The organism is Pedobacter sp. UBA5917 (assembly GCF_002432345.1).
Classification (GTDB): Bacteria; Bacteroidota; Bacteroidia; order Sphingobacteriales; family Sphingobacteriaceae; genus Pedobacter.
On the sequence record NZ_DJDT01000121.1, the window covers coordinates 1 to 49,872 of the forward strand.

47 protein-coding genes, 5 tRNA genes and 1 pseudogene are annotated in these 49,872 nt (G+C 38.3%); 38 read left to right on the forward strand and 15 right to left on the reverse strand.

Annotated elements, in window-relative coordinates; all coding sequences use genetic code 11:
- Positions 1-155: 155 nt before the first annotated feature.
- Positions 156-950, reverse strand: coding sequence for an SDR family oxidoreductase (locus B2V92_RS07085; RefSeq protein WP_293306205.1), 795 nt, complete (start codon positions 948-950; stop codon positions 156-158).
- A gap of 239 nt (positions 951-1,189) precedes the next feature.
- Entirely contained in the window at positions 1,190-1,771 is a 582-nt protein-coding gene (locus B2V92_RS07090; RefSeq protein WP_039478251.1) for a thymidine kinase, read from the reverse strand.
- Positions 1,772-1,894: 123 nt separating this feature from the next.
- Between B2V92_RS07090 and B2V92_RS07095 the strand changes: the two genes are divergently transcribed.
- Entirely contained in the window at positions 1,895-3,100 is a 1,206-nt protein-coding gene (locus B2V92_RS07095; RefSeq protein WP_293306210.1) for a hypothetical protein, read from the forward strand.
- Between the two features lie 514 nt (positions 3,101-3,614).
- Here B2V92_RS07095 and rodA read toward each other — a convergent pair.
- The 7 genes from rodA to B2V92_RS07130 all read right to left on the reverse strand — a co-directional run bounded on the left by rodA (position 3,615) and on the right by B2V92_RS07130 (position 11,724).
- Positions 3,615-4,877 (reverse strand): rod shape-determining protein RodA, encoded by a 1,263-nt coding sequence (rodA, locus tag B2V92_RS07100; RefSeq protein WP_293306212.1) that lies wholly within the window; start codon positions 4,875-4,877, stop codon positions 3,615-3,617.
- Between the two features lie 2 nt (positions 4,878-4,879).
- Positions 4,880-6,889, reverse strand: a complete 2,010-nt coding sequence (gene mrdA / locus B2V92_RS07105) for a penicillin-binding protein 2 (protein ID WP_293306214.1) — start codon at positions 6,887-6,889, stop codon at positions 4,880-4,882.
- On the reverse strand, positions 6,889-7,404 hold the full coding sequence (locus B2V92_RS07110) for a rod shape-determining protein MreD (protein ID WP_293306216.1): 516 nt from the start codon (positions 7,402-7,404) through the stop codon (positions 6,889-6,891). Before B2V92_RS07110 ends, mrdA begins: the two co-directional genes overlap by 1 nt.
- Positions 7,397-8,236, reverse strand: a complete 840-nt coding sequence (gene mreC, locus B2V92_RS07115) for a rod shape-determining protein MreC (RefSeq protein WP_293306218.1) — start codon at positions 8,234-8,236, stop codon at positions 7,397-7,399. The genes B2V92_RS07110 and mreC overlap by 8 nt, the downstream gene beginning before the upstream one ends.
- Before the next feature lie 79 nt (positions 8,237-8,315).
- Positions 8,316-9,338: a rod shape-determining protein gene (locus B2V92_RS07120; protein WP_010601761.1), complete on the reverse strand. Its 1,023-nt coding sequence runs from the start codon at positions 9,336-9,338 to the stop codon at positions 8,316-8,318.
- A 298-nt stretch (positions 9,339-9,636) separates the two neighbouring features.
- Positions 9,637-11,163, reverse strand: coding sequence for a bifunctional phosphoribosylaminoimidazolecarboxamide formyltransferase/IMP cyclohydrolase (gene purH / locus B2V92_RS07125; RefSeq protein ID WP_293306241.1), 1,527 nt, complete (start codon positions 11,161-11,163; stop codon positions 9,637-9,639).
- 192 nt (positions 11,164-11,355) lie between these two features.
- Entirely contained in the window at positions 11,356-11,724 is a 369-nt protein-coding gene (locus tag B2V92_RS07130; RefSeq protein ID WP_293306243.1) for a winged helix-turn-helix transcriptional regulator, read from the reverse strand.
- 76 nt (positions 11,725-11,800) lie between these two features.
- Here B2V92_RS07130 and B2V92_RS07135 point away from each other — a divergent pair, with 76 nt between their 5' ends.
- Together B2V92_RS07135 and B2V92_RS07140 are read left to right on the forward strand one after the other, a co-directional pair.
- Positions 11,801-13,198 carry an MFS transporter gene (locus B2V92_RS07135; RefSeq protein WP_293306245.1) on the forward strand — a complete coding sequence of 466 codons (1,398 nt, stop codon included), beginning with the start codon at positions 11,801-11,803 and terminating at the stop codon, positions 13,196-13,198.
- Positions 13,199-13,564: 366 nt separating this feature from the next.
- A complete protein-coding gene (locus B2V92_RS07140; protein ID WP_293306247.1) occupies positions 13,565-13,792 on the forward strand; it encodes a hypothetical protein in 228 nt (75 codons plus the stop codon).
- A gap of 16 nt (positions 13,793-13,808) precedes the next feature.
- Here the strand turns inward: B2V92_RS07140 and B2V92_RS07145 are convergent, their stop codons facing one another.
- A complete protein-coding gene (locus B2V92_RS07145; RefSeq protein ID WP_293306249.1) occupies positions 13,809-14,387 on the reverse strand; it encodes a phosphoribosylglycinamide formyltransferase in 579 nt (192 codons plus the stop codon).
- A 243-nt stretch (positions 14,388-14,630) separates the two neighbouring features.
- Here B2V92_RS07145 and rpsT point away from each other — a divergent pair, with 243 nt between their 5' ends.
- The 17 genes from rpsT to B2V92_RS07230 all read left to right on the forward strand — a co-directional run bounded on the left by rpsT (position 14,631) and on the right by B2V92_RS07230 (position 32,826).
- Complete coding sequence (rpsT, locus tag B2V92_RS07150; protein WP_056871313.1) at positions 14,631-14,885, forward strand: 30S ribosomal protein S20; 255 nt, start codon at positions 14,631-14,633, stop codon at positions 14,883-14,885.
- 70 nt (positions 14,886-14,955) lie between these two features.
- On the forward strand, positions 14,956-15,654 hold the full coding sequence (gene radC / locus B2V92_RS07155; protein WP_293306253.1) for a RadC family protein: 699 nt from the start codon (positions 14,956-14,958) through the stop codon (positions 15,652-15,654).
- 103 nt (positions 15,655-15,757) lie between these two features.
- Positions 15,758-16,594 carry an endonuclease/exonuclease/phosphatase family protein gene (locus B2V92_RS07160; protein ID WP_293306255.1) on the forward strand — a complete coding sequence of 279 codons (837 nt, stop codon included), beginning with the start codon at positions 15,758-15,760 and terminating at the stop codon, positions 16,592-16,594.
- Between the two features lie 3 nt (positions 16,595-16,597).
- Positions 16,598-17,362, forward strand: a complete 765-nt coding sequence (locus tag B2V92_RS07165; RefSeq protein WP_293306257.1) for a prolipoprotein diacylglyceryl transferase — start codon at positions 16,598-16,600, stop codon at positions 17,360-17,362.
- A gap of 4 nt (positions 17,363-17,366) precedes the next feature.
- Entirely contained in the window at positions 17,367-18,761 is a 1,395-nt protein-coding gene (locus B2V92_RS07170; RefSeq protein ID WP_293306259.1) for a radical SAM protein, read from the forward strand.
- 1 nt (position 18,762) lies between these two features.
- A complete protein-coding gene (locus tag B2V92_RS07175) occupies positions 18,763-18,957 on the forward strand; it encodes a hypothetical protein (RefSeq protein ID WP_293306261.1) in 195 nt (64 codons plus the stop codon).
- Between the two features lie 10 nt (positions 18,958-18,967).
- The gene (locus B2V92_RS07180) at positions 18,968-19,162 is read left to right on the forward strand and encodes a hypothetical protein (RefSeq protein ID WP_293306263.1); all 195 of its coding nucleotides are present in this window, start codon (positions 18,968-18,970) and stop codon (positions 19,160-19,162) included.
- 223 nt (positions 19,163-19,385) lie between these two features.
- A complete protein-coding gene (pheT, locus tag B2V92_RS07185) occupies positions 19,386-21,785 on the forward strand; it encodes a phenylalanine--tRNA ligase subunit beta (RefSeq protein WP_293306265.1) in 2,400 nt (799 codons plus the stop codon).
- Positions 21,786-21,816: 31 nt separating this feature from the next.
- Entirely contained in the window at positions 21,817-22,107 is a 291-nt protein-coding gene (locus tag B2V92_RS07190; RefSeq protein WP_293306267.1) for a hypothetical protein, read from the forward strand.
- A gap of 33 nt (positions 22,108-22,140) precedes the next feature.
- Positions 22,141-22,431, forward strand: a complete 291-nt coding sequence (locus tag B2V92_RS07195; RefSeq protein ID WP_025143281.1) for a cell division protein ZapA — start codon at positions 22,141-22,143, stop codon at positions 22,429-22,431.
- Positions 22,432-22,774: 343 nt separating this feature from the next.
- On the forward strand, positions 22,775-24,346 hold the full coding sequence (rny, locus tag B2V92_RS07200) for a ribonuclease Y (protein ID WP_293306270.1): 1,572 nt from the start codon (positions 22,775-22,777) through the stop codon (positions 24,344-24,346).
- 110 nt (positions 24,347-24,456) lie between these two features.
- Complete coding sequence (locus B2V92_RS07205) at positions 24,457-24,972, forward strand: DUF962 domain-containing protein (protein ID WP_293306272.1); 516 nt, start codon at positions 24,457-24,459, stop codon at positions 24,970-24,972.
- Between the two features lie 111 nt (positions 24,973-25,083).
- Positions 25,084-27,867 (forward strand): TonB-dependent receptor, encoded by a 2,784-nt coding sequence (locus B2V92_RS07210; RefSeq protein ID WP_293306274.1) that lies wholly within the window; start codon positions 25,084-25,086, stop codon positions 27,865-27,867.
- Positions 27,868-27,983: 116 nt separating this feature from the next.
- Positions 27,984-29,366: a hypothetical protein gene (locus B2V92_RS07215; protein ID WP_293306276.1), complete on the forward strand. Its 1,383-nt coding sequence runs from the start codon at positions 27,984-27,986 to the stop codon at positions 29,364-29,366.
- A gap of 313 nt (positions 29,367-29,679) precedes the next feature.
- Positions 29,680-29,988, forward strand: a complete 309-nt coding sequence (locus B2V92_RS07220) for a hypothetical protein (protein WP_293306278.1) — start codon at positions 29,680-29,682, stop codon at positions 29,986-29,988.
- A 1-nt stretch (position 29,989) separates the two neighbouring features.
- Positions 29,990-31,378 carry a hypothetical protein gene (locus tag B2V92_RS07225; RefSeq protein ID WP_293306280.1) on the forward strand — a complete coding sequence of 463 codons (1,389 nt, stop codon included), beginning with the start codon at positions 29,990-29,992 and terminating at the stop codon, positions 31,376-31,378.
- A gap of 260 nt (positions 31,379-31,638) precedes the next feature.
- Complete coding sequence (locus B2V92_RS07230; protein ID WP_293306282.1) at positions 31,639-32,826, forward strand: M57 family metalloprotease; 1,188 nt, start codon at positions 31,639-31,641, stop codon at positions 32,824-32,826.
- 137 nt (positions 32,827-32,963) lie between these two features.
- Here B2V92_RS07230 and B2V92_RS07235 read toward each other — a convergent pair whose 3' ends face one another.
- The 4 genes from B2V92_RS07235 to B2V92_RS07250 all read right to left on the reverse strand — a co-directional run bounded on the left by B2V92_RS07235 (position 32,964) and on the right by B2V92_RS07250 (position 37,070).
- Complete coding sequence (locus tag B2V92_RS07235; RefSeq protein ID WP_293306284.1) at positions 32,964-33,257, reverse strand: hypothetical protein; 294 nt, start codon at positions 33,255-33,257, stop codon at positions 32,964-32,966.
- A 127-nt stretch (positions 33,258-33,384) separates the two neighbouring features.
- On the reverse strand, positions 33,385-33,660 hold the full coding sequence (locus B2V92_RS07240) for a hypothetical protein (RefSeq protein WP_293306286.1): 276 nt from the start codon (positions 33,658-33,660) through the stop codon (positions 33,385-33,387).
- A gap of 139 nt (positions 33,661-33,799) precedes the next feature.
- Positions 33,800-34,990 carry a hypothetical protein gene (locus tag B2V92_RS07245; protein ID WP_349681421.1) on the reverse strand — a complete coding sequence of 397 codons (1,191 nt, stop codon included), beginning with the start codon at positions 34,988-34,990 and terminating at the stop codon, positions 33,800-33,802.
- Between the two features lie 328 nt (positions 34,991-35,318).
- Positions 35,319-37,070, reverse strand: a complete 1,752-nt coding sequence (locus B2V92_RS07250) for a lysophospholipid acyltransferase family protein (protein WP_293306288.1) — start codon at positions 37,068-37,070, stop codon at positions 35,319-35,321.
- A 95-nt stretch (positions 37,071-37,165) separates the two neighbouring features.
- Between B2V92_RS07250 and B2V92_RS07255 the strand changes: the two genes are divergently transcribed.
- A complete protein-coding gene (locus B2V92_RS07255; RefSeq protein WP_293306290.1) occupies positions 37,166-38,065 on the forward strand; it encodes a ComEA family DNA-binding protein in 900 nt (299 codons plus the stop codon).
- A gap of 375 nt (positions 38,066-38,440) precedes the next feature.
- Positions 38,441-39,595, forward strand: coding sequence for an acyl-CoA dehydrogenase family protein (locus B2V92_RS07260; protein WP_113948506.1), 1,155 nt, complete (start codon positions 38,441-38,443; stop codon positions 39,593-39,595).
- Positions 39,596-39,779: 184 nt separating this feature from the next.
- Here B2V92_RS07260 and B2V92_RS07265 read toward each other — a convergent pair whose 3' ends face one another.
- Positions 39,780-40,166 carry a hypothetical protein gene (locus tag B2V92_RS07265; RefSeq protein ID WP_293306293.1) on the reverse strand — a complete coding sequence of 129 codons (387 nt, stop codon included), beginning with the start codon at positions 40,164-40,166 and terminating at the stop codon, positions 39,780-39,782.
- 168 nt (positions 40,167-40,334) lie between these two features.
- On the opposite strand from B2V92_RS07265, the gene rpsU reads away from it, so the two are divergent.
- From rpsU to rpoB, 16 genes and pseudogenes are all read left to right on the forward strand, one after another.
- Positions 40,335-40,529: a 30S ribosomal protein S21 gene (gene rpsU, locus B2V92_RS07270; RefSeq protein WP_025143268.1), complete on the forward strand. Its 195-nt coding sequence runs from the start codon at positions 40,335-40,337 to the stop codon at positions 40,527-40,529.
- A 235-nt stretch (positions 40,530-40,764) separates the two neighbouring features.
- Complete coding sequence (locus B2V92_RS07275) at positions 40,765-41,649, forward strand: tyrosine-type recombinase/integrase (protein WP_293306297.1); 885 nt, start codon at positions 40,765-40,767, stop codon at positions 41,647-41,649.
- A 14-nt stretch (positions 41,650-41,663) separates the two neighbouring features.
- Positions 41,664-42,011, forward strand: coding sequence for a ribosome hibernation-promoting factor, HPF/YfiA family (gene hpf, locus B2V92_RS07280; RefSeq protein WP_025143266.1), 348 nt, complete (start codon positions 41,664-41,666; stop codon positions 42,009-42,011).
- Positions 42,012-42,757: 746 nt separating this feature from the next.
- Positions 42,758-42,830: transfer RNA gene (locus B2V92_RS07285), tRNA-Thr, on the forward strand.
- 39 nt (positions 42,831-42,869) lie between these two features.
- Positions 42,870-42,952, forward strand: a tRNA-Tyr gene (locus B2V92_RS07290).
- A gap of 80 nt (positions 42,953-43,032) precedes the next feature.
- Positions 43,033-43,108: transfer RNA gene (locus B2V92_RS07295), tRNA-Gly, on the forward strand.
- Positions 43,109-43,186: 78 nt separating this feature from the next.
- Positions 43,187-43,258: transfer RNA gene (locus B2V92_RS07300), tRNA-Thr, on the forward strand.
- Between the two features lie 127 nt (positions 43,259-43,385).
- A complete protein-coding gene (gene tuf / locus B2V92_RS07305) occupies positions 43,386-44,573 on the forward strand; it encodes an elongation factor Tu (protein WP_010601091.1) in 1,188 nt (395 codons plus the stop codon).
- A gap of 56 nt (positions 44,574-44,629) precedes the next feature.
- Positions 44,630-44,700: transfer RNA gene (locus B2V92_RS07310), tRNA-Trp, on the forward strand.
- A 105-nt stretch (positions 44,701-44,805) separates the two neighbouring features.
- Positions 44,806-45,003 carry a preprotein translocase subunit SecE gene (gene secE / locus B2V92_RS07315; RefSeq protein ID WP_025143264.1) on the forward strand — a complete coding sequence of 66 codons (198 nt, stop codon included), beginning with the start codon at positions 44,806-44,808 and terminating at the stop codon, positions 45,001-45,003.
- A 9-nt stretch (positions 45,004-45,012) separates the two neighbouring features.
- Positions 45,013-45,552, forward strand: coding sequence for a transcription termination/antitermination protein NusG (gene nusG, locus B2V92_RS07320; protein ID WP_010601093.1), 540 nt, complete (start codon positions 45,013-45,015; stop codon positions 45,550-45,552).
- A 308-nt stretch (positions 45,553-45,860) separates the two neighbouring features.
- On the forward strand, positions 45,861-46,304 hold the full coding sequence (rplK, locus tag B2V92_RS07325; RefSeq protein ID WP_010601094.1) for a 50S ribosomal protein L11: 444 nt from the start codon (positions 45,861-45,863) through the stop codon (positions 46,302-46,304).
- 20 nt (positions 46,305-46,324) lie between these two features.
- Positions 46,325-47,023: a 50S ribosomal protein L1 gene (gene rplA, locus B2V92_RS07330; RefSeq protein WP_025143259.1), complete on the forward strand. Its 699-nt coding sequence runs from the start codon at positions 46,325-46,327 to the stop codon at positions 47,021-47,023.
- A 2-nt stretch (positions 47,024-47,025) separates the two neighbouring features.
- On the forward strand, positions 47,026-47,547 hold the full coding sequence (rplJ, locus tag B2V92_RS07335) for a 50S ribosomal protein L10 (protein ID WP_293306315.1): 522 nt from the start codon (positions 47,026-47,028) through the stop codon (positions 47,545-47,547).
- A 64-nt stretch (positions 47,548-47,611) separates the two neighbouring features.
- Positions 47,612-47,989, forward strand: a complete 378-nt coding sequence (rplL, locus tag B2V92_RS07340) for a 50S ribosomal protein L7/L12 (protein WP_010601097.1) — start codon at positions 47,612-47,614, stop codon at positions 47,987-47,989.
- Positions 47,990-48,146: 157 nt separating this feature from the next.
- A pseudogene (gene rpoB, locus B2V92_RS07345) lies at positions 48,147-49,872 on the forward strand (DNA-directed RNA polymerase subunit beta); the annotation flags it as partial.

Sequence of the window (49,872 nt, forward strand, 5' to 3'; positions counted from 1 at the left end):
CTGCGTTGCACTCCGCTCGAGATGACGAGCGTTTTGTTAAACTGTCACTCCACAGCCCTGGTTCGTGTCTTCACGAACCAAAAACTTTGCTAATCATTTTAAACCAAGGCCTAGGTTCGTGTCTCCACGAACCAAAACCTTAAAATGTAGTTACTTTAAATCTCCACTTCAAACTCATAACCCAAAAACTGGGGTACATTCAAACTCTCTACAATTTTCCAATCCTTTTTTTCTGCAATAAATTGAGGCAATTCGAGTCCTGTAGCTTTAGCTGCGTTGGTATAAAAATCCATTTTTGCCGGATGTTTTGGCAAGCAGGCATTGTAAATTCTACCGAAAGCCTGTTGTTCTAAAATCTTAACCGCAATGCCTACCGCATCGGTTTGATGAATCAGATTTACGGGTGCCAGGCCATTGGGTACATTACTTTTTCCGGCGAAAAATCTTCCTGGGTTACGATCAGGACCAATCAAACCAGCAAAGCGGATGATTGTATAATTGTTTGGAGATATCCCTTTAAAAAGCAATTCTGCAGCTAAAACAACCTTTCCCGAATCGGTATCAGGATTAGTTTCGCTGTTTTCGTTAACCGTTTTATTTTCATCGCTATACACACTGGTCGAACTGATTAATACCACATGTTTCGATTTATTTTTGGCCGCTTCTAAAATCGATTTTATCTTTTGTGGATAATCATGAAATTCAGTCGAATTACGTTTCGGAGGAATACAGATAAATAAAGTATCAGCATCGAAAAATGTTCCATCAGCTATAATTTCCTCGGCAGTAAAATTGACCAGATAAGGTTGTATGCTTTCAGCCTGAAGCGTGGGTAATTTTTCTTCGCTTGTAGTAGAACCTTTAACGGTATAATTTAAGCTAATCAGCCTTTTGGCCAAAGCCAACCCGAACCAACCGCAACCTAATATGGAGATGTTTTGCTTTTTCATGATATGTGTTTAGCGGTGAGCGTTTGGTGCAAAGCGTTGAATAACCAATGTTCAATTTCTAATCTTCAATAAAGATATGCAATAAACCAACCGAAGTTTGGCGCTGGTAAACAATTAACCGATTTGAACAGTTAACCAGTTTTCAGTTGGCAATTTACAGCCGGCAGTTTGCTGTTACCAATGAACGAGTGACAAATGAACTAATGAACTAATGAATGACAAATGAACGAATGAACCAATCAACCTTTCCCCAAATTATAACAAGCCCTACACCTCGGCTCGTAGCTTTCCTTTTCGCCCAATAAAACCGTTGCTTCATCGGCGGCCGTGCGGTAGCTATATAAAGCCGGATTGCCACAACAAACGCAAACCGCATTTACCTTGGTTACGTGTTCGGCAATGGCCATTAAAGCAGGCATCGGACCAAAAGGCCTACCGGTAAAATCCATGTCTAAACCTGCTACAATTACCCTTATGCCCCTTAAAGCAAGTTTATTGCAAACATCGGGCAGTTCATCATCAAAAAACTGCGCTTCATCAATCCCAACCACCTGTGTATTGGTGCCCAGTAATAAAATAGCCGAAGCACTATCTACAGGGGTGGAGTTAATCGAATTTAGATCGTGCGAAACCACTGCGGTTTCGTGGTAACGGGTATCGGTACGGGGTTTAAAAATCTCGACATTCAATTTAGCAATCTGGGCCCTCTTCAACCTGCGGATCAGTTCTTCTGTTTTACCCGAAAACATAGAGCCGCATACCACTTCTATACTTCCCGAAAATTCGCCCCTTCTCCTAAAATTTTGTTCACTAAATAACATGCCTGTTTTTTTATTCCCGTATGTTCGTTCTATAATTTTTAAACCGAACAAATATGAGAATTATGTGTTATTTTTGGACACATAGTTACCAACATAAATCGGCTAAAAATTCGTTTTAACTTTATGATGAACCAACAGGATATTTTCAGGAAGATCGGCAATATTTTAACAGAATTAAACGAGCAGTATCAATTTCTTGCTCAAAACCCCAACCAATTGAATGATTTGGAGCTGGAACTTTTTCTGGCCAACGCCCATTTCCTTTCCGACCACGTTAATATCGTTAAAAAGTTAAATACCATAGCTGATAAGGTTCCTGAACCTGGCAATCATACCTTGCTGGCAGAGCAGAATACCATTATTCTCCCTGAGGCTGAAAAAAATTATGCAGAAGAAGAGGAAAGCTTTGAACCGCAGGAATTGGAAGAGGTAGCAATTGCCGAAGAGGAGGAAGAACGTGTTGATGTAAAACCGTTACAGGAAGTGCTGGATGATGAAATGATTGAAGAAGAAAAAGCAGAAGCGCTTTTGAATCAGGATTTCTTTAAGCCCGATCAGGATGACCATACTTTCGAATTTGTTTTAGGTACACATGATGAGAATGCCCAGTTCGACTATGAGGCTAAATCTGTAGAAGAAATTTTCGATCGTCCTTTGAGTAAGGAGGAAGCGGAAATTTTAGCACAGAAAAAGAAAATACACGAAAAAGAAGCGCTGGCCAAACAAAATGATATTGTACCAGCTGAAGATGACGAAATTGGTCCGGAACCATTTTTAATTCCACAGGAAGAAGAAAAAGTACATGAATTTGTAAAAGAAGAACCTTTAGTAGCTGTACGGGAAGAGCCGGTTGCTGAAATTAAAAAAGAGGAGCCAATTGCTGTTCCAGGTCAACCAATAGAAGCACTTAAGGATGTAAAAATGGATGAACCGGTTATTTCACCGCCTGTAGAGCGCGAGCGCCCGTTATTTACGCCCGAAGCTGTTCCGGTAAAACCAGCACCACAACCTGTGGCAAGTAAACCTTCACCAAGTTTAAATGATTTGTTGGCCCGTACCAATGGTAAAGGTGAAGAACCTGTAAAAGCTCCGATAGCAGATTTAAAACAAGCCATCAGTTTAAATGAAAAGCTGCTTTTCATCAAAGATCTTTTTAACGGCTATAATCTGGCATATTCGGAAGTAATTGATATTGTTAATCGAATGAACAGTTTCGAAGCGGCTGATAGCTATTTACAGAATAACTATGCCGTAAAAAATAACTGGGCCGGTAAGCAGGCTACAGTTGATCAGTTTTACGAACTGTTAAACAGAAGATTCAGTAAGTAAGCGGGGAGCGTTTGGCGACGAGCGTTACACCTCGTTTCGTCATACTGAACTTGTTTCAGTATCTATCATGCATCGTCCTCGTTTGTAACGAGGATGTATGAGATGGGCATTTGTAATGCCATTAACAAAAGTTCAAGGCAATTTTTAGATCCTGAAATAAATTCAGGATGCCCCCCTAGCGCAAGTCTTAGAGGTAGGTATTGTGAGGCTGGGTGACTTGTGCTTTCTGAGCTTTACTTAATAAAATCACAAGTCAGGCCTTTGCTTTTGGCCAGCAACGCTAAGACTTGCGCTAGAGTAGGTTACACCTCGTTTCGTCATACTGAACTTGTTTCAGTATCTATCATCATGCATCGTCCTCGTTTGTAACGAGGATGCATGAGATGGGCATTTGTAATGCCATTAACAAAAGTTTAAGGCAATTTTTAGATCTTGAAATAAATTCAGGATGACGTATTTCATGGATTTTACGCGCAATATCGACTACAGACTAAAGACTCCCGACTCAGGACTACTAAATAAACCCCATCCGGTTAGAATCCAGCTTTAAAAAGATAAACAGCAATATCGTAAAACTCCAAAGCGACGATCCTCCATAACTAATGAATGGCAGGGGAATCCCGATTACCGGAATAATCCCAATCGTCATCCCGATGTTGATGAATACGTGGAAAAAGAGGATACAGGCAACACTATAGCCATAAACCCTCGAAAAGGTAGACCGTTGTCTTTCTGCCAGATTGATCAATCTCAGTAATAAAAATATATACAGTCCAATTACAACTGAACAGCCCACAAAACCCCATTCTTCACCGATGGTAGAAAATATAAAATCGGTACTTTGCGCCGGTACATAACCATATTTGGTTTGGGTACCCTGTAAAAAGCCTCTGCCGGTTGCCTGCCCCGAACCAATTGCAATCTGCGATTGGATTACGTTATAACCAGCACCTTTATTATCAGCTTTAAGGCCTAACATCAGTTCGATACGGCTACGCTGATGTGGTGCCAAAACCTTTTCGTAAGCAATTTTAACCACAAATAAATATGCAATCGCAATAACGGTTACCAATACTGTAGAGAAAATGATCTTTTGTTTCCTTCTGTTGTTGTAGATAAAAAGTCCGCCAATGGAAGTAAGGATCAAAATCAGTACATAAGTTGGAACGAGGAAATCGGCAACAAAGAGTACGATCATGCCCAGGAAAATCAATAGGAAATAACCTGATAAACCCTCGCGGTACAATGGGAACATAAAGGCAAGGAAAACAAGTGCAGAACCTGTATCAGGTTGTAGCATGATCAATAAAAGTGGCGCCAATACGATCAGTCCGGCGATTACAATTGATTTAATATCCCTGAATTTTGGATTGAAGGTACTTACATACCTTGCCAAAAGTAACGCTGTGCCAAATTTAGCAAATTCCGAAGGTTGTAGCCTAAATGACCCAATGGGTATCCAAGCCTGGTTTCCGCCTACATTTCTACCAACAAAAAGTACCACAACAAGCAGAAAAAGGGTAGCTCCGTAAATAAATGGTGCGAATACATTAAATAACCTTCCATCAAATAACAGGATCGATAAACCTAATATTAATCCGGTAATTACATAAATAAGTTGTTTGCCATAGCTGCTTGCAAAATCGAAACCCGTAGCCTTATCGGGATTGTAGATAGAAGCATATACATTGATAAAACCAACTGCGCATAAAGCAATGTAGATTAAAACGGTTATCCAATCTACATTAAAAAAGAAACGGTTTCCCTGTTGTTGCATCGTTATTTATTGGTTACAGGTTTTTGGTTTACAATTGGTTGGCTTACTTTGGGCTTTGTGGCAACGGTTTGCTTTAATATGGCCGGCTTAATTTTTAAACTGTCTTTAATCCTTTTAAGCGAATCAGCTTTTTTAAGATTTAAACTATCCACTTTGGTTAATTTAAGTTTTTTTGTTTTATCGATCAATGCCGGTAAAAGATTGGTTTCGGAGAAAGCTTTAACCGTATAACCGTTCGAACGTGGTTTAATGGTATCGGTTAAATATTTTTCTACCATAAAACTCGATATCGGAGCAGCATAGGAACCACCGAAACCACCATTTTCTACAATTACTGCAATGGCAATTTTTGGGTTGTCCATTGGGGCGAAACCGATAAATACCGAGTGGTTTTTACCATGCGGATTTTGTACTGTACCGGTTTTACCGCACATTACAATATTCGGTATCTGCGATTCTTTGGCTGTTCCCCATGGGCTGTTAACAGCATCGCGCATTCCATCAATTACAATGGGGAAGTATTTTTCGTCAACACCTACATAGTTTTTAACCACATATTCTTTCTTTACCACGTTTTTATCGCCGATACCTTTAATCAAGTGTGGTTTTAAATAATAGCCGCGGTTGGCAATTGCAGCCATTACATTGGCCATTTGCAATGGGGTAGAGGTAATCTCGCCCTGCCCAATGGCCTGCGAAATTACAGTGGTGTAACCCCAGCGTTTGCCATAAATTTTATCATAGTGCTCGGCCTGATAAAATATCCCCTTTTTTTCGAAAGGCATATCAATACCCAGTTTTTCGCCAAAGCCCCATTTAGCAATCTGTGCATGCCAGTTTGCGTAGGTTTGGCGCTGGTTTTTCATGCCGTTTTTGGTGATAATGCTCTGAAAAACATGACAGAAATAGGTATTGCATGAACGGGCAATGCCGCGCTGCATATTAATGGTACCATCTACGTGCTCGCATTTTACTTTATGGTTTCCGGCCATGTAATAACCCGGACAGAAAAAAGTGGTATTTGGATCAATTGCACCATCCTGAAGGGCCACCAAAGCATCAACGGGTTTAAACGATGATCCGGGTGAATATTGGCCGGCAATTGGCCTTACAATCTGCGGACGGTAAGGATTTGCAATCAAACTCATGTAGTTTTTACCCCAATCTTTACCTACCAATTGGTTAGGGTCGTATCCCGGACTGCTTACAAATGCTAGTATTTCTCCTGTTGATGGCTCAATAGCAACAATTGCACCTACTTTGTTTTTCATTAATTCTTCGCCTAATCGCTGAATCCTGATATCGAGAGAAGAAATCAAACGGTCTCCTGCTACTGCATTAACATCATATTTTCCGTTGGCGTAACTCCCCTGTGCAATGTTTTTGGCATCGTACAATATCCTCGTTTCGCCCTTTTCTCCGCGTAAAAAATCTTCATATGAACGCTCCAGGCCACTTTTACCGATAAAATCTCCAGGTTTATAGTAACCTTCGGAATTTTCTATATCATTTGGACTTACTTCTTTAACATAACCGAAAAGCTGACCGGCAATGCTATCCGGATAATGCCTGATGGTTCTGTCCTGCGTTCTGAAACCCGGAAAACGGTACATAATTTCCTGTAAACGGGCATAACTCTGTACCGAAATCTGACGTTCGAAAAAAGTTGCCTGATAATTGGATTGTGCCCTTGCCTTTTTCAGTTTTTTGCGTACATCATCAAATGTAATCTCTAAAGCATTAGCCAGTGCCAGGGTATCGAAAGGTTTAACTTCGTTAGGGGTAACCATTAAATCGTAAACGGGTTCGTTCTGTACGATAACCTTCATATTCCGGTCTAGAATAGCTCCACGCGCCGGATATTTATAAATTTTACGGAGTACATTACTTTCGGCAGAGCTGAAGGCTTTGTCGCTAATAATCTGGATGTAGAATAATTTTCCCAGTAAAATGAGGGCGATTACAATAAATAATCCCTGAACGATATATTTCCGGTTAAATAACTGATCCATTAACGTGGTGTTCTTCTATAGAATATAAACTCTACCAATAAAATAATAAGCAGTGTAAAGATACAACTTAGGCCGCATCTCATTAAGGTATAACCCACTTCGGTTAACCTGAATGTTTCTAAAAAGAACAGCACCAGATGGTGTGAAATAACGCAGAGAAAAGCATAAAGTGAAAACCATTGGAAACCCATATAACTTAAGGATGGTTCGGGGTCGTCAATTGCGTCGCGGTTTAAACTGATTGATATAAATGATATCCTTACAAAAGCCAGCACAACACAGGCTGTAGCGTGTACGCCCATGGTATCGTAAAAGGCATCAAGGGTTAAGCCTGTTGCAAAGGCCAACAGGTATAATACAATGTTGGGAATGCCGAATGGAAGCAGTAATAAAAACAAGACGTAGATAAAGGGCGTAGAAAGATCGTAAAAGCCCATGTTTTTGAGCAGAAATATCTGCACAAAAAGTAGCAAAAACCACCTGATCACATTTACAATTATGATTCTACTATTCATTCGGTTTAACTGCGCTTTCTAAAGCTTTTTGCTCTTCAGCCTTTTTATATTTAACCACATATACATATTGCAATGTGCTAAAATCGGTAAATAAATTAACTTCTCCTGATAAGAAATTATCGTTGGTGGCCACATTTGGCCTGCTGATCCTGCCTACTAAAATGCCCGATGGAAATGAGCCATAACCTGAGGTAACAATGGTATCGCCCACATACATTTTAATGTGGTTGGGTACCTCTTTGATAAATGCTTTTTTAATGTCGAAATTACCGTCGCCCCAAACCAGGGATCCTAAAGCGTTATTCTTTTTTAGGGTTACGCTGATCTTCGTATCCTTATGCAGTAAAGATTGGATCGTTGCCAGATGTTCTGAAACATCGCGGATAAAACCAACAACACCTTTTTGCGGTGCAATAACGGCCATTCCGCTTTTAATCCCGTCAATACTGCCTTTATTGATCGTCATGATGTTATTGCGCAGGGTAATCGAATTTTTTACCACTTTTGCAGCAAGATAGGTGTAATCCTGATTGGTGACCGTATCAACAACCTTAACATCTTTAGCGGTATCAACAGTGGTTAAACCGAGCAGCCGGCTTTTAAGTTTGGCATTTTCTGCAGCAAGGCTATCGTTAACCATCCCAAGGTTTAAATAACGCTTAAAAACATTTAACCTTTCGTAAGCGGTACCTACAACTTCATTGGTAGAGTTTAAGGTTACGCTGCGCTGATAGGAGTTGTTCTTCACCGTTAGGTAGATCCCAACCGTAAAAAAGATGATAAATAGGAAAAATGCGTTGTATCTGCTGATGAAAATCCAAAGGTTACGCATATTTTTAGGGAAAATGGAAGATGGGAAATGTATAATGGAATATTACATCATCCATTATACATCATCCATTTTCCGTGTTTTATTGCATTAAGAATTTATATCCGCCAATGTTTTTAAGGGCGATGCCGGTTCCGCGTACTACCGCACGAAGAGGATCTTCGGCCACGTGAACAGGCAATTTAGTTTTGGCTGCCACACGTTTATCCAAACCTCTTAACAAAGCACCACCACCGGTTAAATAGATACCTGTTTGGTAAATATCGGCCGAAAGTTCTGGAGGTGTAATCTCTAAAGCTTTTAAAATCGCTTCTTCAATTTTAGAGATAGATTTATCCAGACAGTGTGCAATTTCGGTATAAGAAACGGTGATCTGTTTTGGCACACCTGTCATTAAATCACGGCCCTGAACAGCAAAATCGGCAGGGGCATCCTGTAACTCAGGTAAAGCTGCACCAACTTCGATCTTGATTTTCTCTGCAGTACGGTCGCCGATCATAATATTGTGCTGACGGCGGATGTAGTTTACAATATCCGAGTCGAAATTATCTCCGGCCACACGGATCGATTGATCGCAAACAATACCAGATAACGCGATAACAGCAATTTCGGTAGTACCACCACCTATATCGATGATCATGTTACCCATTGGTTCTTCTACATCAATACCGATACCTACAGCAGCTGCCATTGGCTCGTGGATAAGGTAAACTTCTTTTGCTCCGGCGATCTCTGCAGAGTCGCGTACGGCACGTTTTTCTACCTCCGTAATACCAGAAGGGATACAGATTACCATACGCAACGATGGGAACATCCATCCTTTACCGCCGTTAAGCATACGGATCATCCCTTTAATCATGGCTTCGGCAGCGTTGAAATCGGCAATTACCCCATCTTTCAACGGGCGTACAGTTTTAATGTTATCGTGGGTTTTACCCTCCATCTGCATCGCCTGACGGCCGATTGCAATTACTTTGTTTGTTGTACGATCGAAAGCAACGATTGATGGTTCATCCACCACTACTTTGTCGTTATGTATAATCAGGGTATTCGCTGTGCCTAAATCAATGGCAACTTCTTGCGTAAACCAGTTAAATAATCCCATGTATAAGGTATGTTTTCTTTATTTTGTCAAATCTATACTATTCCTAATGTAAAAATAGCTTTTTTATTGTTTTAAGTTTTATTTTCTTCAGTTATTGAATTGTTTTTAAGGCAATTAATTTTCTCCGAAAATAAAAAGCTTAAAGACCAAAGATGAAAGACCAAAGTTTACAGGCTTAAGCTTTACAATGGACTTCGCTTTAAGCTTTGGTCTTTAGTCTTTAAGCTATATAAAAGCTTTGGTCTTTTTGCTTTAAGCTTTAGTTTTTGGACTTTAAGCTAGTCTTTAGTTTTGCAAACTAGTGTTTAAAATGTCTTACCCCTGTAGTTACCATGGCAATGCCTTTTTCGTTAGCTTTTGCAACAGAATCGGCATCTTTGATCGATCCCCCAGGTTGTAATACTGCAGTAATTCCGGCATCGGCAGCAATCTCCACGCAATCAGGGAATGGGAAGAAAGCATCAGAAGCCATCGCAGCACCTTTAACGCTGAAACCGAATGAGGCAGCTTTTTCAATGGCCTGTCTCAATGCATCAACACGCGAGGTTTGTCCAACACCACTTGCAATCAGCACATCATCCTTAACCAGTACAATGGTGTTTGATTTGGTGTGTTTTACAATTTTGTTGGCGAAAAATAAATCTTTCAGTTCCTGTGCGGTTGGCGCTTTATCGGTAACGGTTGTCATCTGCTCCGGACCTTCGATAATTAAATCTTTATCCTGCTCGATTACACCGTTTAATAAGGTTTTAAATTGTTTTTTGCTTAATTCTACCTCGTTGCGCTGTAAAATTACACGGTTTTTCTTTTTGCTGAACAATTCTACCGCTTCTGGTTGGTAAGAAGGTGCAATTAATACTTCGAAAAACAGATTATTGATCTCCTCAGCTGTTTCTAGGTCAACTTCTACATTGGTAATCAGTACACCACCGAAAGCCGAAACCGGATCGCATGCTAAAGCATCAATCCATGCTTGTTTTACTGTTGGGCGCGAAGCGATACCGCAGGCATTTGTATGTTTTAAGATCGCAAAAGTTGGATCTTCGAATTCGTCGATCAAAGCAACGGCTGCATCCACATCAACCAGGTTGTTATAAGAAAGCTCTTTACCGTTAAGTTTGGTAAACATGGCATCCAAATCGCCATAAAATACACCGCCCTGGTGAGGGTTTTCGCCATAACGCAAAGTTTTGGCTTCGGTTACACTCTGTTTAAAAACATCGAGTGGTTCTTCGGTATTAAAATAGTTGAAAATTGCAGTATCGTAGTGTGAAGAAGTATGGAAAGCGGTTTTAGCGAACGATTTACGTTGTGCCAAAGTAGTTTCGCCATTTTGCGCCTCTAATTGTGCCTGTAAAGTAGGATAATCATTTTTAGATGCGATAATAACCACATCGTTAAAGTTTTTCGCAGCGGCACGGATTAATGAAATACCACCGATATCGATTTTTTCGATGATTTCTTCTGGTGTTCCGCCTGCTTTTACAGTTTCTTCAAAAGGGTATAAATCAACAATAACCAGGTCAATCTCCGGGATCTCATATTCCGCAATCTGCTCCTGATCTCCTGCCAATGCCCTGCGGTTTAAAATACCGCCAAATACTTTCGGGTGAAGGGTTTTAACACGTCCGCCCAAAATAGAAGGATAACCAGTTAAATCTTCAACTGCCGTAACCGGTAGGTTTAGATCTTTGATAAATTGTTCTGTTCCACCGGTAGAAAATAACTGAACACCCTGTGCGGCTAACAATTTTACCAATGGCTCCAAACCATCTTTATAATATACTGAGATTAAAGCGTTTTTGATTTTGATTGATTGACTCATTCTACTGAAAATTTTGAGCCGCAAAGGTAGTAAAACAGAGGCATTTATTTAGGTGCCGAAATCAATAAAAATGAAATTATTTGCAGTTTTTTTTCAGCTGGTTATTTTTTCTCTTCCAGCACAGTTTTCAAGGTTTGATGGAGATCGTAAAATTTAGGTTACTGCTTTGTATTTCATCGGTTTATCTGAAAGTTAAAGTTGTGAATTGTTTTGGAAATTAGCATACCAGTCTTCTAAAACGCCAATAACCGGAAGAAGGGTTTTTCCCATATCGGTGAGTTTGTATTCAACACGCGGGGGCGATTCGGCAAACGCCTCGCGGATGATCAGTCCGTCACGCTCCATTTCTTTCAATTGCGTAGTTAATGTACCCTGACTCAGAAAATTCGTTTCGCGTTTAAGTTCCCCAAATCTTTTGGGGCATTTAGCTGCGATGGCCTTAATGAGCATGATTTTCCATTTACCGCCAATTACCTTGAATACGCCCGTCAACGGAGCGTCATTTAAAAATAAATCTTCATTTGTAACTCCTTTATGCTCATTATTAGTACTGTTTTGCATACCTGGTACTGTTTATATGACTACTTGATTGCCCTTAAAGTCTTTTCTTCCTTTGGATCTTAAATATAAGAAAAGCATGGAAAAATATAGAAAGTGGTTCCCGTTCCTGATTGTGTGTTCGGCGATATTTTTATCCGTTCTGGATCTGTTTATCGTAAATGTGGCGCTCCCTTCCATAAAAACCGGAATAAAAGGTACCGATGCCGATATGCAGCTCGTAATTGTGATGTATATTATAGGTTATGCCTCTTTTTTGATTACAGGTGGCAGGGCCGGCGAATATTTTGGGAAGAAAAAGGTGTTTCTAACGGGGATGCTGATCTTTGCCATCGCTTCTTTATCCTGTGGTTTGGCACAATCGGCCACCCAGTTAAATGTTGCACGTTTTATCCAGGGAATAAGTGCTGCATTTATGGTGCCGCAGGGCATGGCTTTCATTCCCGGTTTATTTCCCGATCAGAAAGAACGGATTAAGATGCTGGGGATATACGGTAGCATTGCCGGTACAGCTTCGGTTATTGGCCAGTTTTTGGGCGGATTGATCCCCGGTCTGGAAATTATTTCCGAAAGTTGGCGTTTGATTTTTTTGATCAATGTACCCATTGGGATAATTGCTGTTATATTGGGCTTTAAATACCTGAAAGAATTGCCTGTAAAAACTACCAGGAAATTTGATTTTATCGGCAGTTTACTGCTGATGTTAACACTAACAGCCTTTATTTATCCGTTGATACAGGGCAGGGAGCTGGGCTGGCCGATTTGGAGCATCACTTTGTTACTGCTATCGGGCGTATTATTGCTGGTTTTTATCTATTATCAAAAAATAAATGTCAGGTCAGGGAAGCTTCCCTTGATTAATCCTGGTTTCTTTAAAAATACCGATTTCAGGATGGGGCTTTTAATCTCCCTGTTTTATTACCTCGTTCAGGATTCTTATTTTCTGATCAATACTGTTAATTTACAAAATGGTATGGGTATTAGTTCTGCACTTACCGGGATGTTTTTTGTTTGTCAGGGAGTGGGTTATGTAATGGCATCCGTGTTTTTTACGCCATTGGTAGCCCGTTACGGAAAGGCTATTTCGCTAACCGGATCTGTGATTATGATCGCAGCACTCCTTATTCATTTAGTAATATTTAATTCAGATCATACGTCACAATTATATATAGGTATAGTATTGTTTGTGTACGGGATAGGTTGTGGTACTATTTTACCTTCCTTGATGACAATATCGTTAAAAAATATCCCTGAAGATAAAATGGGTGCCTCATCGGGTATATATTTAACCCTGCAGCAGGTTTCTGTAGCGCTTGGTGTCGCCCTGGTGGGGGGTATTTTCTTTAGCAAACTCCATCATCCGGTTTTAGCCGAACAGTTTTCTGTAGCCTATCAATGGGCAACTTTGCTTAATATCGGGTTTCTGGTTATAGTAAGTGTGTTATTATTGCTCAAATCGAAAACGAAGCGAAACTGATGCAGTTGGACCTTTCTTAATAGAAATGTATATATTAGTGATGAAGGAAAACAATGATTTTTATTATTTTGGCTACTTTATAAATTAACATAGTCAATGTATCAATCAAATCGTAGAAAAAAGTGGACTTATATCACCATCATATTCCTTTTTATATGTTGTTACATCGGGGTTTACCATTCTCACCGCTATTTCGGGTTTAACTGGGTAATTTGGCTAAGCATTGCTGCGGGATTAGCCCTACTTTACTTGAGTGATTTATGGTTGGATGACAGTAAAAGATGGTATAAATTTAAATCGTTTCTTTTTGTATTATGTATTGGAGGTCCCCTTGCGATTTTTGTTTTTAAGATGCATGAATCTTTTATGGAAAAACAATTGGCCAAGTATGGTGTACCTGCAGATGGGATTGTGACGAAATTATATATACAGCGAAATAGAAATAGCCAAACACCTTATGCTATATTCAATTATACTTTAAATAATAAAGTCTGGACGCAAGAAGTAATCAATAACAATTCTACTATACAGGTTGGCGATACCCTAAAATTGTGGTGTGCTAAAAATGATCCCGAAATTTTTAAGGTCGAATAAGCGTACTGCGCTAATATTATTTTTTTATTTTTTTAACAATAGTTTCCACTATCCGCGGATAATGCTGGTGCTCTAACTGCTGACCTTTAAATTTTACCATCTCCAGGTTGTCGTTTTTATCGATCCGGTAACGGGCCTGATAAATGTATTCGCCTTCGTCATAATTTTCGTTTACATAATGTATGGTGATGCCACCTTCGGCTTCGCCCGCGGCCATTACTGCATTGTGCACGTGATCGCCGTACATGCCCTTGCCCCCAAATTTAGGAAGGATAGCAGGGTGGATGTTCACAATCCTGCCCGGATAAGCGTGTATGAGACTTTTAGGGATTAACCAAAGGAATCCCGCAAGTACAATAAAGTCAATATCGAGGTTTTTGAGCAGATCTACTACCTCATCGGTTTTGTAGAACTCGTTTTTATCGAAAATATGGGTGGGGATTTCGAAGTTGTCGGCCCTTTGCAGCACATAAGCTTCGGGGTTATTGGTTAACACCAAAGAAATTTCAATTTCGTTACTCCTTTTAAAATGCTCCATCAGTTTTTGGGCATTAGAACCAGAACCTGATGCGAAGATGGCTATTCGTTTTTTCACTCAAAAATCGTTTTGTCCAAAAATAGTGTTTTTAGGGCTGTTTTCTTAATCGAAAAGAAATTTTATTCAATTAAGTTAAAGTATTATTAATGAATAATTTTAATGTATTTTTGCAGTTCGGAAACGGGCTGGAAAATTAATGAAAAAAAAAGTTGAAAGTGTTTTGTAAATTAAAAACATTAATCCTATATTTGCAACCCGAATTAAAGGAAACGAATAAGAAAAATAAAAGGCTAAATAGAAATGGCAAATCATAAATCTTCATTAAAAAGAATTAGAGCAAACGCAACAAAACGTTTACGTAACAGATATCAGGCAAAAACTACACGTACTTTCATCAAAAGATTACGTGCTGCAGAAGATAAAAAAACTGCATCTGATTTATTGCCTAAAGTAATCTCTATGTTAGATCGTTTAGCTAAAAAGAATGTTATCCACAAAAACAAAGCGGCAAACAATAAATCAAAATTAACGAAATTCGTTAACGGTTTAAAATAAGCCAATTTTTTTACGATATTAGTAAAGGCGTCCCAACCAAAAGTTGGGACGCCTTTTTTTTGTCTAAAAAATGAAGCAATACGAAAATAAACTCGGTATAAAATTATGGGCTGAAGAAGATCGTCCGCGCGAAAAGCTTTTATTGCATGGCAGAAGGCATTTAACCGATGCCGAACTGATTGCTATTTTAATAGGATCGGGAAGTAAGACCGAAACCGTTGTAGATCTAAGCAAAAGAATCCTTGCCTTTTATGATCACAATTTAACCCGGTTGGGAAAAGCATCTATACAGGATCTCTCCAGGTTTAAGGGGATAGGCGAAGCTAAAGCGCTAACCATTATGGCCGCTCTGGAGCTTGGCCTGCGGCGTAAGGAGGTTCCCGAAGATGAGGTTACCCATGTTACCACTTCGGGCGATGTTTACAGGTATATGCACCATACCTTTGCCAACCTCAATCATGAAGAATTCTGGATTTTACTGCTCAATAGGTCAAACCGTGTTATCGGCAAATTCCTGATCAGTAAAGGAGGGCAGGCCGGAACAGTGGCCGATCCGAAAATCATTTTTAAAACCGCTTTAGAAAACAATGCGGCCAGCATTGTACTTGCCCATAACCACCCCTCAGGAAGTTTAAAACCCAGCGAAAGTGATGATAAACTTACCCGGGATATGGTGATTTCAGGTAATCTGCTTACACTCCAGGTGGTAGACCATGTCATTTTTGCCAATAACCGTTACTACAGTTACCGGGATGAGGATTTAATTTAAATGATATTTGATTGTTAAAATACAATTAACCTTAATTTAGTATAATCGCAGCTTAAATTCATAACTTTCCGGAATCGCCGGTGTTAAAAAATGTAATTATACCATGAATAGTTTAAAAATTATCCCAGTTTTTCTTTTGTTTACCGTTTTTGCCTTTGCCCAAAAAACGACTGTACCCATTAATATTATTACTTACAATATCCGTTTAAATGTGGCTTCGGATGGTGTTAATGCCTGGCCAAATAGGAAGGATAATGTAAAAGCACTGGTAAAATTCCACGATGCTGACATCCTGTGTGTACAGGAAGCCCTGCCGGAACAGTTTGATGCCCTGCTCGAAAATTCCAATTTTGATGTAGTGGGTGTTGGCCGAGATGACGGTAAAAGAAAAGGAGAATTTTCTGCCGTATATTTTGATAAAGACCGTTTCACTAAAAAAGATGGTGGAACTTTCTGGTTATCGCAAACTCCTGATGTGCCTTCAAAAGGTTGGGATGCTGCTTTAAACCGTGTATGCAGCTGGGTTAAACTTTATGATAAACTTAACAAAAAAGAATTTATTGTTTTCAATACCCATTACGATCACATTGGCGTGCAGGCAAGGATCGAATCGGCTAAATTATTGAAACAGAAAATACAGCAGATTGCACCTACTTTGCCTGTTGTTTTTACCGGTGATTTAAATGTAACTCCCGAAACAGAAGCTATTGCAACCATCAAATCGTTCCTTACCGATGCAAAAGAAGTTTCTGCAGAGCCGCCTTATGGTCCGGCAGGTACCTTTAATGGCTTCCATTTTGATAGCGACCTGAAAGACCGTATTGATTATATTTTTGTAAACAAGGGTTTTAAAGTGCAAAAGTTTGCCGTTTTAACCGATAGTAGAGATAAAAGGTATTATTCAGACCATCTTCCGGTTTTTTGCAGACTTTGGTTTTAATAGATGTTATTAAAAACGCTGTCTCCCTTTCCGTTTCAATTCGAGCTTTTTGGTAACCAATATCATTATCACTATATCTTCGAAACTTTGGCCTTTATCATCGGAGTTAGGATATATTATTATCTCAAAAAAGGTATAACAGATCCTATTTCCGATGAGAACAGGTTGTGGATTATGTTGGGGGCCATGCTTGGGGCTTTGATCGGATCTCGTGTGGTAGCCGTGCTGGAAACCCCTGAAATAATCGGTCACCTTACTTTTTCGGTTTTATATCAGAGCAAAACCATAGTTGGTGGCCTGCTCGGCGGTTTGTTCGGCGTCGAATTAATGAAAAAAATAATCGGCGTAAATGTAGCGTCCGGAGATATTTATGTAATCCCCATTTTAATTGCACTGATAATCGGTCGTATAGGTTGCTTTTCCATGGGGATTGACGAACCTACCTATGGCATTCCTACGCATCTTTTTACGGGCATGGATTTGGGTGATGGTATACCGAGGCATCCCATTATGCTCTATGAAATAATTTACCTGGTGCTTTTGGTTTTTATTTTTAATGGCTTAAAACACAAAAAACTGATCAATGGAGATCGGTTTAAGCTATTTATGGTGCTCTATTTCCTGTTCCGTTTTTTAATTGAATTTATCAAGCCATATCATTCTTTATTTTTCAACTTAAGTAGCATTCATTGGTCTGCATTGTTTATTTTTATTTATTATTATAGATTCATTATCCGAATTTCTAAAGAGATTTTACATAAACAGTAAAGCTATGGCCAATACCAGGGATTACATATATTACGATTACACCAAAAGCCTTTGTCCGGAATGTTTACAGCTTTGTGATGCGAAAATTGTTTTTCAGGATGCCAAAGTGTTTATGCTGAAAAACTGCAGAACGCATGGTGATAGTAAGGTAATGATTGCTGATGATGTAGAGTATTACAAACAGATCCGGAATTATAATAAACAGTCGGAAATGCCACTTAAGTTTAATACAAAAGTTCATTACGGCTGTCCTTACGATTGTGGTCTGTGTACCGATCACGAACAGCATTCGTGTTTAACCGTTATCGAAGTTACCGATCGTTGCAACCTGGCCTGTCCTACATGTTACGCCATGTCGTCTCCCAATTACGGAAGACATAGGACCCTGGCAGAAATAGAGCGGATGATGGATGTGGTAGTGGCAAACGAGGGCGAACCTGATGTGGTTCAGCTTTCTGGCGGCGAACCAACCGTACATCCAGATTTTTTTAAGATTTTGGATCTTGCCAAAACAAAGCCCATTAAACACTTAATGGTGAACACAAACGGCATCAGGATTGCAAAAGATGTGAACTTCGTTGAGAAACTGGCCAGTTATATGCCAGATTTTGAAATCTATCTGCAGTTTGATAGTTTCAGTGCCGAGGTTCTGACCAGATTAAGGGGAGAAGATCTTACCGAAGTTAGGAGAAAGGCAATCGAAAACCTTAATCGCTTTAATGTGTCTACTACGCTGGTGGTTACACTGCAGAACGGTTTGAACGATCACGAAATCGGAGATATCCTGGATTATGCGTTAAAGCAGAAATGCGTGCGTGGGGTAACCTTTCAGCCCACTCAGGTAGCAGGAAGGAATGATAATTATAACGATCAGAAGGGAAGGATTACCTTAACAGAAGTGCGTAGGAAAATTTATGAGCAATACCCTGTTTTTACCCCACAGGATTTGATTCCTGTACCCTGTAACCCCGATGCGCTGTGTATGGCTTATGCATTGAAAATTGGGGATGAGGTTATTCCGATGACACATCTGATCAATCCGGAAGATTTACTTAACAATTCCAAAAATACCATTGTTTTCGAACATGATGAAAAACTGAAAGAGCATATGCTCAACCTGTTCAGTACGGGTGTTTCGGTTGATTGTGCCGAAGATACCTTTGGCGAACTGATGTGCTGCCTGCCGAGGGTAAAATCAGACAGTTTAAGTTACGATAACCTGTTCCGGATCATTATCATGAATTTCATGGATCCGCTGGATTTTGATGTACGTGCAGTTAAAAAATCATGCGTGCATATTGTGAGCGATAAATATAAAATGGTTCCATTCGAAACCATGAACATTTTTTACCGCGACAATAAAATAGATCTGATCAGGGAAAAACTAAATATGAATTAGGATGGAAGGCTTATTTTTCTTGCTTATCATTTATTGTCTTACCGCAATTGTGCTCTTTATCGTTGGGATTATTCAGGTAATTATTAAATCAACAAGAAACGAGCCCGTAAAAACGGGACTTAAACTGATTATCATTTCCGTGATTATGGTTGTAATTGGTTTTGGTGCCTGTGCGGTGCTACTTGCCAACAGTTAATATTAAGTTTATGGAAATTTTCATCCTATATTGGGTAGTTGCCGTATTGCTGTTCGTAATCGGTATCATTCAGATCATCATAAAAGCGGCAAAAGATCAGCCGGTTAAACCAGGCCTGAAATTGGTTATCGCATCGGTTATCATGGTTGTAATAGGAGCCGGTGCATGCGCAGTAATTCTTTCCAATCTGCATCTTGGCCATTAGTCAATTTTATTGCGTCAAGATTGCGCGTTTGGCTTTCTCCTTTGGCCTTTAAATAATATCTTTGCATTTTATAATTCTTGAAACAGGCTTGCGGCATTTTTAAGTCTCAATCTCATATCTAGAATCTCAAATCTCAATAGATGAAACCATGGTGATTTTGCCAATACATTAAAAAAAAAGAAAATCACCATAGCTTCATTGCAATTAAAACAATGTTAACTAAATGAAAATATCATATAACTGGTTAAAACAATTCGTACAGATCGATAAAACACCTCAGGAACTTTCATTAATCCTTACCAACATTGGTTTGGAGGTAGAAAGTATTGATAAGGTACAACCTGTGGTTGGTGGCCTCGAGGGCTTGGTTATCGGGGAAGTATTAACCTGTATTCAGCATCCGAATGCCGATCGTTTACGCATTACCACAGTTAATGTTGGCGGAGCAGAAAACCTTCAGATTGTTTGCGGTGCACCGAACGTAGGTGCCGGCCAAAAAGTGGTGGTGGCAACCGTGGGTACAACCGTTTATCCTTTGGAGGGCGAGCCTTTTAAAATCAAGGAATCAAAAATCAGGGGAGAACTTTCGCAGGGCATGATCTGTGCTGAAGATGAAATCGGTCTGGGTAAATCGCACGATGGCATTATGATCCTTGAGGCAGATACCGAAGTAGGTATCCGTGCCAAAGACCATTTCAAAATGGATGATGATTTTGTTTTCGAAATCGGCTTAACACCAAACCGTGCCGATGCGGCTTCACATTTAGGTGTGGCAAGAGACTTAGCTGCCTATTTCAGAAGTGAATACGAAATGCCTGATCTTTCTGCTTTCAAAACCGATAACAAAAATCTGGTTATCCCGGTTGAAGTTGAAGATCTGGCAGCCTGCCCGCGTTACAGCAGCGTTACCATTTCGGGTGTTACCGTAAAAGAATCGCCTGAATGGTTAAAGGATAAATTAAAGGTAATTGGTTTACGTCCAATTAACAACATTGTAGATATTACCAACTATGTGCTTCATGGTTTAGGTCAGCCCTTGCATGCCTTCGATGCCGATAAAATTAGCGGTGGCAAAGTAATTGTGAAAAAAGTGGCAGAAGGTACGCCTTTTGTAACCCTTGATGATGTTGAGCGTAAGTTAAGTGCTGATGATTTAATGATCTGCAATGCTGAAGCACCGATGTGTATTGCCGGGGTTTTCGGTGGTATATCATCAGGTGTTGAAACCGGTACCAAAAATATTTTCTTGGAAAGTGCTTATTTCAATTCGGTTTCTGTTCGTAAAACTTCGAAGCGCCATGGCTTAAAAACCGATGCATCTTTCCGTTTCGAGCGCGGTACCGATCCCGAAATTACCGTTACGGCCTTAAAATATGCCGCTTTATTGATTAAAGAACTTGCCGGTGGCGAAATTTCTTCATCAGTTTCTGATATTTATCCAAGCCACATCAAACCGTTTGAGTTTGAAGTAAGTTACACCAATATCAACAAATTGATCGGTGCAAACATCCCTTCGGCCGAGATTAAGCACATTATCACCGCTTTGGGTATTTCGGCAACCAATACCTCTGATGATACTTTGGCGCTTAGGGTGCCGTCATTTAAGGTAGACGTTACCCGCGAGTGCGATATTACCGAAGAGGTGCTGCGTATTTACGGTTATAACAATATCGAAATCCCTGCAAAGGTAAATGCATCACTTTCTTATAGCATTAAACCTGAGAAGGAAAACACCCATAACGTAATTGCAGATATGCTCACATCTAACGGCTATGCTGAGATTATGTGCAACTCCTTAACCAAATCGGCTTATTCGAAAAACCTGGATGAGGCTGTATTTATCTTAAATCCATTAAGCAGCGATTTAAATGTAATGCGCCAGAATTTATTGATGCCGGCATTGGAAAGTGTTGCCTACAACCAGAACCGTAAAAATGCCGATGTGAAGTTCTACGAATTCGGTAAAACCTATCATTTAATCAATGAGAAGTATGTAGAGCGCCCTAGGTTGTTGTTATTGGTTTCGGGAGCTAAACAGAGCGAACAGTGGAACCATAACGCGAAACCGGCTACTTTTTACAATTTAAAATCGGCAGTTGATGCCATTATTTCACGTTTGGGTATCGAAAGCTATCAGAGTGATGCTTTAAGCGACGAAAATTTTGCTTACGGAATTAAATATTTCCGTGGGGATAAAGTATTGGTAAGCTTTGGTGCTGTTTCAAAAGCCGATCGTAAAGTGGCCGATGTAAATGCGGAGGTTTTTTATGCTGATTTCGATTGGGCTACCCTGTTGGATATCGTTAAGAAAAACAAAATTGTAAATAAGGAAATTGCTAAATATCCTGCAGTTCGCCGCGATCTTTCATTATTGATCGATCAGGCGGTAACTTTCGATACTTTAAAGGGCATTGCTTTTAAAACCGATAAAAAACTGATTAAAGAGGTTGGTGTTTTCGATGTTTATGTTGGGGATAAATTGCCTGAAGGTAAAAAATCTTATGCGCTGAATTTCATTTTGCAGGATGAGGAGCAGACCTTAACCGACAAGCAGATTGAAAGTACGATGCAGAAGCTGATTACGAATTTAACGGCACAAGCTGGCGCAGAAATTAGGAAATAAAATATAAATTCGTATTTTTAGAAATAAATTCATGACTTCTGTTGCAGATCAATTAGATAAAGTATTACAAAAAACGGCTCAGGTTATTGAGTTATGTAATGCGCTACAGGAAGAAAATGATTTATTAAAGCTTGAAAATCAATCGTTAAAAGTTGCACTCGATACCGCAAAGGGCAAAAATGTAGAACTTGATGAAAAACTCAGGGTTACAAAATTGGCCAAAAGTATAGAGGGGGCGAGCGAAAAATCGCTTGACATTAAGCAAAAAATTAACGATTTTGTGCGGGAGATTGATAAGAGTATCGCATTGTTGAAGAAATAATAATGCGAAAAAATCAGAAACTAAGCTAAACAAATGGGAGAAATCTCGATTAAAATAACCATTTCCGACCGTATCTATCCTTTAAAGGTGAATATGGAAGAGGAAGAAATTGTGAGACGGGCAGCAAAAATGATCAACGAGCGCATAAAAGATTATCAGGATAATTATGCGGTAAGAGATAAGCAGGACCTTCTTTCTATGGCAGTATTGCACTATGCAACCGCCGTATTGAGAACAGAAAACAAAGTACAGAACCAGGATACTGCTGTTGCCGATAAAGTTGAAGAATTGGATGTTTTACTCAATAATTTCTTTTCAAAATAAGGTTCGTTCTTTATATTTTTCTGTCATCCTGAATGCAATGAAGGATCTTTTGGCTTAAAAACCAACTTTCAATGTTTTAGTGCGCCGAGCCCCTTTGCTCCATGCACTATGCTTCATTCGACGGCTTGACAGAACACGATATTAGCACAAAAATATAGCCGCAGCTAGTTTTTGAGTTTCAAATTTTATAAAACTTAACACTTCAATATCTATAGGGTTAAGAGGGCGTATTTCATCTGCTTTGCACCTGAAAATGGCTTAAACCCTAATTATGCTTAGTTGAGGTTTAAAATGTATGAGACTTTAAAAATTAGTTGCGGTTTTTTTTTACTTAAAAAACAAAATGGAAATAGTTGAAATATTAGGATACGTATTTGCCGTAATAGCAGGTATAGCTATCGGAGTAGTGGTAGGAAGATTCCTCCTGCGTAACTTGCTTAAACAGCAGGAAGTTGCTGCACAGAACAAGGTGAAAAAGATTTTAAAAGACGCAGAAAACAATGCCGAAATTTTAAAAAAGAATAAACTTTTAGAAGCTAAAGAGAAATTTTTGCAGTTAAAGGCCGAGCACGAGCAGGAAGTAAATGCAAAAAACAACACCATAAACCAACGCGAAAACACCATGAAGCAGAAAGAGCAATCGGTGAACCAGCGCATGGAAAACTTCAATAAAAAAGAGCAGGAACTGGATAAACAAAAAGCCAACCTCGAAAAACAGACCGATATTGCTGTTAAAAAACAGGAGGAAGTTGAAGTTTTAAAAAACCAGCACCTTAAACAATTAGAAACCATTGCCGGCCTATCTGCTGAAGAAGCCAAAGAGCAGTTGGTAGAAAACCTGAAACAGGAAGCCCGTACGCAGGCCATGATGCAGGTGAAAGATATTGTGGATGAAGCAAAATTAACCGCTAGCAAAGAAGCTAAAAAAGTAGTTATCCAAACTATTCAGCGTACTGCTACAGAAGCCGCCATCGAAAATTCGGTTTCTATTTTCCACATCGAAAGTGATGAAATTAAAGGCCGCGTAATTGGTAGGGAGGGTAGAAATATCCGTGCTTTAGAAGCGGCTACCGGTATCGAGATTATTGTTGATGATACACCAGAGGCCATTATTTTATCAGGTTTCGACCCGGTAAGAAGGGAAATTGCCCGTTTGGCCCTGCACCGTTTGGTAACTGATGGCCGTATACACCCGGCACGTATCGAAGAAATTGTAGCCAAAACCAAAAAACAGATCGAAGATGAGATTGTAGAAATCGGCGAACGTACGGTAATCGATTTGGGTATCCATGGTTTACACCCTGAGCTGATCCGTATGGTTGGCCGTATGCGTTACCGTTCGTCTTACGGACAGAACCTGTTACACCACTCGCGTGAGGTAGCTAATTTCTGTGCTACGATGGCTGCAGAGCTTGGCTTAAATGCTAAAATGGCAAAACGTGCCGGTTTATTACACGATATAGGTAAGGTTCCTGATGACAATCCTGAATTGCCACACGCAATTTTAGGGATGCAATTGGCAGAAAAATATAAAGAACACCCTGAAATCTGTAACGCTATCGGTGCCCACCACGATGAAATTGAGATGACCTCTATGATCTCTCCGATCATCCAGGCTTGTGATGCCATTTCAGGTGCACGTCCGGGAGCACGCCGTGAGGTAGTAGAAAGTTACATCAAACGTTTAAAAGACCTTGAAGAACTGGCTTTATCTTACCCTGGCGTAGAAAAAACATTTGCTATCCAGGCGGGTAGGGAGTTACGTGTAATTGTAGAAAGCGAACGCATTACCGATGCACAGGCAGAACTTTTAGCTGCTGATATTTCTACCCGTATCCAAACGGAAATGACGTATCCTGGTCAGATCAAGGTTACCGTAATCAGGGAAACCCGTTCTGTAGCTTTTGCTAAATAATAAACAGACAGACCTTATAGGTTTCAAAAACCTATAAGGTCTCTTGAAAACGAAATAAGAAACAAAATATAAAGCGATGGATATTCCATCGCTTTTTTTATTTTTACATAATGAGCAAGCAAACCATCCAAATCGAACCAAAGAAACCTGTAGACGTACTTTTTGATAAGTATGCCGAAAGTCACCAAAATCCGACTAACAAATTGGTACACTGGATCTGTGTCCCGGCGATTGTGTTTAGTTTGCTTGGACTGGTATGGCAGATTCCTTTTCCGCATATCGGTTTTTTGGGCAGTTATAATGGATTTTTTAACTGGGCCTCATTTCTTTTGGCCTTTAGCCTGTATTATTATTTCACTTTATCCCCTGTATTGTTTTTCATGATGATCTGGGTAGTTGGCTTAATGAGCTACATCATTGTAAAAATAGAACAGGCCGTGGGTTTGGGTACCGGAACTGCTTATCTCATTTATGCCGCAATATTTGTAATTGCCTGGATCGGTCAGTTTATCGGACATAAAATAGAAGGGAAAAAACCATCGTTTCTGGATGATGTTAAATTCCTGTTAATCGGCCCCATCTGGTTATTGCACTTTATCTGCAGGAAAACAGGTATAAGGTACTGATCATAAAAGTGGTTAACCTGTATTTAACCTTAAGGTAAAGTAATATTAATTAACACCTAATCTGTTGTTAACACTGCGGTAATACTTTTGCTTTTATCAAATAAAGGCAAATTGGAATTACTAAACTCTTTTAAAAGAGCGGCACTTACTGTGCTCGTTCTGACGTTCAGCGTACTCTCGTATGCGCAAACCGGAAAAATTTCTGGTAAAATATCTGATCAAAAAACAGGTGAAACCTTAATTGGTGTTACAGTTAAAATTTCAGGTACAACTAAAGGTACATCAACAGATATTGAGGGGCGGTATGTTGTTGCAGGTTTAACCTCAGGAAAATATGCTATTGAAGTTTCATATGTTGGTTATGCAACTAAAAATGTTGTCGATGTAGAGGTAAAAGACAATGCTTCTACTAATTTAGATATTTTGTTGAGCGAGTCGAATTCACAAAAATTAAATGATGTAGTAATAACCGGTAGTGCAAGTAAAGAATCTATTAATACTTTATATGCCAATCAGAAATCGAGTATCAGTATCTCAAGCGGTATATCGGCTGAACTGATTAAAAGAAGCCCCGATCGTAACACTTCCGAAGTCTTAAAACGTGTTAGTGGCGCAAGCATCCAGGACAATAAGTTTGTTATTGTCCGTGGTTTATCAGATAGATATAATTCGGCAATGTTGAATAACTCTATGCTTCCTAATACTGAAGTGGATAAAAGAGCGTTTTCATTCGATATTCTTCCTTCAAACTTAATAGATGCAATTGTAATTAATAAAACAGCTTCTGCAGATATTCCAGCCGATTTTTCAGGAGGTGTAGTGCAGGTAACTACAAAAGATTTTCCTGTTAATACTTTTTTTAACGTTTCTTTAGGAACATCTTACAATACCCAATCAACTTTTAAGGATTTTCTTTCGTCTCCAAAAAGCGGTAACGAAATTTTCGGATTTTATAATAAAGACAGGGATATTCCAACAGGATTTCCTTCTTCGAAAGATTATCGGGCCTTGCCAAATGGAGCCAGCGAAACTTTTACCCTATCGAAACTATTCAAAAATAATTGGGGATACAGTTCGGGTAAATCAACCATGGGACCGAATTTTCAAGTCAATTACGGATCGAGTAAGGTTTTTGAGGATAAATCAAAATTCGGAGCTGTTTTATCGTTAACTTATAGATATGACGAACGTTTAAAAACCAGTGATCAAAAAGCCTATGTCGGACAAGCGCTAGGAGATGTGTACCATGATGATATGTATAATTTTAATACAAATATTGGTGCACTTGCCAACTTTGCATATTCGTGGGGCAATAATAAAATTTCATTAAAAAACTTATATAACAGGGTTTTAGAAAATCAATTTACCTATCGTGTAGGTATAGACGATGCTGGTGGTGAATTTATTAGGACCGGTGATTACCTGCTTCAAAGATCTTTAATGTCTAATCAGTTAACCGGTGAGCATTTATTGTCTACAGAGAGCAAGATCAAGATAGACTGGAACTTAAATTATGCAAATACAGACCGGAAAGAGCCTGGCTATAAACGTATGGATTATTCCAAAGATGGTATTGCTTCTGTTCAATCGGGATCTGCCGTAGCCGGTTTAGCTGGTAATTTTTCTTCTGTACTTAATGAAAATGCCTACGGTGGTGCAGCTAATTTAACAATTCCGGTTAAATGGTTCAGAGATAACAATAAAATCAAAGCTGGTTATTTTGGGCAATACCGCAAACGTGATTTTAGTGCAAGGGTAATCGGTTTTATCAGGAACGGGAATTTCGATGCTTCATTGTTAACGCTTCCGCAGGATCAGATTTTCTCTCCTGAAAACATACGCGCCAACGGCTTTGTGTTAAACGAAATTACAAATGGTAGCGACCAATATCAGGCTAACTCTTTACTGAACGCAGGTTATGTGATGTTTGATGGATATTTAACAGAAAAATTAAGATTGGGTATCGGAGCAAGGTTAGAATCTTATAAATTATCATTAACCAGCGAGGATAACGGAAAACCTGTAAATATCGATTCAACTGCTACCAACCTGTTACCTTCGGCGAACCTGATTTATAATTTAAGTGATAAAGCCAATATCCGTTTATCAGGGTCGCAAACTATTGGTAGAGCTGAGTTTAGGGAACTTGCACCATTTCCTTTCTACGACTTTAATAAAAACGTTAACGTTAGGGGTAATGCTGGATTAAAGCAGTCTAAAACTACCAATATCGATTTAGGTTATGCCATTTATCCATCATCGGGCGAAACCTTTTCAATATCGACTTTTTACAAATATTTTGATTCTCCAATAGAACAAACACTTCAGTTAGGTACTTCTGGAAGATCTTTAAGCTATGCCAACTCTGCTTCGGCTACTGTTTATGGAGCTGAACTTGAAATAAGAAAATCGTTAAAATTTATTGATAACAGTTTAAAGAACTTCACATTTAATGCAAACGGATCTTATATAAAGTCGAAAGTTCAAGTTTCAAGACTTGTAAATGCACAAGGTTCGAGACCTTTACAAGGGCAATCTCCTTATTTAATCAACGCAGGACTATCTTATGCATCTGCTGTCGAAAACTCAACTGGTGTAACAGTATTATATAATAGGGTAGGACCAAGAATCTGGGCGATTGGTAATGTGGAAGACCCAGATATCTATGAATATTCAAGAAATATTTTAGATCTGCAGGTTTCACAAAAGTTTGCAAAATCGAAGGGAGAAATAAAAGTTAACTATAGCGATATCTTTAACAACAAAGCTTATTTCTACCAGAAAGTTAAAGGTTCAGATCCAAATGCAGGCTTCGATAAAAAAACAGATAATATAAATATTGCCGATAGGTTTGGATCTACCATATCGCTAACACTATCCTATAAATTTAAATAGTAGAATAATTTTTTAACATTAAAACGCCCTTCATTTAATGCTGAATTGATATTGGCATAATCTGCAGGAAATATTTTTGAACAAATCATAAAAGGAAAAGGAAAATCAAAATGAAAATGAAAAACAGATTAAACTTGGGTATGCTGGCAATTTTGGTTGCTGGTGCTACAGTAGTTTCTAGTTGTAAAAAAGACAGTACACCTATCGAGGAACCAACAAAACCGGATTCGAACGAATCTTTGGCAGATGCATTTTTTGATAAAGTATCCTATAAAGGAGCATTTGGATCATCAGACTGGACTGCGAGCTGGACCAATTTTACACCAAAAGTAACTGTATATGCTGAGGCAACTGAAACTTTGCAGGGATCAATCGATGCTAACAGAACATTAGATGCAAATAAAGTTTACAAATTAGTGGGATTTGTGTACGTTAAGGATGGCGTTACATTAACAATTCCTGCCGGAACTGTTATCCGTGGAGATAAAGATTCAAAAGCTACTTTGGTTATCACACGCGGAGGTAAATTAATCGCTGAAGGAACTGCAGCAAAACCAATTGTATTTACTTCAAACCAGGCTGTTGGTTCAAGAGCTCCTGGTGATTGGGGTGGAATTATTATTTTAGGTAAATCAACCAACAATATCCCTGGTGGTACAGGTTTAATTGAAGGCGGATTAACTCTTCCTGAAGGAAACCATGGTGGTAATGTTCCTACTGATAACTCTGGTGTGCTTAAATATGTACGTGTAGAGTTCCCAGGTATTGCTTATGCAACCAACAACGAAATAAACGGTGTTACTTTTGGATCGGTTGGTTCTGGTACTACCGTAGATTACGTACAGGTTTCTTATTCAGGTGATGATTCATTCGAATGGTTTGGCGGTACTGTAAATGCTAAACATTTGGTTTCTATTGCAAACGTTGATGATGTTTTCGATTTTGACAACGGTTTCTCTGGTAAATTACAGTTTTTAGTAGCTCAAAGAGATCCATCTTTAGCTGATCAGGCTGGTCAATCTAATGGTATCGAGTCTGATAACTCAGAAAAAGTATTCGATTCTAGTCCACGTACCCGTCCGGTTATTTCAAACATGACACTAATCGGCCCTGGAAACGTAGCTGTTGATGCTAAGCACGAATATGCTAACCTATGGAGAAGAGGTTCAAAAATGATCTTGGCAAATTCAATCTTTATTGGGTTTAAATTCGGTATCGATATCCGTGATAAAGAAACCGGAGATGCATTAACTGATGGAACATCATTGATCAAAAACAATATTTATCAATCATTTACTGCTGGTAAAGACGTTGTTGCCGATGGTGCTACACTTTCTTTTGCAAGTTCAGATTTATTGAAACAGTATTTAACTTCTAAAGGAAATGCCATCATTGATGAAACTGCTGCTGCAGCTTTATTAAATGCTCCTTTCAGCTTAACAGCTCCTAACTTTACAGTTAAAGCTGGTTCCTCGGCTGCAACTGGTGCAAGCTTCTAACAATTCATTTAATAATGGTCTTATTTGATTAGCCATTATAATAAATTATAATAGCCCCTATTAGTGTAAACTAACAGGGGCTTTTGGTTTATACTCAATTCTACTAGATGATATTATTTCATATAATCAATTTTGCCCGAATGCTATAAGGATATTATTAAATTATACATGTGCAGTGAGTTAATGTTTGCTGATAATTTTAATATTAAATTTTATCTATGATTTGTATGTTTAAGTATTTATTATATGTAATTAAGTTTACAATTTAATTTTTGGATAATGATATTTTAATACTTGTCCTGTATTTTTAGTTATGAAAAATCTATCTAAATATGCTCTTAAAATTGCAATAGTTGCAGTTTTATCAGTCTGCTCCTTAACTGGATGCAAAAAAGATGAAACCAGGCTTGAACCTGTTACGAAAACAACAAAAGTATCAGAAATTGAGCTATCGAAACTATTGCAGTTTGTTTCTATAACTACCACTGCGCCAAAGGATCAAATTGTATACAATGAGCAGAACGAAGAATTTGTTGTGTATGGTTGGTATCATAAAAGTTTGGCAGATGTTCGATCTGAGTACAGTTCTGCAAATGAATATAAAGCCACGTATGAGAAATAATATGAAAAAACAAATATTTATTTTGTTGGCTATTATGGTAATAGCTATAGGTGCATACGCTCAGGTAACATTGCAGTCATTTCAAATTGGACCAAACTATTTGCAAGGTACATCTCTTAAAGTACCAAATATAAATGTATCTACTCCTTTTAAATTTAATATCACAGTAAGTAGAGGTGTTAATTCCGGTGGAGGATCTGTTGCCGGCAATTGTACTATCAAACTATATTACACCGAAAATCAAAGTAGTGATTCAAATATTCCTGATGATCCGTCAAGTTTAGTCTTACTAACAAAAAACATAACGTCTTCAGAATATGATAGTTATAATCGGGCTGTTTTGACTGATTTGGATGCATCATTGCCAGCGAATAAACAATACGGTAAAATATTGATCAGGATCGAGTTTTTAGATAATCAGAATATTAATCGGATAAGTTATTCTACCACTCGCAATGGAATTTATATAGTACCTATTCAACCCCCGGGCGGTATAGATCCTACTCATTTAGCTAAAATGCAAGCCATGGGGTTTGCTACAGAATATATAGCAAACTTCAATAGTTCATATTATTTAGTTGAAGGCGACATATTAATTAATAAAAGCTCATTGAGTGTAAGTAATCCAGTGTATGCCTTAAATAATGATAAAGAACACAATGTAAATATTTGGGTAAAATCGGTTGTATCTGCAAATTCAACTTGGGACAATGCAATTTTACTTGCGATTGGTGCTTGGAATGCAAATCCAAATAGTGATATAAAATTACATTTGGTTCGTCAATATGGAACACTAGATACTCAACCACCTTATGATATAGTCATTGATTCTGATCAAGGACTTCTCGGGCATGATCAAGTAAAGGCAGTAGAATACCCTATTGGAAATGGAAAAACCGGAGGATTTATAATGGCTAATTTGGATTATAATTTTACATCCGCAGATGAAGCTGTAAACAATATGATCCACGCAATTGGACATAGTTTAAGTTTTAAACACAGATATCTAGAATTCTCAATAATGAAGTGGACAAGTCTAGCGAACTTTTCGAATTCCTTCGGTAGTTTTCCTAACCAAATAGACAGCCCTGTTATTAATGCTATGTATCCAGTGAATCCAAATAGCGTAATTATTCCATATATATCAGGTATTGCAAATTTATCTCATGGATCTGAGCAAAGTTATGACATGAGTTATTATGTTCCAGGTGTTACCTATAGCTGGAGTGCAACAGCAGGAAGTGGTGCTGCACCCGATTTTTCTTGGGCTACACAGGTGAGATTACCTGAAGTGTTTTTTGATTCGGGCAACTATCAATTACAGTGTACCATTTCTAGTGGCAAATATACAACACCAATAACTGTAACTAAAAATATTATTGTTCAATAAAAACTATGGTTGTTGCTTAGGTTTTTAGAAGAGTATCTACTATGCTGGTAGATGCTCTTTTGATGTTTTAGGACTAGTTAAAACCCATTTTAAGCCATCGGTTATTTCCTTGTAAATAGATATTATTCCATTTTGTAGTTTTTTATAGTTGTATTTAGACTTCTTAATGTTTTTAATCTGTATGTTTTATAATATTAAAGTTAATGATTTGTTTAATGTAACTTAACAATTAGTTGGTTAAATTACATAAAAAACATCCCATGAAAAAAACATCTATTTTAAGCTCATTATCAAGGATGATGTGTTTAACACTTGTACTGTTTACATTAACCATCTATTCATGTAAAAAATCAGAAAGCCCTACAGTTGCGCCGGAAGTCAAAGTGGATATCGATCCTGCTGCTGTTGCCAGAATAAAAGAACTCGGCTTTCAAACAGATGGCATTAAGGAATCAGGCGACTACTACATTGTTGAAGGTGATATCAGGATTGCTAAAAACGCGCTAAACGCAAATAAAAATCCTGAAAAAGTAATGAATCTTGGTGGTAAAATAGCACAGGGCCACACCAACCAGTTAATTCAGGGAAACCTGACAAATGTGATCATTACCCAGGAAGATTTCGATACCAGGTGGTTTTATGCAATTAGAGAAGCTGTAGCTGCATGGAATGCAATAGGTAACTGCCGTATCAACCTAATTCATTCGTATAATCAGTTTTATGCTCCGTATACCAGTTCAGTTACGCCCCATATTACGGTTAGAAAGTCAAATATGGGAACAGGTGCATTTGGAATGGCCGATTTTCCTACTGATGGTGGACAGGCAGGAGCTAACATTTGGGTAAATCATATCACCAATAATGTTACCAGCTCAGGTGCAGACAATGGTGTGCCAAGAAGCCATGAACAGGATGTATTTATGTTAATACACGAAATTGGTCACTGTTTGGGCTTACGACATACAGATTATAGTGGAGAAGGTAACTACGATAACTATGGTAGATATGTTGGTGTTAATGTTACACCTGGTACGCCGTCAACAGGTGCTCCGTCAGCAGATCCAAATTCAATAATGAATTCTGGCCGACTTGGTACTTCAAGAACTTGGTCTAGCTTTTCATCTTATGATATAATTGCTGCACAGTATTTATACCCACCAGTAACTACTCCATTTGTAAGTACTTTTAAAAATATAATCAATGGCCCATCTAACAATTCTGTAGGTAGTACCGTAATTAGTACAGCCGGAGCGACGTATGATAGCGGTTATTATGAGTGGAGAATGCTGGATCAAAGTTTAAATGTTGTACTGCCGGTAAGCAGTTTTAGCAACTCGCCACAGCAGGAGTGGGCCTATGGTGCTCCGGGCACTTATTATTTGGAATGTAGGTTGGTTGGTTTAGAATGCACGGGAGAGTGGGCAAGACAAACCATTACCTTTAATTAAAAGGTGGCTGATATAAACAATCCGATTGCAAAAAGCAGGATAATTTTTCAAATGGAAAGTTGTCCTGCTTTTCTAGTTTCTTAACCCATTATACACAGTCAATTTGTTTTAAATCTGCTGGTTAATAAAACTTTAATTTATTCGGTTACCGGCTTTTTTTCGGCTTTCTTTGCTACCGCTGGTTTAGCTACCTTTGCTTTTGGAGCTGCTTTTTCTTCTTTTATAAATGGTTCGATCGAGTCGCTTGTAACCGGAACGGTTACTTTTTTAGCCAGTTGTTTGGCAAATTTTTCGATTACCTTATCAGCCTTTTTAGCTTTTCCGTAAGCTGATATCACTTCGCCGAAAGCAGCCGCTAATTTTGATTCTAACTCTTTACGTACTTTCTTGCTTGCCGAATGGTTTCCTGACTTTGATTTATTTTTCTTCATTTGAAATAACATGGAATATTTTCAAAGATATGTTATCAGAAAATTAAATCAATATTATTATTATGTTAACATATTGAAATTGAGTTAACATACAAAATATTTAAATCGGTAAGCCATTGATTAATAGCTAGATTTTGGTTCCCTCTGCTACGTGGCCACCCAGATCAATCGTATTCTGAAATTCTTCCAGGTATTGTAATAAATGTCTTTCGGCATTAGCATAGGAGGTAAATGTTGAAGCTGGCTGATTGGGATCCGAATTGCTTTTGCTCTTGTAATATAAACTGGTCTGGAAAACAAAAACAGTGTTATCGTTAACAGGCGACATGATCCTTGCTTTTACCTGATGTTGATGGATTTCAACAAAAAACTCTTTTAAAACGGTATAAATAATTGCAGACATAAGGATCTATTTTTAAATTTTAAAAATCAGTTTAAAAATAAAAGTACTGCAAATAGCTATCTTTTCATCTTGTTGTTAATATGATAACATATAATTAACAATTATTTAATATTAAATTAACGCTGTATGCTTGCTCTTATCATTTAACCGGCTCGTAGGCATATACGATCTCGTATTTACTGTTTTTAAGGGCCGAAGAAAGTTGCCCGATTCTAAGATTTTGAACCTGAGGGGTCGGTTCGCAATACGAATACTTTTTCCCGTTATAGGTAACCGATTCACCTACAGGTTTTTCAAATTGCACGGCAATGGTTAAATGTTTTGGATATAAAATTGCAATCATGGGTAGGTTATAGATTTCTTTCACGAGATAAAAGAAAAGTGCTGCCCTATCGTCGCAGTCGCTGTAGGTACTTAACAGTGTTTGTTCCGGCGAAAAGCGTTTTTCTTTTCCAAAATTTTCATCGTCGTCCTCATATAAAAAAGCATAACGGGTAAATCTCATTAAATAGTCAATCCCCTTTTTTTGAGCCATGCCCTTTAAGTTTTCCTTTAACGTGGGAATAAGTGAACTATAGGTTTCTCTGCTCATTGGAATGTTAAAGTAACTTTCAAAATCAACCACCGGATAATTTTTAAAGATGGTTTCTACATTTTCATTCACTTTCAATTTAAAATGATTGACTTTTTGGCGGTAGCTAAATTCGATATCTTTTTCCTCGTAACTTTCGGGCTTGAAATCGGGCATACGCGTAACCTTATAAGAAAAGTCATTTTTGGCTTCGGGGATTGAAATGTTGACCGGGATATAGGCATTAGCCTGTTTAAACAATTTGCCATAATCATGATAGTTAAGGCACATGTATTTTTTGCCATCGATCATAAAAAAAGGAATATCATTAATATTCTCTTCATTCCTCACATAAAAAATAACCTGATCATTGCCAACTGCAACCCTGGCATCGTAACCGCATTTGCTGAGCAGAAACCATTTATATAGCGTATAACGGAAATAATTATCTGCTTTCGGACTGATCTCCTCTGCCGTTCTGCGGATGAGCTGATAGTAGATCCAATCGTTTAAATGATATTTTTCCTGATAATTTTTTAGTGCAGAAATCATCGTGTCGTAATTGCCGGATGATGCTTCGTGGTAAAATTTTGAGACCTCGGCTGCGTTTGCGGTTTTTGATACAGGAATATTTACCGTAGAATCGATACTGAAATTAAAGGTGCCATTATAAAAATCGAAAGAATGGTTCTGTCCACACACGTTGATGGCAGGCATCATCATGCATATAAATGAAAATATATAAATCGCTCTTTTCAAACCGCCTCATATTTGGTTACATTAAATTTACCTATAATTAACCTAAAAGCAACAATTTGTTTACGTTAAGCCGCCGCATCTGTTTAATAAAAACTTAACATGGTTTGGGGGTATCCTTTATTTTGTACTCCAAAATAAAATTGTGGGTAGAAGAAGGATTACTACAAAACAGCAACATTAAATATTCTATAAATAACATTTCATTAATACCAGCTTAACAAGGCCGCTATACTTTTGTGGCATAAATATTTGGTTAGTATTTATAAAGTTTAGGTTAGTTGATAATAAAAAACCCAGATGGATGTCTGGGTTTTTTTATTGCCTTAAATTATAGGTTCTTGCCAAGTTTTTCCAGCATTTCTGGTGGAATGTTATGCGTATCTACCACGAGGAAGCCATCCAGACAGTCTGAAAACTTAGGGTCGATATTGAAAGAAATAATCTTCGCATTCAGGTTCATATACTGCCTTAACAATACCGGGATTTTAATATGCGAGTTTTCGATATCGCCGATGATACTATCTAAATCTTTAAATGATTCGCTGCTATCAACCAAGGTATCGGTTGCGATAGGCAATAAATCGGCTTTAAATTTATTTCTCGGTTTAACATACTTCGCCATTTCATAGTCGAAATGGTTTTTGGTGATGTAATCAACAATTAAGGCTTTACTGAATTTGGAGAAATTGTTGCTGATACTTACCGGCCCGAACATGTAACGGTACTGTGGGTTATCGATCAGGTATTTTAAAATCCCTTTCCACAATAGAAATAACGGAAGTGGCTTGCCCTGGTATTCTTTCCTGATCCACGATCGGCCAAGCTCAATCCCCTGTCTTAACATCGGGTAAAACTGATCTTTCATTTTAAACAGTTCCGAAAGGTAAAAGCCCCTGCGGCCCATGCTTTCCAAAATCTCATCACCCTTGCCAATGCGGTAAGCGCCTACAATATTTTCCAAATCCTTATCCCATATAAATAGGTGGTTATAATAGATATCGTAGTTATCAAGATCGATTTTTTTGTTTGTTCCCTCACCAACCTCACGGAAGGTAATTTCGCGCAAACGGCCAATTTCCCTTAAAATGTTAGGTATTTTTAACGTTGGAACGATGTAAACCTCATAGTTTTTCTCTGTCCAGACTTTAAAATCTTCCAGTTTTTCGACCTCACCCTTAATCAAAACCCTCGAGGTTTCTTCAATTACCTCAACCGGTTTCTTTTTAATCTTGAATAAATTTAACGGATTAAAAAGCTTTTTCTCTGTATCCAGTCCAACACCAAGCGCATAGGTACGTGCCCTTAAAAAGTCCATCAGCTTATTGCTGCTGTTCATGTGCGAGATTTCCGAAATGGCAATCGGCTTTCCGATTCTTACCCTAATCGTACGTCCGTGTTTATTTAAAAACTCCGAAGGTAATTTCGCTGTACGTAAAGTTGGATGTATAAAACTTAAAATATTAAAGAAAACACCATTGTTACCGTGGAAATAAATCGGTACAACAGGCACTTTGGCTTTTGCAATCAATTTTCCAACCACCGGGTGCCACATCCTGTCGGTTACCTGCTGCGCATCCAGTTTAAAGGTAGAAACCTCTCCTGCAGGAAAAATCCCGATCGGTGTTCCGTTTCTAAGTAAATCGAAAGTTGTTTTTAAACCGCTGATGCTTGATGAATGCTGTACATTTTCGAAAGGATTAACTGCAACAAAAAACTCATCAAGGTTGGGTATTTTTTTCAGGATGAAGTTGACCATCACCTTTGCATCGGGCCTAACCGTACATAAAAGTTTAACCAAAGCCAATCCTTCTACACCACCATAAGGATGGTTTGCAATCGCAATAAACGGACCTGTTTTAGGGATGCTGTTTAAATCATCATCATCAAATTCGATAGAAACGCCAATCGTTTCCAATATTTTATCTACAAATTCTAAACCCTTAAAGTGTTGATTTTGAGCGAATACGTCGTTAATATCATTCAGTTTCATGATCTCCATCATCAAACCTGCCAAACCCGGTACACCTAGCTTATCTATCTTCGTTGCTTTTGCAAATTCAGATGTCGTTATGATCTTCATATAAAATTCTTAGGTTGTTGATAGGCAAAACCTGCTCAGTTTTGCAATCCCAAAAATAAGATTTATATTTATAATACACATGTCATATCACATCAATGAGAATTTGGCTTAATAAATACTTCGGTTTTAGTAAAGGCGAGTTCAACGGACTGCTGTTCCTTGCATTGATTATTGTGGTGCTAAAAGCTATACCTATTATATATAGTTACACACGGCCGTTAGAAAAAGATGATCCTGACCTTTTGGCGCAGATACAGAAAATAACCATTGCCGATGAAAAGTATGCCGATAATGTACGTGAGCATATCGAAAATACCAATTCCGAAAAAGCGGTTAAATTATTTAATTTCGATCCCAATACTTTAAGTGCTGATGGCTGGCAAAGTTTGGGCCTATCTCCGAAACAGGCAAAAGCAATTATCAACTATACCGGTAAAGGAGGCAAATTTTATAAACCCGAAGATCTGCAGAAAATGTATACGATTTCTCCTGAGGTGTATAAAAAGATTTTGCCTTACGTTAAAATTGCCGATCAGGGTTTAAGCGGCTCAAAAAAGTATACTCCTTTCGAAAAAAAGGAATATATTAAAAAGGTAGCCGTAATTGTAGACATTAACAGCGCCGATTCAGCCCAATTGGATGAAATAAAAGGAATTGGTGGTGCTTTCGCCAGCAGGATTCTTAAATATCGCGAGCGTTTAGGTGGTTTTTATAAAAAAGAACAGCTAATGGAGGTTTACGGTTTAGACTCGGTTAAGTATGCCGAAATTAAAGACCAGATTTCGATCAGCAATGTTCCTTTAAAAACAGTCAACATCAATACCGCAGTTTTTAACGATTTAAAACGGAATCCATACCTTTCCTATAAACAGATCAATGCGATTATTCAGTACCGTAAACAGCATGGAAACTATACGGGTATAACAGATCTGAAAAAGGTAGTGATCTTAAATCAGCAGGTTATCGATAAAATAGCTCCTTATATTTCTTTTTGAGAAGAAAAGAGGTAGTTCTTGCGTAAAAAGATCCTTCGCTACCGATGAAAATCGGTACAGGTCGTCCTGCTAGGGACGCATCATGGGTAGCAAATAACCATTGGTTATTTGCGTTACGTTCCGTAGCAACATTTTGTGGGAATTATCCATCTTCAGCCCATTTCCATTAAAAATGAACATCATTTTAATTTTAGGCAGATTTTTATAAAAAAAATAAAAAAATCTTTTCCAATCATTTTCGGGCTTTAAAAATTAGCCGATAAACTAATTGAACCGAATACCATTTCATTCTGTAATTACGCAAATATTTAATGGTAATCAACTATCAAATAATTGTTTATAATTGCCTCCAACTAACTTAAAATATAAAAATTAATGAGCGTAAGCTTCGATTTTTCAGAAACAGAAACTCAGCAGAGTGTAAGGGCTATGGTCCGCGATTTTGCAGAGAAAAACATTCGTCCAAATATTATGGACTGGGATGAGGCACAGCATTTCCCGATAGAATTGTTTAAACAACTTGGAGAATTGGGTTTGATGGGCGTTTTGGTGCCCGAAGAATATGGCGGTTCGGGTTTAGGCTATCAGGAATATGTTGATGTGATTGTTGAAGTGGCCCGTGTTTGTGGTTCAATCGGTCTTTCACTAGCAGCGCACAACTCTTTGTGTACCGGTCATATTCTGGCCTTTGCCAACGAAGAACAAAAACAAAGGTGGCTGCCCAAGCTGGCAACAGCTGAGTGGATCGGTGCCTGGGGCTTAACCGAAGCAAACACCGGTTCGGATGCTTTAAGAATGATGACCACAGCAGTTGAAGATGGCGACGACTATATTATTAACGGTGCCAAAAACTGGATTACCCACGGTAAAAGCGGCGATATTGCTGTTGTAATGGTGAGAACAGGGGAGCAAGGAAGTTCGAAAGGGATTTCTGCAATTGTGGTAGAGCGTGGTACACCAGGTTTTACAGCCGGTAAAAAAGAAAATAAACTGGGCATGCGTGCGTCAGAAACCACTGAAATGATTTTTGATAACTGCAGAGTACCCAAAGCCAATTTGCTGGGCAATGTTGGCGAAGGTTTTAAGCAGGCCATGAAAGTTTTGGATGGTGGGCGGATTTCTATTGCTGCATTGGCCTTAGGGATTGCCAAAGGTGCTTTTGATGCCGCTGTGGCTTATTCAAAACAACGCCAGCAGTTTGGTCAGCCCATTTCGAGCTATCAGGCCATTAGTTTTAAACTGGCCGATATGGCTACAGAAATTGAAGCGGCAGAATTATTGATCCGCCAGGCAGCCGATTTAAAAAACAGGCATTTGCCTATGACGAAAGAATCGGCTATGGCGAAGTATTTTGCTTCGGAGGTTTCGGTAAGGGTAGCAACAGATGCTGTTCAGATTTTTGGCGGTTATGGTTATACCAAAGATTTTCCGGTAGAGAAATTTTACCGTGATAGTAAATTATGTACAATAGGTGAGGGCACATCCGAAATCCAGAAGATTGTAATCGCCAGAGAAATATTATCAAGGTAGAGGGTTTTAAGGTAGAAGGCTGGATGCGTTGAACCTTATACCCTAAACCTTACGCCTTATACCATATTAAAAACCAAATATATTATGAGTAATCCGGACGGTTTAAATATCTCCGGATTTTTTTTAGTCTTTAGACTTTAACCTTTAGTCTTTGGTCTTAGACTTTAACCTTTAGTCTTTCGGCTTATTGCGCTATATCTTTCGTAGTTAAAATACTATCTACTACATAAACACTAAAACCGCGCCAGGGTAGAGCGTGCTTATATTCTTTATAGTGTAATTCATAAAACTTACCGCTATTTTGCATCATTTTATCTGCAATTTCCTTATTGGCGATAGAAAATTCAAATTCGTTATTCTGTAAGGTTCCTGTTTGACGCGATTTTATTCCGCTCTGGATCAATTTACCTTCATAGGTTTTAAATATATAGCCTTTTTTAACTACGTAGTTAAGTTCTCCTGCTTTAACCCCTTCGCCAAAAACGAAGAAATAACGGTAATAGCATACAGCAACCACGATGATAACCACTATAACTGCAATAATTGACCCTACTTTTTTGCCTGTTGTCATATTATAATAATGTATATATAAATGTAACTAAACAACAGTAGAGTTTAATGAATGATTTAAATAAAAATTCTTTTTATAAAATCTTTCTCATTTTCAATATTTTGCTTACATTTGCAGCCCCGATAACACGGGAAATTAAAAAACCACGAGAGGAGGTATTTCAGCGTTATGATCATTATCAACATTAAAGACGGCGAATCATTAGATAAAGCCCTTAAACGTTTCAAGAAAAAGTTTGAAAAAACTGGTGTATTGAGAGAACTACGTAGTCGCCAAGCATACGAGAAAAAATCCGTTGCTCGCCGTACTGAAATTAAACATGCTGTTTACATTCAGAATATGAATCTAGATACAACTTCATAGTTGTTCACGATATAATAGTGAAGCCCCCCGATTTTACATCGGGGGGCTTTTTTGTTTTTATGACCAGGTTTTAACCACAGATGCACACAGATAAACGCGGATCATATCTGTGAGCATCCTTTTTATCTGTGGTTACCATATTAGACCAAAACTTTACAATAAACAATTAATTAATGATTTCTTTATATCAAAACAATTTGTAACTTCATATCAATGCCCCTCAAAAATATATTGAATGTTGCTGAAAAGTTTTATCACATATTTAACCCACGAGAAGCGCTATTCGCAGCACACCATTACTTCTTATCAAACCGATTTAGATCAGTTTGAAGCATACCTTAATACTGCCCTCGAACTAAATTTTCTTGAAGTTAAACATACCCATCTCAGAAGCTACATGGTAGAACTGATGGAAAAAGAAAATTCGGAAAATACCATCAACAGAAAGATCTCTGCGCTGAGGAGCTTTTACAAATTTCTGCACCGCAACGGAAAGATCGATCAAAATCCGAGTGTTTTGATCAAAGCGCCAAAAATACCTAAAAGGCTTCCTGTTTTTGTTGATGCGCAGAAAATGGATCATTTATTGGATTCGGATCAATATTTTGATGAAAGTTTCCCCTCTGTACGCGATCATCTGGTAATTGAACTGCTTTTCGGTACCGGCATGCGTTTAACCGAATTGCTGCAGTTAAAGGATAGCGATATCGATGTTTATTCGGGTACCATCAAAGTATTGGGCAAAAGAAATAAGGAGCGGATTATCCCGATAAATAAACAGCTTATCAATCAGCTAAATACCTACATCGACCTAAAAAAGTTGCAAAACTTTAATAACAATTTGCTTATATTAATCGTTACCAATACAGGTGCAGCGGCCTATCCGAAATTGATATACCGTATTGTTACCTCATACCTAAACCATGTATCAACCAATGAAAAGAAAAGTCCCCACGTGTTGCGGCATAGCTATGCCACAAGCCTGCTAAATGCAGGAGCAGATTTAAATGCGATCAAAGAACTTTTGGGCCACGCCAGTTTGGCTGCAACCCAGGTTTACACCCACAACTCGATCGAAAGATTAAAAACAATTTATAAACAAGCCCATCCAAAGGCGTAAAAAAAGGAGGAAAAATGAAAATCGGAGTTCAATCAATCCACTTCAGTGCAGACAGTAAGTTGTTAGATTTTATACAGAAGAAAGCAAATAAGCTTGATCAGTTTTTTGACCAGATCATCAGCGGCGAAGTGTATTTAAAGTTAGAGAACGTAGAGGACGAGGCCAATAAGATCAGTGAGATCAAACTCATTGTGCCCGGAGGTACCCTGTTTGCTAAAGAACAATGTAAATCATTTGAAGAAGCCACCGATCTGGCGATAGAATCGTTAAGAAAACAGATCACTAAACATAAAGATAAAACGCGTGCAAAATTAAGTGAGCACAAGGCAATTTTGAGCGAAAGCGAAGCTGCTGATTATTAATAAGGCGCAAAATTATATATGCACGAGAGCGACACAGTTAAATGTGCCGCTCTTTTTTTTTGAAGGTACCGTTAAAAAGTTGAAGGATATACTTCCCCAGAGGCGTCATCTCGAGCGAAGTGCAACGTAGTCGAGAGATCTGTCGCGAGATAGATGCATCCGCTCTACTACCGATGAAGGATCGGTGCAGGTCGAGTTTAGGCCGAGGCGACGCTACTTTTTTACGCTGTTTAATGGTAGGGGAGTTAAACGCAGTCGAGATCACGATCTTTTGCCCGTCGGTTTTTTAAGATAATCAAAGAAATTGAAGCCCCTCAGCGAAAATTTTTTTATTCGATTTTAATTTTTTCGGCAAATTTTTTCCAAAAAAATCAATCTTACCAAACAAATTTTAATTTTTATTGAAATTTATTCGCCCTTTATTTTCTGTCGCTTCCTGTGGTTAAACATCCTGATGCTGTTTTTTAGGCTTGTAGATCGTAAAAAAATGAAAAAAAATATTCGATTTTAAGAGATTGATTATTAAGCTTCTTAAGCGATATAAAGATGCTTCAACAAAATAACTTCAGTATTTTTTTTCAAAATAATTTTGAAGTGAAATATAAGTGTGTATATTTGCATTCCCTTTCGGAAACGGTGTTAAGCCAAGAAGAAAAGGGTTGTTCTTTAAAAAGATAAAAGTTTTAAAAAAACACGTTAATAGTATGAAAAATGAAGATTTTTCGTATCATTGCACAAAATTTAAAGCCTCCTTAGCTCAGCTGGTAGAGCAACTGACTTGTAATCAGTAGGTCATTGGTTCGATTCCGATAGGAGGCTCTTTTTATGTTAAAGTGTTAGCATTTTAAAGTAAAAAACGGGGAGATACCAGAGCGGCCAAATGGGACAGACTGTAACTCTGTTGTCGTAAGACTTCGAAGGTTCGAATCCTTCTCTCCCCACACTTTAAATGAATGACCAAATGTTTTAATGGTAGAATAAATCTCTCATTCTTTCATTCAATCAATCACTAGTTTTAAAAGCGGAAGTAGCTCAGTTGGTAGAGCGATAGCCTTCCAAGCTATAGGTCGCGAGTTCGAACCTCGTCTTCCGCTCCAAAATAAAGTGAGCAGTTAACGGTTGTCAGTTTGGTAGTTTTTGCTAAAAACTGAATGCTGAAAGCTGAAAACTAAAAAGCCGAAGTAGCTCAGCGGTAGAGCACTTCCTTGGTAAGGAAGAGGTCGTGGGTTCAAGTCCCATCTTTGGCTCATTATAATAAAGCTTTGTTAAATCTGTTAAACATGCAGGGTAGACAAGGTTTTTTGTGTTGCATTGCATCAAAACAATTAATAAAAAATAATAAAAAAGTTAACCTACTAATTAGTTATAAATAAAATGGCAAAAGAAAAATTTGACCGCAGTAAACCGCACTTAAACATCGGTACAATTGGTCACGTGGATCACGGTAAAACAACTTTAACAGCGGCTATTACAAAAGTTTTAGCTGATGCTGGTTTAACTGAGGCACGTTCATTCGATTCTATTGACTCTGCTCCAGAGGAAAAAGAAAGAGGTATCACTATCAATACAGCTCACGTTGAGTATTCAACAGCTAACCGTCACTACGCACACGTTGACTGTCCAGGTCACGCGGATTACGTGAAAAACATGGTTACTGGTGCTGCTCAAATGGACGGTGCAATTATCGTTGTTGCTGCTACTGATGGTCCAATGCCACAAACTCGTGAGCACATCTTGTTAGCTCGTCAGGTTGGTGTGCCTTCATTAGTTGTATTCATGAACAAAGTGGATATGGTTGATGATCCAGAATTATTAGAACTAGTTGAAATGGAAGTTCGTGAATTATTATCTTTCTACGAATTCCCAGGTGATGATATTCCAGTAATCCAAGGTTCTGCATTAGGTGGATTAAACGGTGATGCTAAATGGGTTGGTAAAATCATGGAATTAATGGATGCTGTAGATAGCTACATTCCAATTCCTCCACGTTTAACAGATCTTCCATTCTTAATGCCTGTTGAAGACGTATTCTCGATCACTGGTCGTGGTACTGTAGCAACTGGTCGTATTGAGCGTGGTGTAATCAACTCTGGAGATCCGGTTGAAATCTTAGGTATGGGTGCTGAGAACTTAAAATCTACAGTAACTGGTGTTGAGATGTTCCGTAAGATCTTAGATTATGGTGAAGCTGGTGATAACGTAGGTTTATTGTTACGTGGTATTGAGAAAACTGATATCCGTCGTGGTATGGTAATCTGTAAACCAGGTTCAGTAACTCCTCACACTGATTTCAAAGCTGAGATCTATGTATTATCAAAAGCAGAAGGTGGTCGTCACACTCCATTCTTCAACAAATACCGTCCTCAATTCTATTTCCGTACCACAGACGTAACTGGTGAGATTTCACTAGCTGAAGGAACTGAAATGGTAATGCCAGGTGATAACGTTACAATCACTGTTAAGTTGATCAACGCTATCGCAATGGAAAAAGGTCTACGTTTCGCTATCCGTGAAGGTGGTAGAACAGTAGGTGCTGGTCAGGTAACTGAAATCTTAGCTTAATTTTAAGCTACAACAATATAAAAAGAGCTGGTTAAGGCTAGCTCTTTTTTATACACACGGGAATAGTTCAACGGTAGAATAGAGGTCTCCAAAACCTTTGATCAGGGTTCGAATCCTTGTTCCCGTGCTAAACATAGGATTGAGTATCAGAATGAGTGAATGATTGAATTTGAAATAACTTTCAAAACCTATCATTCACTCATTTACTCATTCAAACATTCAATAATTTGATATGGCTAAAGTAGTTGAGTTTATAAAAGAATCGTACGATGAGATGACCAATAAGGTTACATGGCCTACTTGGGGCGAACTTCAAAGTTCTGCAATTCTTGTTTTAGTAGCTTCCCTGATCATTGCACTGGTAATTTTTGCAATGGATAAAGGTTCTACATTTGTATTGGATACTTTTTATAAATCACTTTCTAATTAATATTATCTAATGAGCGATCTAAAGTGGTACGTTGTAAGGGCTGTTAGCGGTAAAGAAAAGAAAGTAAAACAGTACATAGATGCTGAGATCAGCCGTTTAGGTTTCTCTCATTTGGTTCCCCAGGTATTAATCCCGATGGAGAAATACTACCAGATGAAAGATGGTAAAAAAATTGCCAAAGAACGTAACTTTTATCCTGGTTATGTTTTGATCGAAGCTACATTAGACGGAGAATTAGAACACATTATTAAAGGAATTAACAGCGTAATCGGTTTCTTGGGCGATAAAGCTGGTAACCCGATTCCGATGCGCCAGGCAGAAGTTAACCGTATTTTGGGTGTGGTTGATGAAATGAGCGAGCAAGGCGAAACCATGAATGTTCCTTACTATGTTGGCGAAAACATCAAAGTAATGGACGGACCTTTCAACGGTTTCTCAGGTATTATCGAAGAGGTAAACGAAGAGAAGAAAAAACTGAAAGTAATGGTTAAAATCTTCGGCCGTAAAACTCCGCTTGAGCTTAACTACATGCAGGTAGAAAAAGAATAAGAAATTATTAAATATTTATAAGCCTCGATTTAGTCGGGGCTTTTTTTATGGCTTTATGTTTAATAAAGGCAATAACTATCGTTTGTTAGCCGTTAAGTATCAATAGGTTCTTAATGCATCTTTTAACAAAAACAGCAAATCAATATATTCCCGAAGAATTAATAATTAATTTTTATCGATACTATTGTTTTACTGTAAGTTAATCCATATCTTTGCAGTCCTTTAAGCTTTATAGGAGCCCTAAGGAAATAAAATGTTACATGCTTCCACTATTTAACATTGAGTTTTAAATAAACAAAAAACACAAAATGGCAAAAGAAGTCAGTGCAATGATCAAATTACAGATCAAAGGCGGAGCGGCAAATCCATCGCCACCAGTAGGACCTGCATTAGGTGCTAAAGGGGTGAACATTATGGAGTTTTGCAAACAGTACAACGCTCGTACCCAAGATAAAGCAGGTAAAGTATTGCCAGTTGTAATTACTGTTTATGCTGATAAGTCATTCGATTTCATCATCAAAACCCCTCCTGTAGCTATTCAATTAAAGGATGCTACTAAATTACAGAGTGGTTCTGCTGAGCCTAACCGTAAAAAAGTTGGATCGGTGACCTGGGACCAGATTAAAGTTATTGCTGAGGATAAAATGCCTGATTTAAATGCATTTACAATCGAATCTGCAATGAGTATGGTTGCCGGTACAGCACGCAGTATGGGAATCACCGTTTCTGGTGACGCACCCTGGAACAATTAATTAAAAAACAGTTTACAACAGTGGCGAAATTAACTAAAAATCAAAAAAAGGCACATGCTAAAATAGAAGCTGGTAAAGCTTATACTTTGAAGGATGCTGCTGCTTTGGTAAAAGAAATCACTACTACTAAATTCGATGCTTCAGTTGATATTGATGTATCTTTAGGTGTAGATCCGCGTAAAGCCAATCAAATGGTACGTGGTATTGCTACTTTACCACACGGAACAGGTAAAACTGTACGTGTTTTAGCTTTGGTAACTCCTGATAAGGAAGAAGAAGCAAAAGCAGCTGGCGCAGACTTCGTAGGTTTAGACGAGTATGTAGCTAAAATTGAAGGTGGTTGGACCGATGTAGACATTATTATCACTACACCAGCTTGTATGGCTAAGGTAGGTAAATTGGGCCGTGTTTTAGGTCCAAGGAACTTAATGCCTAACCCTAAATCTGGAACAGTAACCAATGAAGTTGGTAAAGCTGTAACAGAGGTTAAAGCAGGTAAAATTGATTTTAAAGTAGACAAAACGGGTATCATACACGCCTCGATAGGAAAAGTATCATTCCCAGCAGACAAAATTTATGAGAACGCACTTGAAATTATTCAGGTTATTTCTAAATTAAAACCATCTGCTGCAAAAGGAACTTATTTTAAGAGCATTCACGTGTCTTCTACAATGAGTCCTGGGATTGCAATTGAAACAAAATCAGTAGCGGGGATCTAATCATGAACAGAGAAGAAAAAAACGGAGTAGTTTTAGAACTACAAGGACAAATGCAAGAGTTTGGCAATTTCTATATTGCTGATACTTCTAGCCTTTCTGTTGAGCAGATCAATAACATCCGCCGCAAATGTTTCGAAGGTGATATCGTAATGAAGGTTGCTAAAAACTCTTTGATCCGCAAAGCGATCGAAGGTTTAGAAGGTGATGCTTCTGAGATATACGAAGCCCTTAAAGGTTCATCATCATTATTATTCTCAAAAACAGCAAACGCTCCGGCTAAGTTGATTAAAGCTTTGAGAAAAACTTCTGATAAACCTGTGCTTAAAGCAGCATTTATAGATTCATCAGTATATGTTGGCGACGACCAATTGAATAACCTGGTAAGCTTGAAATCAAGAGAAGAGCTTATCGGCGATATCGTTGGATTACTACAGTCACCAGCTAAAAATGTTCTATCTGCGCTTCAATCAGGCGGTAGCAAAATTGCAGGAATTGTTAAAACTCTACAAGAAAGAGAAGGTTAACGAACACCTTAAGTTCGCAAATTAAACAAAATTATTACACGTAAATTTTTAAAATCTTAATAAAATGGCAGATTTAAAAGCGTTTGCTGAGCAATTAGTAAACTTAACAGTAAAAGAAGTTAATGAATTAGCTCAAATCTTAAAAGATGAGTATGGTATTGAGCCCGCAGCTGCTGCTGTAGTTGCTGGTCCTGCTGCTGGTGGTGATGCACCTGCTGCTGCTGCAGAAAAAACATCTTTTGATGTAATCTTAAAAGAAGCTGGTGGTCAGAAATTAGCAGTTGTAAAACTTGTTAAAGACTTAACTGGTTTAGGTTTGAAAGAAGCTAAAGACTTAGTAGACGGAGCACCAAAAGAATTAAAAGCTGGTGTTGCTAAAGACGAAGCAGAAGCTCTTAAAAAACAATTAGAAGAAGCTGGAGCAGTAGTTGAGATTAAGTAATCACTTAACTTAGCTAAGCTAAAAATGTATTAGACACCGACTGAAAATGTCGGTGTCTTTACCTGTTTATAAACATCTCATTTTGTTTGGTTGATGAGCATGGTTGGAAACGAAACCAAACAAATAGTTTATTCTTAAACTAAAATCTTTTAGTCCATTGGCAAAGACAGTCGAACAAAGAGTAAATTTTGCAACTAGTAAGCACATTATAGACTATCCGGATTTTCTGGATGTGCAATTGCAATCATTCAGAGAATTTTTCCAGATAGATACCACTTCAGACGATCGCTCAAGCGAGGGTTTGTTCAAAGTGTTTGCTGAAAACTTTCCAATAACAGATTCAAGAAATATCTTCGTATTGGAGTTTCTTGATTATTTTGTTGATCCGCCACGTTATGATATACACGAGTGTATTGAGCGTGGATTAACCTACAATGTTCCATTAAAAGCAAAGCTTAAGCTTTCTTGTAATGATGTAGAACATGAAGATTTTGAAACCATTATCCAGGATGTGTACTTAGGTACTATCCCGTATATGACACCAAAAGGTACGTTTGTTATCAACGGTGCAGAACGTGTTATCGTTTCGCAATTACACCGTTCTCCAGGTGTGTTCTTCGGCCAGAGCCGTCACACTAACGGAACCAAATTGTATTCGGCGCGTGTTATTCCTTTCAAAGGTTCATGGATCGAGTTTGCTACAGACGTTAACAACGTAATGTATGCTTACATCGATCGTAAGAAAAAATTCCCGGTTACCACTTTATTACGTGCTATCGGTTACGATTCTGATAAAGATATCTTGGAACTTTTTGATCTTGCCGACGAAGTAAAAGTTAGCAAATCAGGTTTAAAGAAATACATCGGTCGTAAACTGGCTGCAAGGGTATTGAAAAAATGGGTTGAAGATTTTGTTGATGAAGATACTGGTGAGGTAGTTTCTATCGACCGTAATGAAGTGATTCTTGAAAGAGAAACCGTTTTAGAAGACGAACACATTGATATGGTTATCGAAGCTGGCGTAAAAAGCATCATCTTATCAAAAGAAGATGGCGCAAGTCAGGCTGATTATACCATTATATATAATACATTACAGAAAGATACATCAAACTCTGAAAAAGAAGCTGTTGAAAACATCTACCGTGCTTTGCGTAACGCAGAACCACCTGATGAGGAAACTGCACGTGGTATCATTGACCGTTTGTTCTTCTCGGATAAACGTTATGATTTAGGGGATGTTGGTCGTTACCGCATCAACCGTAAATTAAAAATGAATACCCCTGATGAGGTTAAAGTATTAACAAAAGCAGATATTATTGCAATTGTAAAATACCTGATCAAATTGATCAACTCAAAAGAAGAAGTAGATGATATCGATCACTTGTCTAACCGTCGTGTACGTACGGTAGGTGAGCAGTTGTACGCACAATTTGGTGTTGGTTTAGCCCGTATGGCCAGAACAATCCGTGAGCGTATGAACATCCGCGATAACGAGGTGTTTACACCAACCGATCTGATCAACGCCCGTACGTTATCATCGGTAATCAACTCGTTCTTTGGTACCAACCAGTTATCTCAGTTCATGGATCAAACCAATCCATTGGCAGAGATTACGCACAAACGCCGTTTATCGGCCCTAGGTCCAGGTGGTTTATCGCGTGAGCGTGCCGGTTTCGAGGTACGTGACGTTCACTATACCCACTATGGTCGTTTATGTACCATTGAAACTCCGGAGGGACCGAACATTGGTTTGATTTCATCACTTTGTGTGCATGCAAAAATCAACAATCTAGGTTTCATTGAAACACCGTACAAACGTGTTGAAGAAGGTAAAGTAGTTGTAGATTCGGACGTTATTTATTTATCTGCTGAGGATGAAGATG

Excerpts from the sequence above, each read along its gene's own strand:
- B2V92_RS07095 (WP_293306210.1), top strand. The coding sequence starts at position 1,895 with ATGATGAACCAACAGGATATTTTCAGGAAGATCGGCAATATTTTAACA.
- B2V92_RS07220 (WP_293306278.1), top strand. The coding sequence starts at position 29,680 with ATGAAAAATCTATCTAAATATGCTCTTAAAATTGCAATAGTTGCAGTT.
- pheT (WP_293306265.1), top strand. The coding sequence starts at position 19,386 with ATGAAAATATCATATAACTGGTTAAAACAATTCGTACAGATCGATAAA.
- B2V92_RS07085 (WP_293306205.1), bottom strand. The coding sequence starts at position 950 with ATGAAAAAGCAAAACATCTCCATATTAGGTTGCGGTTGGTTCGGGTTG.
- B2V92_RS07120 (WP_010601761.1), bottom strand. The coding sequence starts at position 9,338 with ATGGGATTATTTAACTGGTTTACGCAAGAAGTTGCCATTGATTTAGGC.
- B2V92_RS07170 (WP_293306259.1), top strand. The coding sequence starts at position 17,367 with ATGGCCAATACCAGGGATTACATATATTACGATTACACCAAAAGCCTT.
- secE (WP_025143264.1), top strand. The coding sequence starts at position 44,806 with ATGGCTAAAGTAGTTGAGTTTATAAAAGAATCGTACGATGAGATGACC.
- mrdA (WP_293306214.1), bottom strand. The coding sequence starts at position 6,889 with ATGGATCAGTTATTTAACCGGAAATATATCGTTCAGGGATTATTTATT.
- B2V92_RS07215 (WP_293306276.1), top strand. The coding sequence starts at position 27,984 with ATGAAAAACAGATTAAACTTGGGTATGCTGGCAATTTTGGTTGCTGGT.
- B2V92_RS07135 (WP_293306245.1), top strand. The coding sequence starts at position 11,801 with ATGGAAAAATATAGAAAGTGGTTCCCGTTCCTGATTGTGTGTTCGGCG.
- B2V92_RS07165 (WP_293306257.1), top strand. The coding sequence starts at position 16,598 with ATGTTATTAAAAACGCTGTCTCCCTTTCCGTTTCAATTCGAGCTTTTT.
- B2V92_RS07240 (WP_293306286.1), bottom strand. The coding sequence starts at position 33,660 with ATGTCTGCAATTATTTATACCGTTTTAAAAGAGTTTTTTGTTGAAATC.
- tuf (WP_010601091.1), top strand. The coding sequence starts at position 43,386 with ATGGCAAAAGAAAAATTTGACCGCAGTAAACCGCACTTAAACATCGGT.
- B2V92_RS07140 (WP_293306247.1), top strand. The coding sequence starts at position 13,565 with ATGGAAAAACAATTGGCCAAGTATGGTGTACCTGCAGATGGGATTGTG.
- B2V92_RS07195 (WP_025143281.1), top strand. The coding sequence starts at position 22,141 with ATGGGAGAAATCTCGATTAAAATAACCATTTCCGACCGTATCTATCCT.
- B2V92_RS07160 (WP_293306255.1), top strand. The coding sequence starts at position 15,758 with ATGAATAGTTTAAAAATTATCCCAGTTTTTCTTTTGTTTACCGTTTTT.
- B2V92_RS07175 (WP_293306261.1), top strand. The coding sequence starts at position 18,763 with ATGGAAGGCTTATTTTTCTTGCTTATCATTTATTGTCTTACCGCAATT.
- rpsT (WP_056871313.1), top strand. The coding sequence starts at position 14,631 with ATGGCAAATCATAAATCTTCATTAAAAAGAATTAGAGCAAACGCAACA.
- B2V92_RS07235 (WP_293306284.1), bottom strand. The coding sequence starts at position 33,257 with ATGAAGAAAAATAAATCAAAGTCAGGAAACCATTCGGCAAGCAAGAAA.
- rplK (WP_010601094.1), top strand. The coding sequence starts at position 45,861 with ATGGCAAAAGAAGTCAGTGCAATGATCAAATTACAGATCAAAGGCGGA.
- B2V92_RS07090 (WP_039478251.1), bottom strand. The coding sequence starts at position 1,771 with ATGTTATTTAGTGAACAAAATTTTAGGAGAAGGGGCGAATTTTCGGGA.
- B2V92_RS07250 (WP_293306288.1), bottom strand. The coding sequence starts at position 37,070 with ATGAAGATCATAACGACATCTGAATTTGCAAAAGCAACGAAGATAGAT.
- rodA (WP_293306212.1), bottom strand. The coding sequence starts at position 4,877 with ATGCAACAACAGGGAAACCGTTTCTTTTTTAATGTAGATTGGATAACC.
- B2V92_RS07260 (WP_113948506.1), top strand. The coding sequence starts at position 38,441 with ATGAGCGTAAGCTTCGATTTTTCAGAAACAGAAACTCAGCAGAGTGTA.
- rpsU (WP_025143268.1), top strand. The coding sequence starts at position 40,335 with ATGATCATTATCAACATTAAAGACGGCGAATCATTAGATAAAGCCCTT.
- B2V92_RS07265 (WP_293306293.1), bottom strand. The coding sequence starts at position 40,166 with ATGACAACAGGCAAAAAAGTAGGGTCAATTATTGCAGTTATAGTGGTT.
- rplJ (WP_293306315.1), top strand. The coding sequence starts at position 47,026 with ATGAACAGAGAAGAAAAAAACGGAGTAGTTTTAGAACTACAAGGACAA.
- B2V92_RS07180 (WP_293306263.1), top strand. The coding sequence starts at position 18,968 with ATGGAAATTTTCATCCTATATTGGGTAGTTGCCGTATTGCTGTTCGTA.
- B2V92_RS07225 (WP_293306280.1), top strand. The coding sequence starts at position 29,990 with ATGAAAAAACAAATATTTATTTTGTTGGCTATTATGGTAATAGCTATA.
- B2V92_RS07255 (WP_293306290.1), top strand. The coding sequence starts at position 37,166 with ATGAGAATTTGGCTTAATAAATACTTCGGTTTTAGTAAAGGCGAGTTC.
- hpf (WP_025143266.1), top strand. The coding sequence starts at position 41,664 with ATGAAAATCGGAGTTCAATCAATCCACTTCAGTGCAGACAGTAAGTTG.
- B2V92_RS07275 (WP_293306297.1), top strand. The coding sequence starts at position 40,765 with ATGTTGCTGAAAAGTTTTATCACATATTTAACCCACGAGAAGCGCTAT.
- purH (WP_293306241.1), bottom strand. The coding sequence starts at position 11,163 with ATGAGTCAATCAATCAAAATCAAAAACGCTTTAATCTCAGTATATTAT.
- nusG (WP_010601093.1), top strand. The coding sequence starts at position 45,013 with ATGAGCGATCTAAAGTGGTACGTTGTAAGGGCTGTTAGCGGTAAAGAA.
- B2V92_RS07110 (WP_293306216.1), bottom strand. The coding sequence starts at position 7,404 with ATGAATAGTAGAATCATAATTGTAAATGTGATCAGGTGGTTTTTGCTA.
- rny (WP_293306270.1), top strand. The coding sequence starts at position 22,775 with ATGGAAATAGTTGAAATATTAGGATACGTATTTGCCGTAATAGCAGGT.
- mreC (WP_293306218.1), bottom strand. The coding sequence starts at position 8,236 with ATGCGTAACCTTTGGATTTTCATCAGCAGATACAACGCATTTTTCCTA.
- B2V92_RS07190 (WP_293306267.1), top strand. The coding sequence starts at position 21,817 with ATGACTTCTGTTGCAGATCAATTAGATAAAGTATTACAAAAAACGGCT.
- B2V92_RS07230 (WP_293306282.1), top strand. The coding sequence starts at position 31,639 with ATGAAAAAAACATCTATTTTAAGCTCATTATCAAGGATGATGTGTTTA.
- radC (WP_293306253.1), top strand. The coding sequence starts at position 14,956 with ATGAAGCAATACGAAAATAAACTCGGTATAAAATTATGGGCTGAAGAA.
- rplL (WP_010601097.1), top strand. The coding sequence starts at position 47,612 with ATGGCAGATTTAAAAGCGTTTGCTGAGCAATTAGTAAACTTAACAGTA.
- B2V92_RS07130 (WP_293306243.1), bottom strand. The coding sequence starts at position 11,724 with ATGCAAAACAGTACTAATAATGAGCATAAAGGAGTTACAAATGAAGAT.
- B2V92_RS07205 (WP_293306272.1), top strand. The coding sequence starts at position 24,457 with ATGAGCAAGCAAACCATCCAAATCGAACCAAAGAAACCTGTAGACGTA.